Here is a 52217-nt window from a genome sequence, read left to right as displayed (position 1 = left end):
AAGTGTAAAGCATTTGTATTTTCTGAGGCTTCTACGCATCAAATGCGCTTCACCCAACTACAAACACCCACACTTATCAGTCATCCTAATTTTTAAAGAACAGGGCAGCTTCTAGGCCGCTTTCGTTAACGTTGTTTCGTAACGAGGTGCGCATTATATAGGGCTGAGACTTATGGTCAACCCTTATTTTTCATTTTTACAATTTTGTTACAAATTACTATATTCAGCTTCTTAATAGCCACGCATCAGGCCAGTTTTAACGCTGCTTTCAGGCGCTTCCATGCCTGTGTCAATGCATTGCCATCCAGCTTGTAATGTTTGTGCAGCGGCTGTTTCACTTCCCATTTCACTTTCAACCCGGCAGGGAATATGACGAAATCACCTTTGCCAAAAGACACCGGTGCGCCATTGGTTGGAGTCACTACACATTCACCATCTAATATATAAGCCTGCTCTTCTTCGTGGAATACCCAGTCAAAGACAGACACTTCTTTTTGCCAGGTGGGCCATTTGGAAACACCGAGGCTGTTTAATTGTGTTTCGGCAGGATTATGTTGAACTTGAATTTGCATGATTAAATCCCGTGATATAAATGATTAGCTAAAACGCGCATTTTATAGGAAGCCGATATTAAGCAGTGAAGTTGTTCAGTAGTAAAATAGCTTTTTTGTATTTTTTAAAGTGTGTCATGCGAATATCCCTGGACAAGGCGATTGAACTGTTAAAGCAAGGTGAAGTAGTCGCTATCCCGACGGAAACGGTCTACGGGCTGGCGGCGGACGCTCGTAATGCACAGGCGATCGCCAAGATATATGCGACCAAAGAGCGTCCTGCCAACAATCCATTGATTGTACATATTGCTGGCAAGGAACAGGTATTGGATTGGGCGAGTGATTTTTCACCGCTGGCGCGAAAGCTGTCAGAGGCATTCTGGCCCGGGCCATTTACACTGGTGCTGCCTGCCCGTGAAGATATTTCGTCTGCAGTGCGCGCTGGAGAACCGACAGTGGCCTTGCGCGTGCCCGCACATCCAGTGACCCGGCAGTTGTTAAGTGAAAGCGGGTTGGGGCTGGCTGCACCATCGGCCAATAAATATACGCAATTAAGCCCGACCACGGCTGCACATGTTGAATCCAGCTTGGGGGATGATATTCCAGTCCTGGACGGGGGCGCCTGCCAGGTGGGTATCGAATCCACCATCGTCAGCGTCTCCGGGGATAGCTGGCAATTATTGCGTCCCGGCATGATCTCTGAAGCAGCAGTTGAATTGGCTGCAGGCTCACCAGCCTGCAAGAAGGCGGTTGTTGAAACACCTAAGGCACCCGGGCAGCATCTCTTACATTACTCACCCCGCACGCCATGCCTGCTATTTGATTCGCGCCACTCTCTGACTGCTTATGCAGCAAAAGTACCTGATGCGGCCGCGTTATTGATAGGCAATCAGGATGTAGCAAGTGTTAAAAGGAGTATTGCCTTGCTGCCAGACCCCGCGCTGGCGGCAGAACAACTTTATGCAGCACTACACACTTTAGATGCAATGCATGCTTCGCTTATTCTTATTGAGTCCCCTCCGGACACACCAGACTGGGCAGCCTTGAAAGACAGGCTGCAGCGCGCTGCTTACCAGCCACCAGCGTAAAAAGATTGAGTCTGCCAACCATGACTGGCACAATGCTAGCCATTCATCAATTTCAACGACACCAGAACGCCATTACACAATGAAGAATGCTTATCACTTTTTAATCCTGGCTGCAGTTTCAGCTTTATTGTTTGGCTGCAAAAGTTTTGAAATGCCGCGTGTATTTGAAAAAGGTACCCGGGAAACGCCGCGTTATGGCAAAGACGCGGTGCATTACCAATGTGAAAACTACCAGTCGTTTGGCCTGAAGCTTTCGCAAAACGGGGAAGATGCCTGGGTCATGCTGCCAGACCATGAAGTGGGGCTGTTGAGAGATGCCAAAGACAAGCAGCTTTATCATTACGGCACCATGGATCTGCGTTTGAATGGCGACCAGACGACACTGGATGATAGTGACCATTTGCATTTAAAAAACTGCAAACCGCCACAATCAAATTAATTTTAATGAAGAAACCCCGCCGAAGCGGGGTTTTTTTTGGCATTTAACAGCGATCAATTACAGAGTAACGATGCCGCCAACTATACCAAACACGGCGCCTAACACGCTGCCCAGCACAGGACCAACCACTGGCAAGCCAGTCAACAAACCTGAAACAGAGTTTAACAAACCACCTACAGCGCCCAACAAGCCACCCAGCAAACCACCCACCAGTGGCAAACCACTAACTAAAGCAGTCAGGTTTAATGCTGCGCCACCAGATACAACTTCGATTTCAGCTTTGTTCAATTCTTGAATTGCCATAACTTTCTCCATTATTTAATTTAGAAACTCGCCCCAACAGACGAGTGAAACTATTGCTAACTATCTAATTTGGTTAACCTTGAATAAAGCAACAGGAACCAGACAGAAATGTAAATAAATTTTATTAACTTGTAAAGACATTTAATAACATATATTAATTAATATTTACTGTAATACTGGCTCAGCAATTGCCCATAGTCCGACCCGCCCCATACTAGCGGCAAGCTTTAATCTGGCAGTGCGCCAGGCAGATAGAGATTTGATGTATTGCTGCTTGGCGTTTGACCAGGCATTTTGTGCATTCAGCAACTCTATAATATTGCCGACCCCTGCGTTATACCTGCCTTGAGCCACCTCAAATGCCTCCCGTGAGTTCGCCACAAGCTCTTCAGAAGCACGCAAATTTTCCCGTTCAGACTTTAATGCGTGGTAATTTTTCCAGACGTCCAGCGTGACTTGCTGGATCACCCTTTTCAGTTCGGCGGTACGCAACTGCGATTCGGCTTCTGCTGATTGCACCTGATGTCTACGGGCAAAGCCTTCAAACACTGGCACATTCACTTGCAAACCAACGGAGGAGGTATCGGTATACACATCAGACGCAGGTACGCCCGCCAACTGCGACTGGCCTAACTGGTCAGTCCGGCTGATTTCTGCATTCAGGCTCAAGGTGGGTAATCCTTCTGCACTGACCGCCTGGATATTTTCTTTGGCCGCGCGCACTTTGGCCTGGGCCGCAATCACAGAAGGATGAAATTCAATGGCCTCTTGTATCATCTGGTCGGCAGTGGTGACAAAATCCGTTTTTTCCAATTGATTGCCGCGATTTTTTACATTGAACCCCGTATTTGCCACCACCCCCATCGCCAAGGCCAGTGTCCCATGCGCACTGTTGACATCGCCTTCGGCTTTAGTCCTGTCCAGCCTTGCCTGCGAATAGGCGGTCTGTGCTTGCAACTGGTCGGTCAGCAAACCCACCCCAGCCTTGAATTTAGCGGTAGCGGCAGCCAAACTTTCCCTGGCGACTTTCTCAGACTCTTCAAATGCCCCCAGCATGGCCAGGGTGGATAAATGATCAAAATAACCCTGGGCGGCATTAATAAACACTTCCTGCAGGGCAGCATCATGTAAAGCATTGGCGGCATCGAGCAGCGCTTCTGCCTGATTCATCTTGGCAGACCGTTGACCGAAGTCGGCTACCAACCAGGTCAGGCGCAAGCTGTGGGCGCGATTGAGGATACGGTTATCCTGGTCAAGAAATGAAAAACTTGAATTGGTCACTTCGTTATGGATTTTGGAAATGCCGGAGACTAAATTGACCTTGGGCAAATAGTTGGCACGTTGCACACCCACCTGGGCTGCCTGCGCGCGCGCCGTCGCCCACACTTCAGAAGTTCTCGGATTGTTGCACAGCGCCTGCTCAACTACATCAAGCAAAGCCAGTGGCTGGTCTGGCAGGCTATCTGCGCACACTTCACTGGAGGCATCCGGCTGGGTGACCAGCATATTTTTGGCGGGGCCACCATGCAGATGCTGCTGAAATTCAAGGAAATCAGTCAATTTGAGTGCCAGAGCCTGATCGTGCATACTGCAAAGCATGACTGTCAAACACAGCTTGAGGCGGTAACTGCTTTTCATTGGGCTGCACTCATGGCAGCCTGCACTTTACCTGCCTGCAGTGTAATCACGCGATCTGCCGAAGCGATGGTTTCCGGCCTGTGCGCGATAATAATGCGAGTCATGTTTAACTTCTGGATTTCCTGATTCACCATGATTTCCCGCGCGACATCAAGGTGGCTGGTGGCTTCATCAAGGAATAACAGACGTGGTCGCTTGTACAAGGCGCGCGCCAGTAGAATCCGCTGCTTCTGCCCACCGGAAATGGCCGCACCCATGTCACCTATCAATGTGTTAAAGCCCATGGGCATGGTCATAATTTCTTCATAAACAGATGCCTTGCGCGCACATTCTTCAACCCACTCGTAGTCAAGCTGCTGGTCAAAAAATGCAATATTGTCGGCAATCGAGCCTGCAAACAGGGCATCATCCTGCATGACTGCGCCTATCATGCTGCGCAAATGCTCCAGTCCAAGTTTAGACATGGGCTGCCCGCCAATCAGGACCTCTCCTTCGTTGGCCGTGCGGATACCAAGCATGACATTCAGCAAAGTTGATTTGCCACAACCGGAGGGGCCGACGATCGCTACTGACTCTCCTGTCTGCACCTCAAGGTCTACTCCATCCAGCACCCATGGCTCGGCGTCGGCATACCGGTACCGCAATCCCCTGATCTGGATACTGGCCGGCAATCTTGCCACCTCCAGTTTGCTTAAGCTATCCGTAGAAACAGGTTCCTGCTCGGCCAAGGCGATATCTGCCAATCGCTCGCCCTGCAGTTGCAGCATGCGCATTTCGACCAAACGGTCTATCAGGCCACTCACCCGAGATACAAACTGGTCTTTGTAGGCAATAAAAGCCAGTAACGCACCTACCGTAAAATCACCCTCAATCACTAGTCGTGCGCCTAGCCAGATAATGATGACGCGCTCAAGGCCAAACAACACGCCATTGATCAAACGGTACAACACATGCAGTTTTTGGGTGCGCAAGTCAGCATTGACCTGTTCTACAAACAAGCCTAGCCAGCTGGTTCTGCGTTCATCCAGGCGTTGAAATAACTTGATTGCCCGCACGCCACGTACGGTTTCAATAAAATGCGTCTGCTGCTTGGCGGCATGTACGATCTGTTCTTCCGTGGCATTCCGTAATGGCTTGAACCACAGCCAGCGGCCAAGCGCATACAGGGCCATGGCACCAATGGCAATCCAGGCCATCTGCGGACTGTATACAAACATCATCACCATTGTGACGACGGTAAGCAGGCCATCTAGGATGGCTTCGACAAAAGTACTGGTCAAGGTATGCTGGATCTGGTCTATGGCACCAAACCTGGACACCACATCGCCCAGATGACGCTTCTCAAAGAAATCCACCGGCAGGCGAATCAGGTGCGCAAAAATATTGGCCCGCCATTGCACATTCAGGTTAGTGGCCATATGCATGATGACCCATGCGCGCACGGTGGTGATGGCTTGTTGCATCAACATCAATATGCCGAAACCAATCGCCAGCGTGGTCAGCAAATCATGATCGGCAGTGACAATGGCATGGTCCACCACCCATTGCATATACAGCGGCGACACCAGCGCAAATACTTCCAGCGCAAGTGCCAGTAACAATATCTGACCCAAGGACCTGTAGAGGCCGGTGACATGTCCCATCATGTCGCGCAGTTTGATACTTTGCTTGAAGGTCACCCGTTTGAAGCCGGGATTAGGCCACAGCTCCAGTGCCACGCCAGTAAAACTGGCAGAAACCTCATCGAACGAAAGTTTACGTAAGCCCGTGGCCGGGTCATGGATCACAATATGCCGAGCACCGACCTCTTTCAAAACTACGAAGTGATTGAAGTTCCAGTGCAGGATACAAGGACGGCGCAGATCGCGCAGGTCTTCTAGTTCCAGCTTGACCGGGCGGGTGGTGAATCCTATGGACTGCGCCATCGCCATCAGGTAATTAAGCGTGGTGCCTTTGATAGAGATCAGGAACAAGCGCCGCAAGGTCGCCAGATCGGTGCGAAAACCGTGATAGTGTGCCACCATCGCCAGACAGGCCAGACCACATTCGCTGGCCTCGGTTTGCAGCACAATAGGCAGCTTGCGCCCAAAGCCGAAGGACAATTGACTAAGAAATGACATGGCTTGCTCTCTTTTGCATTGATCAGAATTTGCCAGTCAGGCTCAGCAACGGTTCCAGCACCCATTCGTACAAATGCCTGCGTTCCAGCATGATGTCGGCATCCAGTAACATGCCGGCCTGCAATGGCTCCTGTTTGCCATAGGCAGTGATGGATTGCCGGTCCAGGTTCACCGTAATACGGTAATAAGGTTCGCTGTTCTGGTTATTACTGGAAGGATTACCCATGGTAAAAATCTCTCCCGCAGGTAACGCCGTTCTTGAAACTGACTCAACCCGGCCACTGGCCTGGCCAAATTTCTGATAGGGGTAAGCCTGGTAACGCAAGCGAACCGGCACGCCTTCTCTTACAAAACCAACTGCCCGACTAGGCGCAAACAAATAGGCTTGCAAGATAGCTCCTGCTGGCACGATGCTGACCAGAGGACGGCTTCCTTCTATGGCCGTTCCCAAATTGGCCACCACGGCTGTTGCAGTCCCTGACTCCGGTGCGCGTATCACCAGCCGGCGCTTGGCTTCACTCTCGGTCAGTTGCTGGTTGACGCTTGAGACACTACGTTCCAGCTGGGCGATCTGGTTCTGGTGCTTGGCGCGCAAACTCGATAACTCGTCTTGACGTGCCACCAGTTCACGCTGCATACGTACCCGTTCCCTGGCCATGGATTCAAGCCGGGTTGATTGCTCTATCCAGTCCTCCTGCTTTTGCTGGGTTTGTTCACGCGAAATATAGTTTTTTTCCAATAAGCCCAGATAGCGTTTGTGCGCCTCATCACTGAGCTGCACCCGCGTTTGCTGCGCACTGTATTGCACATCCAGTCGTTCCAGCTCGTCCTTGATACCATCCAGGCGGGATTGCAAAGCCTGCTGTTCATCCCGCTGCTGCAACCTGGTTTTGGCGATTTCATCCTGTAGCGACTGGCGTTGCTGCTTGTGTTGCGTGCTGATGGAAGCCTGGATAGATCCCTGGTCATCTGAATAACGTTCACTGGACAGAATAAACAAGACATCGTCGCGCTTTACTGCCTGCCCTTCCTTGACTCGCTTCTCAACCACTATGCCAAATTGTGGGGAATAAACTTTGACCAGCCCGCTTTCGGGTACCAGTTGGCCCACCACGGTGCTACGTTTGGTGTACGAACCCCACGTCATAAAGATGACAATCATCATGGCAAACACCACTGCAATCGCAGTTAAAAACAGATAGCTGATGGGGCGGATAAGGAGGATCGTTCCCAGCCAGTGGTTTTTATGTGCATTCAGTGCTGCGTGACGAAAAAGAGGCGGATTTGCCATGATCAGGAAGTCGATTGATATGATTACAATTAATTATTTTTGATAATATTTGTTAGCGTGCCGCCGGATTATAAGAGGGGTTTAAATTGCATGTCAACCAAGGTATTAAAATTAAAAGGGTATTTATAAGTTGGCAGAAAATCTGGTTTAATGCTGATTAAACCTGCATTTATGGGTAGAAAAGACTGAGGAGGAAAACTGAAGTAGATGAAGGAACTATTCTATTTTTGGGACGCATCCCAGACCCTATTTTCTGTATGAAGCCGCGACATAATCGTTAACATATGATAATAAATTTAATTTTCATCAATTAGAAAAAGAGGTTTATTAACTGCCAGCCACATCCGCCAAGCGATGAATTTTTTAGCAAGCAGTTTGTTTGCAATGAAGCAAAGATAAAAAATCACTAAAGCTGACAGTCCTGCCCTGGTTTCTTTCCATCATTCCCAGACATCCGGCTGATAACTTTTCGAACAGTATGTTGAATCTCTTGGCTGGCAATTGCTTGTGTCAGAATGCTTAAGGGTTTTGTGAGCGGGGGTTGTGTAGTGATTCTTTTCAAAAACCCCTGCAGCTCACATCGCGCTTGCGTGTGTTTTTGCATATCTTGCAAAACAGGGATCTCAAATTCATTTGTGCCACCATAAGCATCAAACAACAAAGTTTCTATCCCTGCGACAAGCGCCAGTATTTGATCGCCAGTGAAATCAGGCTCAAATACCAACTCAATGGCCTGCATTTTCTGCAGACCACGGATACCGTCAAATTTCCAGTTTGCTTTGCCATCGAAAACCCATTCTGTCATTTCCCTGGCGCCAACTTGCGTACTTTTGGCCAACTCTGCGGGGTTTTGCTCATAAAGTGTCAGCATCAGCGCACGCAAATCATCTGTGTGCTCACTCATTTGCTGCTTTGCCGTTGTAACCGTTTTACCCTGTAACGGTGCTTTGTTATTTGGTTGCGCCATTACCACATTTGCCATAAACAAAAAACCAAGTAATCCAGCCAACCATTTTTTTTCATGCATGACATTGCTCCACGATCACTAAAAATAAAAAAGCCCGAAACTTTCGGGCTTTGAATGCTATCGCGGAATTGACTTAATTAGAATGGGATATCGTCATCAAAATCATCAAAGTTACCTGCCGGCTTGCTCGCTGGCTGGCTGAACGCATTACGGTTGCCGCCAGCATTCGCGCCAGCCGCAGACTGACGGGCTGGTGCCTGGTTGTAATTATCCGCGCCACCGCTTTGGTCCATATCACCGCCATCATAGGAGGCGCTACCACCCTCTCGCCCGGAACCCAGCATCTGCATCTGGTCAGCCACGATTTCAGTGGTGTAGCGGGTGACGCCATCTTTTTCCCACTTACGTGTTTGCAAACGGCCTTCGATATACACCGGGCGACCTTTTTTTAGATACTCGCCAGCAATCTCGGCCAACTTGCGGTAAATGACAATGTTATGCCATTCGGTTTTTTCCTGCTTGACGCCGGATTTGTCTTTCCAGTTTTCAGTCGTCGCAATACTGAAGTTGGCGACGGCTTCGCCATTAGGCATAAAGCGCACTTCCGGGTCACGCCCCAGATTGCCCACCAAAATAACTTTATTTACTGATGCCATAACGACTAGCTCCCTATCCTGTTCATGATTGCTTGCGACAATGTCGCCTGAAATTCTTTACTGCGCTGATTCTCTAACTTTACCATGAGCATCGTCTCCGAGGGAATCGCGACTGCTTCATAGACACCATCCATGGCGCGCACATCCTGCGCCAGTTGCGCTGCCTGACTGTCGTTATAACCTTGAATATTAAACATTTTAGTCTTCACGCTAGGCGGAGGTTGCATGCCAAACGCTAGCACCAGCCAAACCAGCATGGCAATCGCGCAAATCAAAAATACTGCACTGCCAGCTTCACTGCCGAAGTAACTGGATAAACAGCCACCCATGGCTGCGCCTAAAAACATACCGAAAGACTGCGCAGTATTATGTACGCCCATGGCTGTGCCTTTGGCAGCCACCGGTGCCATTTTGGAGATCAGCGAGGGCAGGGTGGCTTCAAGAATATTGAATGCCAGGAAATAACTGAATAGGGCAAGGACGATACCAGTCAATGAATGCAGGCTGAAAATAAAAGCGATCTGTGTCAGCATCATCAAAGCAACAGCGCTGACAAATACCGGTTTTAGTTTTGCCTTTTTTTCTGCATAAATAATCACCGGCACCATCAATAAAAAAGACACCAGCAATACCGGCAGGTAAATTTTCCAGTGCAGGTTTTCGTTAAGGCCGGTGCTGTGCTTGATGGCGAATGGCACCACCATAAACATGGCCATTTGTGCACCATGCAAGCAGAAAGTGCCGAAATTCAAACGCAGCAACTGCTTGTCTCTAAGGACCTCGCGCATCCGGGCAGGCACAGCCTGCGCATCCGAATGCACATGCACATTGACCGGTGCAGGCACACCAAATTTCACCACTACGATGGCAACAATCGACAACGCGGCCATCAACCAGAACATGCCTGGTACACCAATATACTGATTCAGCACAGGGCCCAGCACCAGGGAAACGGCAAACGTCAGCCCAATCGTGGCGCCTATCATGGCCATGGCTTGTGTGCGGTGCTCTTCACGTGTGGAATCTGCCACTAGCGCGGTAATGACCGCAGAAATCGCCCCGGCACCTTGAATGGCACGCCCAAAAATCACCATGTAGATATCAGTGGCAGTGGCGGCAAACAGGCTGCCAATCGCAAATAATATCAGCCCGAGATAAATCAGTTTTTTGCGGCCAAAACGGTCAGAGGCAATGCCAAAAGGCAATTGGAAAATCACCTGCATAAAGCCGTAGGCACCCAGCGCCAGACCAATCAGGCTGTGGTTGCTGCCGCCTTCGAGTTTTTCGGCATAGATGGCGAAAATCGGCAGAATCAGGAACATGCCAAGCATGCGCAAGCCGTAGATGGAAGCGAGCGCGACAGTCGCACGTGTTTCCAGGCGGGTCATTTTTTCAGAGAACTGCATGGCAATAATGATAAGAAAGGTTGGAGCCGGAAGAAACTTTGGCTTAATTCAGAATAATTGCGTATATTATCAGGTTGGCTGTCTGTTCGTGAAAGTATCATGGAATTTATCAAAATTCGCGGGGCGCGCACCCACAATCTGAAGAACATCAATCTGGATATTCCGCGCAACCAGTTAGTGGTTGTGACTGGCCTCTCCGGCTCAGGGAAATCCTCGCTTGCCTTCGATACTTTGTATGCAGAAGGGCAGCGCCGCTACGTCGAAAGCTTATCCGCTTACGCCCGCCAGTTTCTGGCCCGCATGGATAAACCGGATGTCGACCTGATTGAAGGTTTATCACCTGCGATTTCAATCGAGCAAAAATCCACCTCGCATAACCCGCGTTCCACCGTGGGCACCGTCACCGAAATCCACGATTATCTGCGCCTGCTGTTCGCACGCGCCGGTGACCCGGAATGCCCTGAACATGGCATAAAATTGGAAGCACAAACCGTCAGCCAGATGGTGGACAGCATTCTCAAGTTGCCGGAAGACACCAAGCTGATGATTCTGGCGCCAGTTGTCGCCAATCGCAAGGGTGAACAGCTGGATTTGTTTGATACGCTAAAAGCACAGGGGTTTGTACGCCTGCGCATTGATGGCAAAGTCTATGAAATGGATGAGTTGCCTCAATTGGCCAAAACCACGAAACACAGTGTGGATGTGGTGGTTGACCGCCTGAAAGTGCGTGAGGACATGAAACAGCGCATCGCCGAATCACTGGAAACGGCTTTACGACTGGCGGATGGCAAAGTCATCGCCCAGGAAATGGATGACGAAAAAGAACATTTGTTTTCTGCCAAATTCTCCTGCCCGGTATGTGATTACTCACTGGCAGAACTTGAGCCACGCCTGTTCAGCTTTAACAACCCGATGGGGGCCTGCCCCAAATGCGACGGACTCGGTAACGTCACTTTTTTTGACCCGAAACGCGTAGTCGCTTTTCCACATTTATCCCTGGCAAGTGGCGCCATCAAAGGCTGGGATAAACGTAACCAGTTTTACTTCCAGATGCTCGCCAGCTTGAGTCAGCATTATGACTTTGACCTGGAAGCACCGTTTGAGAATCTGACAGAAGAAGTCCAGCAAACCCTGTTATTCGGTTCCGGACGCGAGCAGGTGACATTCAAATACCTGAATGAACGCGGCACCTTCTTCAGCAAATCACACACCTTTGAAGGCATTATCAACAACCTGCAGCGCCGTTATCGCGAGAGCGATTCCAGCGCCGTGCGTGATGAACTGGCAAAATACATCAATGCCACCACCTGCCCAGAATGCAGCGGCACGCGTTTGCGTAAAGAAGCACGCCACGTCAAAGTAGGTGACAAAAATATCCACCAGATTTGCGAGGTACCGCTTAAGCAGGCACTCAATTTTTTTGAAAGCCTGCAACTCAGCGGCCAGAAACTGGCGATTGCTGAAAAAATCGTCAAAGAGATCGAAAACCGCCTCAAATTCCTCACTAACGTTGGCCTGGATTATTTATCGCTTTCACGCTCGGCAGAAACCCTGTCCGGCGGTGAAGCACAACGTATCCGCCTCGCTTCACAGATCGGCAGCGGCCTGACTGGTGTGATGTATGTGCTGGATGAGCCCTCGATCGGCTTGCACCAGCGCGATAATGACCGCCTGCTGGAAACCTTGAAGCGGTTACGCGATCTGGGAAACAGTGTGATTGTAGTTGAGCATGACCAGGATGCTATTTTACTGGCCGACTTTATCGTGGATATAGGCCCGGGTGCAGGCGAACATGGTGGCAACATCGTTTCGTTTGGGACTGCAGCCGAGATTCAAGCTGACCCGAATTCATTGACCGGGCAATATATCAGTGGCAAAAAGCAGATCACCTTCAAATTGCCGCGTACGCAGCCTGACCCTGCGCGCATGGTAAAACTGAATGGCACCACAGGTAACAACCTGAAGAATGTCAGTATCGAAATCCCGGTGGGCCTGTTAACCTGCGTCACCGGCGTCTCTGGTAGCGGCAAATCGACTCTGATCAACGATACACTTTACCGTGCAGTTGCAGCGCACTTATACGGCAGCACCACTGAACCAGCGCCTTACAAAGATATTGAAGGCATGGAGTTTTTTGACAAAGTGGTGGATGTAGATCAAAGCCCGATAGGCCGTACGCCACGCTCTAACCCGGCTACCTACACCGGTCTGTTTACACCAATTCGCGACTTATTTGCCAGCGTGCCGGAAAGCCGTGCACGTGGCTATGGCCCGGGACGTTATTCGTTCAACGTCAAAGGCGGGCGCTGCGAAGCGTGCCAGGGCGATGGCGTACTGCGCGTCGAAATGCATTTCCTGCCGGATGTGTATGTGCCGTGTGATGTCTGTAAAGGCCACCGCTATAACCGCGAGACACTGGAAATCCAGTTCAAGGGTAAAAACATCCGTGAAGTGCTGGAAATGACGGTAGAGCAAGCGCATGACTTTTTCAATGCACAGCCTGTGATTTCGAGAAAATTGAAAACGCTGCTGGATGTCGGCCTGGGCTATATCACCTTAGGGCAATCGGCCACTACGTTATCGGGCGGTGAAGCACAACGTGTGAAACTGTCGCTTGAGTTAAGCAAACGCGACACAGGGCGTACCTTGTATATTCTGGACGAACCTACCACCGGCCTGCACTTTGCCGATATTCAGCTGTTGCTGGACGTGATTCATCGCTTGCGTGACGCGGGTAATACCGTGGTGATTATTGAACACAATCTGGATGTGATTAAAACGGCGGACTGGCTGATTGATATGGGCCCGGAAGGCGGCGACGGCGGCGGCATGGTAGTCGGCGTTGGTACGCCGGAGACACTGGCAAAAAATACGGCCAGTTATACCGGCCGTTACCTCACACCCTTGTTGGAACATCTCGCTGTAAAGGGCTAAGGTCAACATGCAACCTTTCCCTGGTTGTGTGTCGCTGTGAATGATTAATGCCACATACAAAATGCTGATACTCATTGTATGTGCATCAATCTGCCATTGATTGCTTAAAAAAAGGCTTAAACAGAGGGTACTTTGACCAATCGCATGCGGGCCTGAATGATGGATGCATGGCGGTTTAAAAAACGCGTACTGCGGTGCTTGTCATAAAACCGGGGGTTAGGAATCATGGCCGCCAGGCGCGCTGCCTCACTGGGGCCAATGCCGCGGGCACTGGCATGAAAGTAATGCCTAGCAGCCGCTTCCGCGCCAAACACACCATCCCCCCACTCAATCACGTTCAGGTAAATTTCCAGTATACGCCGTTTGCTCATCAGGCTTTCGAGCATAAACGTGATGATAGCCTCCTGCACTTTACGCCAGGGCGTACGGTGACCGGACAAAAACAGATTCTTGGCCAGTTGCTGGGTGATGGTAGAGCCACCGGCAACGATACGGCCTTTTTTAAGGTTTTTTTCAAACGCGGTTTCTATCCCGTTCCAGTCAAAGCCACGGTGCTCAACAAACTTGCTGTCTTCCGCCGCGATGACCGCGCGCTTCAAGTGCGAGCTGATGCGTGCGTAAGCTATCCACTGCTGTTGTAACTTAGCGTTCGGCTTAGCTTCCTGCATAGCCTCCAGGCGCGCTTCCATAAATGCGGTTGAATCCGGATTGTGATCTACCCACCAAAGGATATGTAGCAATACCCAGATCTGGTAAAGAAATATCCACAACAACAGAATGCCGAAAAATAGTTTGATGGCGCGTTTCATGATGTGGATGATTAAAGGTTTTTAAGTAATCAGGATAGGCGGAACGACTCAATCACCGGCGCAGTCTCGGGGTGCACACCATGCCAGATGAAAAAAGCTTCGGCAGCCTGCTCTACCAGCATACCCAAGCCATCGGCTACTTGCGCACCGGCCGCACGCGCCTGCTGCATAAAAAGCGTTTCACGACCATACATCATGTCGTAGGCCAGGCTGTGGGCGTAAAAAATCGTATGGCTGACAGGCAGGGCCTCGGCTTGCAATCCGGCGGAAGTGGCATTAATGACCACGTCATAGCCTTCGGATAATTCAGCAAAGGTTTTCACTTCCAAGCTGACCTGGTGCAATTCTGCATCCGCCTCAAATCGACCGGCCATGGCTTGTGCTTTGTCCAGGCTGCGGTTGGCTAACGTCAACACAGCTGGGTTTTGCGCCAATAGCGGCAAGATGACGCCTTGAGCGGCACCTCCAGCGCCCAGTAACAATACTTTCTGGCCATCAATCGTGCGCTGCCAATGTTTGAGGATGTCATTGACAAGGCCGCAGCCATCCGTGTTATCACCACTGATATGCCCACCGTGAAAACTTAAGGTGTTGACTGCGCCTGCGGCTTTGGCCCGGTCTGAAAGTGTTTCGCTGACCTCAAATGCTTCGAACTTGAATGGTACAGTCACATTCACGCCTCGATAGCCGTCCAGCTGCAACTGTTTGATAGTTGCGGCAAATCCATCCAGAGGGGCTAATCTTTTTTCGTAGGTAATTGTTTTACCTAACTGCCTGGCAAACGCCTGGTGTATCAAAGGCGATTTGCTATGCTCGATTGGATGCCCAATCACTGCGAATTTTTCATTGCTCATGTGCGTTTATTAATCGGGTTGATGCCGGTTAGTTGGTCCACGGCAATCCGGCATGTTTCCACCCGTTAATCAGCGTGCGCTGCTTATGCTCGTTGGCTTCACCTTCAAAGCCTTGCAGCATATTGTAGGCTTTGCCGAACCCTAGCTGTTGTGCCAGTAAAGCAGCATTGTGACTGCGGCCACCGGTGCGGCACATAAATACAATCGTACTGTCTTTATCAACCTGAGCCTGTAATTGTTTGGCAAAATCAGGATTAGCCACCATGCCCGGGTAAAAAGCCCACTCGATATGTGTCGCCAAAGGCACGCGGCCGACCAGTTCAAGCTCTGCCCGCGAGCGCACATCAACCAGCACCACTGACTCACCTTGATTGATCAATTGATAGGTTTCTTCGGGCGTGATTGCCCCGGCGTAGGGCAGGTTATTTTGTGTGCCGCGCGTTTGGGCATTGCTTAAAATATTTTCTACATTAGTCAATGTGACACCTTTATTTCTGATCAGACTATATAAAGTAGCGAGTATACCTTTGAAAGGGAGCGCTTGAACTAATGCACTATTTTTGTGCTTATTTTGTTGCAATGCACACAAATGGTGCGATCGGTTTTTACTATTTTATGCAGGTTACCTGTAAACCACGTAAAATGCATATTTTTGGGTGGCATGCTTCCTGCTAATATTACACTCTAAGATTTTGCGGGATTCAGTGTTAGCAGAATCCCAAATCCATTATTTGTATTTGCCCACGTTTCGGGACATCCGCAACATGTCCCGTTTTTTGCGTGTACAACTTAAAAACCGTTTTAGACCTTGATCATTGAGGAGAATGTAATGTCCGTTGCAAACGTAATGAAATTGGTTGCCGAAAACGACATCAAATTTGTCGATTTCCGTTTTACCGACACCAGAGGTAAAGAGCAGCACGTGACCGTGCCAGTTTCTCACTTCGACGAAGATAAATTTACTGAAGGTCATGCATTTGACGGTTCCTCCATCGCAGGATGGAAAGGTATTCAAGCGTCTGACATGCAATTGATGCCTGATGCAAACACTGCATTTATCGACCCGTTTTTTGACGAGCCGACATTGGTGCTGACTTGCGATGTCGTGGACCCTACCGATGGTAAAGGTTATGACCGTGACCCACGCAGCCTGGCGAAACGCGCAGAAGCTTATTTGAAATCGAGCGGCCTGGGTGACACAGCTTATTTTGGTCCTGAGCCAGAATTCTTCATTTTTGACAGCGTGCAATGGGATGCCACCATGGGTGGTAGTTTCGTTAAGATCAACTCCGAAGAAGCTGCCTGGTCATCAGGTGAAAAATTCGAAGGCGGCAATACAGGCCACCGTCCAGGTGTAAAAGGCGGTTACTTCCCAGTGCCACCAGTCGACTCATTGCATGACATCCGTTCTGCCATGGTATTGACTCTGGAAGAACTGGGCGTGCCAGTTGAAGTGCACCATCATGAAGTGGCGACTGCGGGTCAATGTGAAATCGGTACCAAGTTTGCAACACTGACACAACGCGCTGACTGGACACAGATTCTTAAATACGTTGTTACAAACACAGCGCATGCTTACGGTAAAACTGCCACCTTTATGCCTAAACCAATGTTTGGTGACAACGGTTCTGGTATGCACGTGCACCAGTCTGTATGGAAAGATGGCAAAAACCTGTTTGCAGGTAACGGCTATGCTGGCCTGAGCGATTTCGCCCTGTACTACATCGGCGGCATCATCAAACATGCGCGCGCTTTGAATGCGATCACTAACCCAGGCACTAACTCATACAAGCGCCTGGTGCCACATTACGAAGCACCGGTAAAACTGGCTTACTCTGCTAAAAACCGTTCTGCTGCTATCCGTATTCCTTTCGTACACTCTGATAAGGCACGCCGTGTTGAAGCGCGCTTCCCTGACCCGATCGCCAACCCATACCTGGCGTTTTCAGCCTTGCTGATGGCAGGTCTTGATGGCGTTCAGAACAAGATTCACCCAGGTGAGCCAGCAACTAAAGACTTGTACCATCTGCCACCAGAAGAAGATGCATTGATCCCAACCGTGTGCTCATCATTAGAGCAAGCGCTTGAGTATCTGGATAAAGACCGCGAGTTCCTGACACGCGGTGGTGTTTTCACTGATGACTGGATTGATGCTTACATTGCATTGAAAATGGAAGAAGTGACTAAATTACGTCAAACACCACATCCTGTTGAGTTTGGTTTGTACTACTCCTGCTAATTGCAAGGTTCGCACTAAAACAGGGCAGCTTCGGCTGCCCTGTTTTTTTATGAACGGGTGATAGCGTCAACCTTTTGAATTTTAGGCACGTTGATAAGCATTACAATCTACTCTAAACTGTTGCCATGAAAAGACTTTTTTACTTTATTACCGCCCTGCTGGCAGCTAGCCAAAGTCTTGCGGATATTTATAAATATACCGACAGCAACGGTGTAACAACATATACCAACATCCGGCCAGATGGAAAACAGAAACCCGAATTAGTCATTAGCGGACCGAAGGAAACCGAAGCACCACCAGCCGCACGTGAAAAAAAATCCACTGCTAAAACGCCATCGCCTAACAACTTCCCCAAGGTTGACAATCAGGTACAAACACAACGGGATGCCAAGCGCCGCGAAATCCTGATGACTGAATTAGATCAGGAAAAACAAGCACTTGAGAACGCACATGTGATTTATGAAGAAGCAAAAAATGTCCCTGAAGTATATCGGGCAGCCAACGGCAAAACCTTCAGGAATGTGGCAAAGTACGAAGAAAAACTACGCATTATTGAAGCAGAGATCCAGGCGCATGAACGCAATATTCAACTGCTCAACAAAGAGCTCAGCCACTAAATGCACCATTTTGGGAATTTTTAATTTGGAATGAGTTAAATCATATAGAATTGGCTTGGGTTTTGCTTTAAAACAGGGCGTCATCACTTATTTTAACAAGCCAATTTTTTTAACAAGCTAGGGATATGGTTCAAATTTCTCCGAATGGGTTTAGCGGCTTAGAGCATATTGCCACCGCGGTCATCTTGCTCAATAACCAGCTAGAAGTAACCTATGCCAACTCAAGCGCAGAGATATTATTCGCCTTTAGCGCCAACCAGATCCATGGCCTGCACATACATGATGTTTTCGTAAACTGCGAAATCCTGCAAATGGCGGTGACCAATGCCATCCAAACCCAGGGGCCGTTCCGCGAGCACGAATTCACGTTAACTACCCAGCGCGGACATACCACCGCCGTCACTTGCACGGTGACACCGATTTCAACCAGCATCAATCAAACTTCCGAGGACATGTTGATCCTGGAATTTGTACAAATGGATCAGCAATTGCGTATCGCCAGGGAAGAACGCATGCTGATTCAGCAACAGGCCAACTCTGAGTTATTGCGTAACCTGGCCCATGAAATCCGCAATCCTTTAGGCGGCCTGCGCGGCGCAGCGCAGTTGCTGGAATTCGAATTGCCGCAACCCAGCCTGAAAGAATACACGCAAGTCATCATCAAAGAAGCTGACCGGCTGCATAGCCTGATGGACCGACTGCTGGTGCCGCATCGTGTGCCGAAATACGAACCTACCAATATTCATGAGGTACTGGAACGCGTGCGCAGTTTGTTGCTGGCAGAATCACCTAACAATATCAGGGTGATCCGCGATTATGACACCAGCTTGCCTGAGCTGATTGGTGATCGTGAGAAACTGATTCAGGCGGTGCTCAATATCGCCCGTAATGCAGCGCAAGCCATGCAGCAGAATCATACCAAAGATGCCAGCATCACTTTCCGAACGCGTGCCGAACGTCAAATCACCCTGGCCAGGAAGCGTTATCGGGTCGGTATCCACCTGGAAATTATTGATAACGGCCCCGGCATTCCATCGGACATTAAAGAGCGCATTTTTTACCCGCTGGTCTCCGGCAGGGAAGGTGGCACTGGTCTAGGCTTGGCACTGGCACAAACTTTTATCACCCAGCATCACGGGATGATCGATTGTGACTCACAGCCTGGCAAAACCATTTTCCATATTTTATTGCCTATTGAAAGCACGCTATTTAAATAATAACTCAGAGGCCTTTGCAGAAAAGTGGATACCTCGCTTTCAGCAACTAGCTCTCACTAACATTAATCAAACAGCAGTAACTCAAAGAGAAATGCCATGAAGCCAATCTGGATCTTAGATGACGACAAATCAATCCGCTGGGTATTTGAAAAAGCCCTGGCACGCACCGATTTTGAATTTAAAACCTTTTCCTCACCCGCAGAGGCACTCAATGCCCTCAACCGTGAGCAACCACAAGTCATCGTCAGTGATATCCGCATGCCCAATGGCTCAGGGCTGGACTTTTTATCCGAGGTAAAACAGCGTTACCCTGAAATCCCAGTCATTATCATGACGGCTTATTCCGACCTGGAAAGCGCTGTGGCAGCTTTTCAGGGCGGTGCATTTGAGTATCTGGCCAAGCCCTTTGATGTAGACCAGGCGATTGAGATCATCAAACGTGCTGTTGATGAAAGCATGCGCCAGGCCGTTGAAAAGGTGGAAGATAACGAGCCAACACCTGAAATCATCGGCCAGGCACCAGCCATGCAAGAAGTCTTTCGCGCCATTGGCCGCCTGAGTCGCTCACACTCGACTGTATTGATTAACGGTGAATCCGGCAGTGGTAAAGAACTGGTCGCCAGTGCATTGCACAGGCATAGCCCGCGTGCTGACAAACCATTTATTGCTATCAACACTGCAGCCATTCCGAAAGACTTGCTGGAATCGGAACTGTTCGGACATGAACGTGGCGCATTTACTGGTGCCGCAGCCGCCAGGAGAGGGCGTTTTGAACAAGCGGATACTGGCACCCTTTTTCTGGATGAAATCGGTGATATGCCCGCAGACTTGCAAACCAGGCTGTTACGCGTGCTTTCAGACGGCCAGTTTTATCGTGTCGGCGGACACCAGCCAATCAAGGTCAATGTACGCGTCATCGCGGCCACTCACCAGGACCTGGAAGAGCGCGTCAAACAAGGGTTGTTCCGGGAAGACCTGTTCCATCGCCTGAACGTCATTCGCCTGCGCCTGCCACCTTTACGTGAGCGCAGGGAAGATATCCCGTTCCTGACTAAACACTTCCTCGTACACAGCGCCCAGCAACTCGGTGTTGAGCCAAAACAACTATCTCCGGCAGCGCTGAAATACCTGATGTCAGTGAACTGGAGCGGTAACGTCAGGCAACTTGAAAACGTCTGTCATTGGCTGACAGTCATGGCCCCAGGCCAAAACGTAGACGTAAATGATTTACCGCCGGAATTAAAAGAAGACTCGAGTAAGCACAACAGTGGCGGCTCCTGGCAAGAGGCATTGGCGCAGGAAGTCACTGACGCACTCAATCGTGGAGAAACAAATATCCTGGACATTAAAACCAAAGAGTTCGAGCGCATCTTGATTACCCGCGCCCTGGCGCATACTGACGGCCGCCGTATTGAAGCAGCCAATCAGCTGGGCATGGGCCGCAACACGCTTACCCGAAAAATCCAGGAATTGGGAATTGATGATTAAATTTTGATTTGTTGACTACGCCAAACCGGGAAAGAGTCATATTTTTGTGCATCGATATTGGTTACAAAAAAGACTTGCGCCAGTCGCGAGTCTTTAAGCGTCTTACCAAAAAATTGATTGGCAGCATGGTAGTGTCTTCCCTCATATAGAATCAATGTGTTATAAACATTATTGATTCGCACAACCTCATCGAACATCGCATGATAGGCTGTATTCATTAGAATATCGCCCTTGGCAAAGCGCTTATCGTTTTCTTTAAGTGCTTTTTCATATTCATCCTGCTTGAACTGCTCATTTGGCCGGTAAAGCGATGTACCTGACTCCAGAGGAGCATTCGGACTAAGATATAAAACCGCAGCAAATACTGTATTGCTATCGGTATGAATCACTCCTCTACCGTAATCTTCACTCACACTTTGAAAGTTAGTCGTTATTGCCCAGCGCATATGCTCATATTGAGAGTTGTGGAATAGCGAAATAATTTTATTGCTGACACTTTCATATAAAGGTTTGTTAATCACAGACAAATCTTTGGTGCGAGCACCTGGGAAAACATAAGGTATATCTTTTAATTGGTGGCGATACTGGTATTTCTGATTCAATGCAAATGTTCGCACTTTATCCGGGTCTTCATAAAAATTCTCTAAAATCGTCACTGGATATAAGTTCATAACACACCATACTGAATTAATTAATTGATATAACAAAATTGCAGATAAAAAAACGGCAACCGAAGTTGCCGTTTTTATCTGACTCTAATTTAAGCAGAATATTCTGCAATTAAACTAGAAGAACAGGATAGCACCCAGAGATACAGTTTTTGCTTTCAGATCTGTGTCAGCAACAGTGCGGTTGTCATTTTCATCTTTAGCTTGTGAGTACTCAGCAACCAAGTTCAAGTGCTTGGTCAATGGGTGGTAAGCACCAACAACCCACAGGCTGTTTTTGATTTCGCTGAAAGTGTCGATACCGTTACCATCTAATGTAGAACGGCCATAAGAAGCAGCCAGTTTAGTACCTACACCTGGCAATACGTATGAACCTTGTACATACCATTGGTCAGAATCACGGCGTTTACCTTGAGCATCAAAACCACCTAACAACTGAACTGTTTGGCCGATACCTTTACCTTGACCGTAGTAACCAACCAGACCGAAGCCTGCCAAGTTTACGCTAGTACCGATATCCCATGCAGTTGCACGGTCGTTGCTGTCACCCAAAGTGTTTGCAGTACCTGCAGTAACAACACCAGTGATAGGGTCAACTGTGAAACCAGTTGCATTTGTCAAACCTTCAACTTTTTGGCTGATTGCAGAAACCCACACTTTACCAGCTACATCGCCTGTCCACTCGTAAGATGCTTTACCTTCGAATGCTGGAGATGAACCGCCACGTTGTGTAGAACCCGCACCGCCAAAACCTGCCAATGCATTCCAAGCTTGTGTAACACCACCTGTGAACTGGAAACCGTTCCAGTTTGGTGAAGTGTAAGCAACTTGTGCTTTCCAGTCAGCGTACATGAAACCGCGACCGATACGACCCAGAGTAGTTGTGTTACCAGCCAAAGAACCAGCAGCAGAACCAACGCCCAACAATGTTTGGTCGTTCAGGATTGCGTCAGAAGCGTAGATACCCAGATCTTTACCAAGCTTGATAGAACCCCATGAAGCATCACCAAATGTCAAGAATGCTTGACGGTTTTCTTGGTTGCCGAATGGTGAAGCACCTGAACCGCCACCTTGAACACCAGCATTTGTTGTTGAAGCACCTGGGTTGATGCTGATAGTGAAACCAACATCCAGGTCGTTTTGACGAGTTTTACCGGAAACAGCCAGGTAGTTTGGCAGCAAGCCAGTAGTAATGTTATTTACGCTATCGCCATTGCCGTATTCACCAGCAGCTGCGTCATCGCCACTGAAAGTTGTATGTGTGTAGTAAGCATTAACTACGCCACCGATATCCAAAGTCCAGTCACCTGCTGGGATAGTGATACCAGCTTGAGCGCCAGTAGCTGCAGCGAACAGAGCTGCTGCAACTGCAACGTTTAATTTTGTATTCATACGAATCTCCAAAAATGTTGTTTTTACAACTTGTGTAAGGATATTGCTTTTGGCCGGATGATTTAAAAACACCCTGACCTCCAGTAACTCCCTCGGAATCGCCGTGCATTTCCAAGAAGGTCAGTGCAATTTTTGCAAAATGCGTGTGTTTGGCGCAAGTGAATACGTCAAATTGCTTAGTCCAACTTCAGATTGTTGTAGATTTGCAACAATTTCGCGTCATAAGTTGAATGGATTCTATAAACAGCGCTCGCTTACTCAAGCTTTTCGCACTGCCTTTATCAGATAGTTTCTGCTAGCATAGCGGTGGCTTTAAAGCTTTTTAGCACCATAAAGCCATATTCAATCATTATAAATATATAGAGGCTCCTCATGATTTCCGACATTCAGTTATGTAGTCGATTCATAGATACATTAGACTGGATTTGCCAGGTGCTGGTCAGGCACGCTGACGACTTTAATATCGCTTTGGTCAAAATCGCCTATGGTGATGACAATAGCCTGGGGGAAGCTTACGGTGCGCCAGAAGCATTGCGTCAGCTTTCATCATTGACGCACGACTTGCAAAACTCATTCAGGAAATCTGATCTCGTGGGTCGCGAGGGTACCGATTTCTGGATTCTGTTTCCATATACCCGCGTGACAGATAATGTGTACGACAAATTGATGGATATATTGCAGGGCTCCGCTCACAACAACCTGAACATCGTTGAACGCGAAATTGCGATTTTTGAATTACCGGTGATTTATCAAAAAGCCACCGTCAAGCCAGAAGATGGACTGGCATTATTGCATTACGCAAAAGCCAATCAGGCAGAATTGGCGAGCCATATTTTCCGTCTGGCAAATGCCGAGTCTTAGATAAGGCTGAACCTCAATACCGCGACTGTTGTAGCGTCTTGAGCAATGTCCGTACGGGCGTAGGCAACGCTGCCGCGATGGCATCATTGAGTGGCAACCATTGTAAATGCTGTGGCAACCCAGGTCGCTTACCTATCAGTTGTAACGGTTGCGGTGTGATTTCCAGCTTGAAGTGAGTAAAGGTATGCCAGAGCACCGGCAAATCTTCCAGCGATTCTGCCTGCATGCCATACCTCTGTTCCGCCTGCTGCACAGGAATCTGATCTGGCTTACATTCAGGGAAGCTCCATAAACCACCCCATATCCCTTTGTCAGGCCGTTTCTCGAGTAGTATCTCCCCGGCATCCATAATCATCAGCATCGTCGTTTGTCTTTCGGGGATAGCCTTGCGCGGCTTGGAAGCGGGCAGTTGTGCTACGCGTTGCTGTTGAAAAGCCTGGCACTCACCCTGCATCGGGCAATCCTGGCAGCGCGGCTTGCTGCGCGTACATAATGTGGCACCGAAATCCATCAATCCTTGGATATAGGCTGGCAGATTTTTTTCAGGTAGCAAACTTTCTGCTAAAACCCATAACCGCTTTTCAATAAGTGGCAGTCCAGGCCAGCCGTCAACGGCATGCAGCCGCGCCAGCACACGTTTCACATTACCATCCAGAATGGTCTGCGGTTGCTGAAACGCAAATACAGAGACAGCCGCTGCGGTTGAGCGGCCTATACCTTTAAGGCTTTGGATCTGGGCAAAATCTTGCGGAAAAATACCACCATGCTCACGCATAATGGTTTGGGCTGCATGGTGCAGATTTCGCGCGCGGGAATAATAGCCCAGACCACTCCAGTGTTGCATCACATCATCCTGAGGGGCTTCAGCCAAACTGGCAATGGTGGGGAACCGCGCCATAAAGCGGCCGTAGTAACCTATTACTGCGCTGACCTGTGTTTGCTGCAACATGATCTCCGACACCCACACGGCGTACGGATCGCGTGTTTGCTGCCACGGCAGGTCATGCCTGCCATGCACTTGCTGCCAGGCGATCAGTTTTTCTGCAAAAACGCTCACGTTAGAAATTGAGCAGCTTTTTCAAAGCCTTTTGTTTTAATTTATCGGCTGGTTTTTCTTCTGTGGGCTTGGCTTCTTCAGCACTTTTTTCAGATTCGGGTTTTGCAGCATCACCCTCAGTATTTTTTGAAGAAGATTTGCCGTTTAACAACCCTTTCAAAGCGTCTGCCTTGTTTTCACCATTGATTAAAGATTTTACTGCGCCGGCCTTATCGCCACCTAACTTGTCGGTCAAAGCATCCAAGGCGGCAGACTTCGCGAGTGCCTGGCCTAAGGCCGCCATATCTATCCCGAATTTGGGCGCAGCGAATGTGCCGGTGACTTTGATCGGCACACCAACCCCGGCGAGCTGCTCGGCATCTTTACCGCCTTGGCCTTTCAGGCTGTTGACCAATGTCGGCTTGGCAAGATAGTTGATTTGTTCGTTGCCGATATCAATATCGCCCTTGCTCTCGCCTTTAGGCAGGCGGAAAATCGGTGCTTTCATCGCCAGATCATCATTATGAGCGATGCCATTTTTAATATTGAATATAGCGGTCAGTTCACTGAAATCTGTCTTTTTACTTTGGTCTGCCGCAGTATTAGCCTGGCCTTTTAACAGATTAAGCTTACCTTTTGCATCGCGGATAGTCCCCGCAAGATCAAATCCCTTAACGGCGCCATCGGCCATGCGCAAATCAACCGAGCCGCCCAGTGACTTTTTTAGTGCAGTCACCGTGTTACCTTGTGCAGTCACATCCAGAGTGACATTGCCGGTGCCGGAAAGCATATCGTTGTTGATGGTATCCACAAGTAGTGGGCCAACTGCAATATTTTGCAGCGTCTGTTTGATGGCGATGGCAGGGGTCGCGCGCGCATCGACTTTGACAGCGCCACGCACCGTGCCCTGGTACACGTCTACATTGAGTGGATCCAGACTGGCAACGCCATCCTGTGCTTTCAGGCCGATATTCAGGTTTTTGGCTTCGGTCTTGCCATATTTCAACCAGCCGATGCGGATATTACCTTGCGCATTCAGGGCTTTTAACGCGGACAAATCCAACGGTTGCTCTTCATTAACCGCCGTTTTCGCTACCGGTTTATTTTCAGTCGCCGTGGCTGTTTGCGTTTGTTGTGGCAAATACCGGTTCAAATCCAGCTTGTCGATATTTAATTCAAACGTGTAAAGCGGCTTGTTAAATTGACTGATGCCGACATTGCCATGAATGCGCGAATCATCCAGTTTGACATCCAGCCCCTGCAGTGCCAGCTTTTGCCCGTCGGCCTTGATGCCTACATTTAACCCAGTCAACGTGTATGGGCTATACAGAATCTTGCCGATATTAATGCTGCCATCCAGGAATAAAGTTTTTAATGCACTCAAATCAGCTGCTTTAGCCGGTTTGGTATCAGCTTTAGCTGTACTTGTTTTAGGCTCAGGTTTGTTTGCATTGCTTTTACCAAGTAGGGCATTCAGATTCAAGGTATCAGCGTTTACCTTAAAACCAATATGCGGCGTTTTAAAACCAGCCACACTGACATCGCCATTGAGCTTGGTTTCTGCAAGGTTCAGGTTAAAGGTGGTTTTAACTTTCTCCTGCTTAACATCAGCATTGGCGGATAGCTTGAACTGGCCTTGCATAGCGCCATTCGGCAATGCAGGGTCTTTAATATCAAACTTACCAGCCAGTGCCGGCACATCAAAAATCATATCCGCGAGGTTGGCTTTCACCGGCGACTCAAAATGGCCATCTACCTTGCGTGCGCCAGCATTCACTTTCACATCGGCAGTAATGCCTTTGCTTTCAACTGCCTGCTGATTGCCTTTCAGCTCAGCCAGCACTACGTCCAGATTTATGTCGCCTTGTGCATCCTGTTGCTTAAGTGCCAAAATGACTTTCTCGCTGGAAATCTGCTTGGGGTTCACCAACAAGGCGGGCGCCTGCAAACTGACATCGCGCTGGGTGCCGTTAAAATCACCTTGCATAGCCAGTTTCAAACCCGAGACATTCAGCGCCGTCTGTGCAGCATCAATATCCACTGCGCCAAGTGCGGTGACATTTACATCCTTGCCATCCAGCAATGCACCTTTAAGGCTGGCATCCAGACCTTTGACCACAAAATGCTTACCTTCCGGATCAACCATCACATTGGCTTTGATCTTGGCCAACGCATCCACTACCGGTTGATTGGCGACCAGGTGGAAATCTGCTGACATGTCAAACGGTGTCTTCAGTGCGACTTGTCCGGTGGTCAGGTTAAACTGGTCTACAGTATATTTCGCACCGCTGGCTTCATTGATATAGCTGACTTGCGTATTGGTAACCTTGACACCCTGTACATCAAAATTAATCTGCTGCGACTCTTCCTCTTCCTTACTCAGCAGGTCATCAAAGTTAAAACTGCCGTCGGCGTGCTGGATCACATTGGCTTGTACGCCATCCAGGTAAACGGTATCGACCACGATTTCTTTTTTCAACAGCGGCAATACAGCCAAAGCTACTTTAGCCCCTTTGATGGCAGCGAACTGCTTGTCTGACTGATGTTCGGATAAGGTTATTTCACCTAGGTCAGCACCGATCTTGGGCCAAAAGCTGAGCTTGATATCGCCTTTGATATCCAGTGTGCGCTGCTTTTTGTCTTTCACTAACTGGATCACGGTCGACTTGTAATCATTAGGATCAAAAGTCACCGCCAGGTAAACAACTAACAGCAAAACCAGGCCAATAATGGCGGCCACTGCATAGAGGATTTTTTTCAGAAGTGTATTTTTCATTCATTACACCTTAAGTGAATACAGACAAATTAACGCGCAAAAAACAACAGGATCAATATGCCAAACACAATACGGTACCAGGCAAACACGGCAAAAGAATGCTGACCGACAAACTTGATCAAAGCACGTATGACCACCAGCGCAGATAAAAATGCGGTGACAAAGCCAATCAGGAAAATAAATGCATCATCCAGAGACAACAGATCACGCGCCTTTAGCAAATCATAACCGGTCGCCGCAAACATGATAGGCAAAGCCAGAAAGAAGGAAAACTCGGTTGCCGTTTGTCGGCCAAGGCCAAAACACATCCCGCCCAGAATCGTTGCGCCAGAGCGTGAGACCCCTGGGATCAGCGCCAGCGATTGGGCAAAACCGATCTGCAAGGCCTGCTTGGCACTGATATGGTCGATATCCTGCACCTTGCCCGCCGGAACGAATTTCTCTATCAGCAAAATCAGTATGCCGCCGACGATCAGGGCAATGCCAACCGTGAAGGATGAGAACAGGTATTCTTTGATTTCGTGATGGAAAGCCAGGCCAAGAATGGCGGCGGGCAGGAAAGCGATAAACAGGTTGCGCACCAGGTGTTGCGCGTTGGGGTCGGTTTGAATACGTTGTACGGTGTGCAACAGCCGTTGCCTGAACTCAACACAGACGGCTAGCACAGCGCCCAGCTGGATCATGATTTCAAACACATCCCGTTTATCTTTATCCAGAAAATTCAGCCATTCACCTGCAATAATCAAATGTCCGGTACTGCTTACGGGTATAAATTCGGTCGCGCCTTCGACCAGGCCCATGATGATGGCCTTCAGCATTAAGTAAATATCCATGGTTGTATTCTAGCAGACACTGGAAACTTGATTAGGGATCTTGGCAAAATTTGAGGAACCAGTAATTGGGATGGCTCTGTTGTTGAGGAGCAGTATCTTCACAAAGCACACTTTGCGAAGGCGCAAAAGCAGGTTTGTGCAACAGATGCGCTATGCAACAGCTTGGCATTTAACCTAACCGCTTTGCATGACTCTATTAATAAAACTTCAAGAAAATAAAAAGCGTCTTGATTCCCCAAGACGCTTTTTCTTACTGCCACAAAATTATTTCAGATCAAACCGATCTGCATTCATCACCTTAGTCCATACTTTCACAAAATCCTGCACAAACTTCTGCTTGGCATCATCCTGCGCATACACTTCCGCATAAGACCGCAGAATAGAGTTAGAACCAAACACCAGGTCAACACGAGTTGCGGTCCATTTCACCGCACCGGTAGTACGATCACGCACTTCATACAAATTGCTGCCTACAGGTTTCCAGTTGTACTGCATATCAGTCAAATTAACAAAGAAGTCATTGCTAAGTACGCCCGGCCTATCAGTAAATACGCCGTGTTTACTAGCGCCATAATTGGTATCCAGCACTCGCATACCACCAATCAGCACAACCATTTCAGGGGCCGTCAGCCCCATCAGCTGGGTACGGTCCAGCAATAACTCTTCCGCTGTCGGCACATAATCCTCTTTTTGCCAGTTGCGGAAACCATCATGCAGCGGTTCCAGCACAGAGAATGATTCGGCATCAGTCATCTCATCGGTCGCATCGCCCCTGCCAGGTGCAAAGGGCACTTCTATCGCAAAGCCTGCTGCACTGGCCGCCTGTTCTACCGCAGCAGTACCACCTAATACGATCAAGTCCGCAAAGCTGACCGGTTGGTTAAAACTTGTCCGGATACCTTCAAGCACAGTCAGTACCTTCTGCAATCTGGCTGGTTCGTTACCTTGCCAGTCTTTTTGCGGCGCCAGACGGATGCGTGCACCATTGGCTCCGCCACGGAAATCGGATGCGCGGAATGTACGTGCGCTATCCCATGCGGTCGCCACCAGCTCGGCAGTTGTCAGGCCACTCGCAAGGATCTGCGCTTTTAGCGTTGCGATATCAGTCGCACTCAGGTTGGCATTACCAGCAGGCGTTGGATCCTGCCAGATCAGGTCTTCCTGTGGCACATCCGTTCCCAGGTAACGCGCTTTCGGGCCCAGATCACGATGCGTCAATTTAAACCAGGCACGTGCAAATACTTCTGAGAAATAAGCCTGGTCACGGTAAAAACGCTCCGATATTTCGCGGTAGATCGGGTCTTTAATCATCGCCATATCGGCATCAGTCATGATAGGGTTATAACGGATAGACGGATCTTCTACATCAACAGGCTTATCTTCCTCCTTGATATTCACCGGCTCATACTGCCATGCGCCTGCCGGGCTCTTTCTCAGCTCCCATTCATGTTCGAACAGCATTTTGAAATAGCCGTTATCCCAGCGCGTCGGATGCGTGGTCCAGGCACCTTCGATACCGCTGGTGACTGAATCACGGCCAATACCGCGAGTGGTGTGGTTATTCCAGCCCATGCCTTGCTCTTCAACGCTGGCCGCTTCCGGGTCCGGGCCTAAGTTCGCTGCCGTTCCATTACCATGTGATTTACCTACGGTATGTCCACCGGCAGTCAATGCGACGGTTTCTTCATCGTTCATCGCCATCCGGTCAAAAGTTTCACGGATATCTCTTGCAGTGCGTAATGGATCCGGATTGCCATCGACCCCTTCCGGATTGACATAAATCAGACCCATCATCACGGCGGCCAGCGGATTTTCCAGTTCGCGCTCGCCTGAATAACGGCTACCTTCTGCGCCTGTTTTAGCCAGCCATTCTTTTTCGTTGCCCCAGTAAATATCTTTTTCCGGGTGCCATATATCAGCACGTCCTCCGGCAAAACCAAATATTTTCAGGCCCATCGATTCATACGCCATGGTACCCGCCAGCACGATCAGATCTGCCCATGAAAGCTTGTTGCCGTATTTTTTCTTGATTGGCCATAACAGGCGACGCGCTTTATCCAGGTTAACGTTATCCGGCCAGCTGTTCAGTGGCGCAAAACGCTGGTTACCGGTACCGGCTCCGCCACGGCCATCCGCCACGCGATAGGTACCGGCTGCATGCCAGGAAAGACGTATCATCAAACCACCGTAATGTCCCCAGTCGGCAGGCCACCATGACTGGCTATCGGTCATCAGCGCATGCAGGTCGGCTTTCACTGCCGCCAAGTCTAGTTTTTTGAATTCCTCGGCATAATTAAAATCTTCACCCAGCGGATTAGTCTTGCTGTCTTGCTGATGCAAAATATCCAGGTTTAAGGCATTCGGCCACCAGCTGGTATTTGATTTCTCGGTGGCGGTGTTTCCCCCATGTCCAAATGGACATTTACCGGTTGTGCTTTGTTGATTTTCCATTTTTTTGAGCTCCTTTTTTATGGCTGACCACTCGCAAATGGTCAGGCGGTAAATACACTGACTGTTAAATGTTACGTTACTTATTTTCTAGATAACGAATGTAGTTTTGCCTAATTGCCTGCAGCATAAGCTGCCAATATTTCCTGTAATTGCGATAAATCCTGAATCCATCTGCTAATCATTCTTTACCTCCATGAATCAATGTTGTCTGATGCATGTTGGCCATTCTAGGCAAGCCAATTCAATATGTATAATTGTAAGTTTTGATGTTATTGATAAATAAAATTAATAGAACTACACTAATCACTTAATCCACGCTACTGAGAAAAATATGACTCTGATTGAATTGAAATTTGTGCTGGCAGTCGCGCAGGAACGCAACTTTCGCCGGGCGGCTGAGAAATGTTTTGTCACACAACCGGCATTAAGTCTGGGTATAAAAAAACTGGAAGAAGAATTAGGTGTTCTACTGTTCGAGCGGAACCGCAATGACGTAACGCCTACACCGATAGGCGAGCAGATCATTGAGCAGGCAAACACAGTGCTGGAGCAGGCGGCAAAGATCAAGGAAATGGCCAAGCTGGGCAATGATCCGCTTAATGGCCCGTTTAAACTGGGCATGATTCACTCGGTTGGGCCTTATCTGCTACCGGAGATGATTCCGCCGCTGGTGAAAACTGCGCCGAATATGCCGCTGGAAGTAGAAGAAAACATCACCGCGACTCTGGAACAGCAATTGAGGAATGGCGTCATTGATGCGGCAGTAGTGGCTTTACCATTTAATGTACCTGGCATTGAAATCACCCCGTTGTATGATGAAGACTTCAATGTGGTAGTCCCGGCCAGTCACCCTTGGGCACAGCGTAAAACAGTGAATCCGGATGAGTTAGGCAATGAGAAGGTATTGTTGCTGAATAGCGGCCATTGCTTCAGCAATCAGGTCACGCAAGCCTGTCCGGAGTTAGGTCGTAAAGGAGAGGTGTTACAAGGCAACTCACTGGAAACCATACGTAATATGGTGGCTTCAAACCTGGGAATCACGGTATTACCGGCCATGGCGACAGTAGCGCGCTACCAAAATCCGTTGATCCGGGTGATTCCCTTTACCAAGCCAGTGCCCAGTCGCCGTATCGCATTAGCCTGGCGTAAGAGTTTCGTGCGTACGGCTGCGATTGAAGTGTTGGGGAAAGTGATGTCAGACATAGGTGCGCAGGCAAAACTCACACGCGAAGCCTGATTCAGGAGAATTTAATAGGCGATGGCGACGCGGAAACCGGTGATGGCTTTTTCTTCGATGCCCAAGGTGGTTTTCACCGGTTGCTCTTGCTGCGCGGCCAACCCTTCAGTGGCTTTGGAAGAGGCCGGTAAGTATTCTGCAGGTTTCAATATTTTGCGTAACACAGGCTCATCCGCCATATTGGTCAAGGTCAGCTCTATCATCGGATAAGCTTGTGCGACTGCACCGTGATTGATCAGCACACTGGAAAACACCAGTACGCCTTCGCGTTCCCTGTGCTCCTGAATATCCGCGTCATCAATGGTTAATTGTGTAATATCGCTGGGCAAAACCACAGCACAATGCGCTACCTTGCAGGCTGCCTGCAACAAAGGCTTGGTGGATGGATAGTTGGCGGCCAGGCTGGTGCGCGTGAAATAAACAAATTGTAATAAAATCGCGACTAGCAGTAAGCCTGATAACAGCGGAAACACCCATTGCGCTTTGGGCTTTTCAGCAGCTGTTGGCCATTCTTCACTAAGGGAAACATTACGCAAAAATTCAGGGATGGGTGTCGTTTTTGCTTCTTCGCGGCCGACATTCCAGTTCAGTGCCTGAAGATGGTTAGCTTCTTCAGCGGCATTATCTTGTGTTGCCAGCGGGGTATTTAGCTCTGCGGTTGGGCTATCTAATGTGGCTTCAGGGGCGGAGTAGGTATCAGAACTATTTACAGTTGAAACATCCATTTCCGCCGAATATGTACCTGAGCTATCTACCTTAGAACTACCTTTCGCATCCTCTGCCTGTGCTTCCACAGTATAGGAAATGTCTGCGACATCTGGAGCATATTGCGCATTGCCGGTTGCAGTATTTTCCGTTGCAGTGATCTGTGCTGGTGATTCAGCGGATTCTATTGATTCTACAGCTGGCACGGGTTCTGCACGTGCGGCTGATTCGTTCCCTGCAATGGCCTCTGTTGCTTCTGTCGCCTCAATCAATGAAGAACGCGCATCAAACACATGATTGCACTCACCACAACGCACTTTGCCAGCATAGGCTTGCAGTTGCTCGTCGTCGACTTCAAATTGTGTAAAGCAGGCAGGGCATTCGGTGATTAGAGACATTTTCTGCTTCCCGTCAGCAAGACCCATCCATCTTGCTGGACAGGGGCATCCATTTCAAACCACTCTGAGTAACGCGCCAGCAGCATGTCCTGCTGGCTATCCAATATGCCGGATAATGCAACTTTACCGCCATTTTTGCAAGATTTGGCAATCACCGGTGCCAATACCATCAAGGCACTGGAAAGAATATTGGCGACCACAATGTCGAACGGTTCGTGCAGGTAATCAGCGGAATCATAAAACACCGCGTCGACCTGGTTATTAGCGGCATTGTCATGGCTGGCAATCACTGCCTGCGTATCAATATCCACACCAATTACCTGACCGGCCCCCAATTTTTTGGCGGCGATGGCGAGAATGCCGGAACCACAGCCGTAATCGAGTACATTCGCTTGCTGTAACTCGGCTTTGGGTAATTGTGCCAGCCAACTCAAACACAAATGCGTAGTCGGGTGGCTGCCAGTGCCAAATGCCAGGCCGGGATCCAGCACGATATTGATTGCCTCTGCATTCGGCGCTTGATGCCAGGAAGGCACTATCCACAAATTGTCTGTGACGCGGATAGGGTCAAATTGCGCCTGGGTGGCGCGCACCCAGTCCTGCTCTTCAATCTGTTCCAGTTGATATTTCAGGCCATCAAGCTGTAACTCGGCTTGCACAGTCGCCAATAAGGCCTGTACATCTGCTTCAGCATCCAGCATGGCAGTGACGATATTCTGTTGCCAGATACCGGGTGGTGGGTCACCAGGCTCGCCAAAAATAGCTTGCTCGGCCAGCGTATCGGCATGCGCATCTTCTATGCTGACCGACAATGCACCATGTTCCATCAACACATCACTGAGCGACTCCGCCTGAGGCTCGGTCGACTGAATTTTAAGTAACAACCAATGCACAATTACTTAGAGCTGATACCCAGCTTCTGCTCCAGGTAGTGAATGCTGGTGCCGCCCTGCTGAAATGCCAGGTCGGCCATCAGGTCAGAATGCAATGCGGTATTTGTTTTAATGCCTTCTACATTCATTTCGGACAGTGCCACCCGCATTCTGGCAATCGCCTGTTCACGCGTAGCGCCATGTGTGATCAACTTGCCTATCATGGAATCATAGTGTGGAGGCACGGTATAACCGCCATAAACATGGGTATCCATGCGCACACCAGGACCACCCGGCATATGGAAACGGTTGATGAAACCAGGAGAAGGTACAAAAGTATAAGGATCCTCAGCGTTAATCCGGCACTCGATGGCATGGCCATTGAGTACGATATCACGCTGGCGGAACGGCAGTTTTTCACCAGCGGCAATAAAGATCTGCTGCTGCACAAGATCAATGCCGGTGATCATTTCTGTGACGGTATGCTCGACCTGCAACCGTGTGTTCATTTCAATGAAATAGAACTCGCCGTTTTCATACAGGAATTCAAACGTGCCCGCACCGCGGTATTTGATCTTGCGGCAGGCTTCGGCACAACGTTCGCCTATCTTGTCGCGCAATCTTGCTGGTAATAACGGAGAAGGCGCTTCTTCAATGATCTTCTGGTGGCGACGCTGCATGGAACAATCACGGTCACCCAGGAAAACTGCGTTGCCATGCTCATCGGCCAGGATCTGGATCTCAATATGGCGGGGGTTTTCCAGGAATTTTTCCATGTAAACCACCGGGTTGCCAAACGCACTTTGCGCCTCGGCTTTAGTCATATTGACCGCATTCAACAACGCCGCTTCAGTATGCACCACGCGCATGCCGCGACCACCACCGCCACCTGCGGCCTTGATAATGACAGGGTAGCCTACTCGCTTGGCTGTTCTGATAATTTCAGCCGGGTCATCAGGCAAGGCGCCATCTGAACCTGGCACGCAGGGCACACCGGCTTTCTTCATCGCATCCTTGGCGGATACCTTGTCGCCCATCAGTCGGATAGTGTCAGCGCGCGGGCCGATAAATACGAAACCACTTTGCTCTACACGCTCGGCAAAGTCGGCATTCTCAGACAAGAAACCATAGCCGGGGTGTATCGCCTGTGCATCTGTCACTTCGGCAGCGCTGATGACTGCCGGTATATTCAGGTAACTTTTCGCGGAAGGCGCCGGGCCGATACAAACGGATTCATCAGCCAGTTTGACGTACTTGGCATCACGATCAGCCTCGGAGTGCACGGCAACGGTTTTAATCCCCAATTCACGGCAGGCACGCTGCACGCGCAACGCTATCTCTCCGCGATTGGCAATCAGAATTTTTTCAAACATAAGCGGCTTAACCAATCAGGAATAATGGCTCGCCGTATTCCACAGGCTGACCGTTTTCAACGAAAATCTTCTTAATCACACCCGCATATTCACTCTCAATTTCATTGAGCAGTTTCATGGCCTCGATGATACATACGGTTTCACCGGCATTAATGCTGCTGCCCACATCAACAAATGCTTTTGCATCAGGAGACGAAGCACGGTAGAAAGTACCTACCATTGGGGATTTAACTATTTTCCCTTCTAGTTCCGGTGCAGGCGCGCTTACCGCAGGTGCGGCTGCAGATGCAGGCGCAGAAGGTGCGGGAGCAGGGGCAGCAACATATTGGGTGATCGGCGCAGCACTGGTAATCGTACGGCTGATACGTACTTTTTCTTCACCTTCGGTCAGTTCCAGTTCGGAAATTCCCGATTCCTCGACCAGATCAATCAGTTTTTTGAGTTTGCGTAAATCCATAGAAACCTCGATTTAAGATGTTTTAGTTATAGTTGTTGGATATGGCGATAAGCGGCGTAATAGCCTTCTGCGCCCAGACCGCAAATAACGGCTGTGGCAATATCGCTGAAATAAGAATGATGCCGAAATGGCTCCCGCGCATGTACATTTGAAAGATGTACTTCAATAAACGGCACCTTGACCGCTGAAATTGCATCACGGATAGCCACCGAAGTATGTGTGAAAGCCGCTGGATTGATAATGACATAATCCACGCGGTTAACAGACAATGTGTGTATTTTCTCAATAATATCCGCTTCAGAATTGCTCTGAAAGGTTTCAAGCCGTGCCTGATCGGCGTGCGCAAGCGCATGCAAGCCCTGGTCGATATCTGCCAGGGTCTGGTTGCCATAATGCTGCGGCTCGCGCGTGCCAAGCATATTTAGATTGGGTCCATGAATCACCAGGATAGATTTGGTGCCCATTTCATACGCCTTTTAAAGAGAAAGATACAACCTTCATGGCGCGAAGTTTGCCGAAGTTATTGCATTTTGTCCAGCAGAATTCTTGTTTTAAGCAAAAGTGAAAAATCGCTAATCCTGCAGTTAAGTATGGTATTTCTGCACCGAACATGCAGCCATCCAATCATTGCGATTTGCTTGTGACGGATTGAAATTCTCTACAATTTGAGCGCTTTTTGCAGCATGTCGCGATTCACGCGACCAAAGAAAATATGGGTAATCTCACCTTGCGCAGACACAATCACTGTGTACGGCAATACCCCTTTATTGTTACCCAGCAACTCTGCCAGTGGCATGCCTTCGTTCTCTGCAATCAGCAATGGATACGATACCGGCGTGCTTTCAACAAACTCATGCACCGCCGCCGCTTCATCAATTGCCACGCCCAACACGGCAATCTCAGGATGTGCCGTGGCAAGCTCGGAAATTTCCGGCATTTCATCGCGGCAAGGCTCGCACCAGGTCGCCCAGAAATTCAAAATCAGCGGCTTGCCTTTAAATTGCGCCAGAGGGAAAGCCTTTCCTTTTTGATCACTGAGAGTGGTGTCCCATAGCGCTGCAACTGCCGACTGGTCAGGTAGCGTGGTGTCTGTTGCCAGAAACTGGTGCCGGTTCAGGTATAGCCAGCGGAAGCCACTGCCGAGTACGACGATCAACAGCAATGTCATCACGATGCGTGCCACGTTACGCATGGGCTGACCCTCCCAGTGCACGCAGGATATTCAGGAAATGATCAGCATCGTGATAGCCTTTGATCACCGGCCGCAAAGGCTGGCCCTGCGTATCAAAAAACACAATGCCTGGCGGGCCAAACAATTCAAACTTCTTAAGCAAAGCCGCATCCTGTGCATTATTAGCCGTCACGTCTACCTGCAATAACACTATCTGGTTTAATTCAGCCTGCACTTTGGGGTTGGTGAAGACAAACTGCTCATACTCTTTACAAGACACACACCAGTCGGCGTAGAAATCCAGCATCACGCGCTTGCCTTGCGCAGCCTGCACAACCTGCTCCAGTTCCTGTACGCTATGCACGCGCTGAAAACGGACTGACTGTTTGCCAGTGCGGTCACCCGAGGCAATATTCTGCAATGGCTTGAGCGGTGAACTGGCGCCTGACCAGGCACCGATCAGCAAGGCAACCCCATAAAGTAGCAAAAAGACTGCCGCACCTTTGCTTAGCCTTTGTGCTGTAGTGGCAGTGGTGGGTAAGGGGTCAATGGCTCGCAAATAAATGGCAGGAACAATGCACAGCAGCGCCCACAACAACATTTGCACTGTCACCGGCAATATCGGGCTGATCACCCAGATGGCGACGGCCAGCATCAATACCCCGAACAAGCGGCGGATGGCATTCATCCATTCACCCGCTTTGGGCAGCACAGAGCCAGCAGAGGCGCCAATTAACAACAAGGGCACACCCATGCCCAACGAAAGTGAGAACAGGGCGACAGCGCCCAGCACCACATCATGCGTCTGGCTGATATATAGCAATGCACCCGCCAATGGCGCAGCGACACAAGGGCTGATAATCAGGGCAGAAATCGCACCCATCAGAAAATCACTGAGCAGATGCCCGCCTTTAAAGCGGTGGCTCCAGTTGAAGAAAGCATTTTCTACGGCACTGGGCAGTTTCAGTTCATAAAAGCCAAACATAGAAAACGACAAGGCGACAAAAATCAATGCACCAGCGGTCAACGCTACTGGTGTTTGCAAGGCGTTACTTAATAGTTGGCCGGATAACCCTGCCGCCACGCCCGCCAGGGTATAGGTCAGGCACATGCCCAGGGTGTAAGCGAGTGATAAGGTGAATGCTTTGGCACGCGAAGATTGTGCGTTTTTACCGACAATAATGCCTGACAAAATCGGAATCATGGGAAACACACAAGGCGTAAAAGCCAGCAGCAAACCGGCACCAAAGAAACCGGCTACAATTTGCCACCAGTGGCCGGAAGACAGTAACTTCTCGGAAACACTGTCCTCAGCTTCCACCACAGGCGAGGTGCTGGAACGTCCGGGAGTTGATGAAGCAGCTGCCGCAAGCGGCGTTAATACCAGCGATTTGGTTTGCGGCGGGTAACACAGGCCTTTTTCACTGCAGCCTTGATAACGTATTTGCAGTACGGCTGGAGCGGTGCCGGGGAATGCAACATCAGCAGCCGTATCATGATGAAACACTTGCTGCTGGCCGAAATTGGGATCATTCTTGGCTTCGCCAGGCGGCAGGGTGATTTGCGCGGTTTGACCTGCCGGCAATACCAGCTGGATGCGCTCCCTGTATAAATAATGGCCAGGCGCGATGACAAACTTGACCTGTGCATGGGTTTTATCCAGCAGCGCAGCGTCAACCTTGAATGCCTTATCCACCGGCAGGAACTCTTGCGAGTCATCATTGGTAAACAGCTGGGAGAATCCCGAGTCTGCCTGCACCGGCATTGCCGTTGCCAGCAACACCGCCAAGGTCACCCACGCTCTGATCCAGTTAGTCATTTTTATCCCGCACCCTTATCTCAACACCAGTCTTATGCCAGCGTTTCAGCCGCTACCCAACGCAGGTATTCCGGCAAACCCTCGTTGACATGGATAGCTACAATCTCGGGAAGTTCATAAGGATGCAAAGCGCGTATCCTTTCAGCCACTTTGTCATAGCCCTGGCGTACGGTTTTAATGCTTAATGCAATCTCATCAGCCGTCTCGATCTGCCCTTGCCAGCGATAAACCGATTGCACAGGGCTTGAAATATTCACACATGCCGCCAACTGTTCATTAACCAGCGCGTGTGCCATGCTTTCTGCACACGCCATATCCGGCACATGCGTAAACACGATTATAATTTCCTCTTTTGGCGTCATATGCGCTGACTCATCAACAGGATTACTGACATGCGTTTTATCATCTTTGCTATTTTACTGGCTTTTCCATTTCTGGAGATAGCGATCTTGATTGAACTCAGCCAACGCTATGGCTGGTGGGTACTTGCTTACCTGCTGATCATTGGCTACCTTGGCCTGAAATTGATCCGCAGCGAAAAAGACCTGATCGCGGTACGTATGTTTCAGCAATTAGGCGCAGGGGGTAACCCAATCTCCGCCATGTTTTCGACGGCACGCAATATGTTTGCTGGTGTACTATTGCTGATTCCTGGTGTCATCAGCGATATGATTGCGGTAGTGTTACTGTTGATGCCGAGCAAAACGCCCACTTCTGGTAAAGCCTCAAATCAACCCAATTTCGATGCTCGAACCAGCGCCAATGACGAAGCGATTGAAGGTGAATATACCGATATCACTGAATCCAAGCCTAAAGACAATGTAGTGCGCCTGCCCGGTAAAGACTAATCCCTAGACGATATAAACCATGAACCGAGTACTGATAGAAAACAGCGGCCACACTTTCGATGTGCGCCCCAGCCAGACCGTGCTGGATGCGGCAATCGAGGCCGGGATCAATATGCCTTATGGTTGCCGCAATGGCGCCTGTGGTGCCTGCAAAGGCAAAGTACTCACCGGCAAGGTTTTCCACGACGACTACCAGGGTAGTGCCATGAGCGATGCTGAGCTGGCAAGTGGGCAGGCACTGTTTTGTTGCGCCAGGCCGCTGGAAGACCTGGTGATTGAATGTCGCCAGATAGATATGGTGCAAGGCATCAAGCCACGCATTTTGCCGATACGCGTGCAGAAAAAAGAACAGTTAACCAACGATGTCATGGTGCTGCACCTGCAATTACCGGCTACTGAACCTCTCACCTTTATGGCCGGCCAATATATTGAATTTTTGCTTAAAGATGGACGCCGCCGTGCTTTCTCCATCGCCAATGCGCCGCATGAAACCGGCTTTATCGAACTGCATATACGCAAGATTGCAGGCGGTCACTTTACCGAACAGGTGTTCAATGAGATGCCGCTAAAAACCATTCTTCGGGTAGAAGCACCGCTGGGCAGTTTTTTTCTGCGCGAGCAAAATGAGAAGCCCATCATCATGGTCGCCGGTGGCACTGGTTTTGCGCCGATCAAGGGCATGATAGAGCATATGATTTACCAGAATATCCAGCGGCCAGTGTTGTTGTACCGTGGTGCCCGGCATGTGGATGACCTGTATATGGATGAGCTTTGCCAGCGGTGGGCGGAGTTTATGCCGAATATCAGCTATATCCCTGTGATTTCAGAGGGTGCAGTGGATGAGGGCTGGAATGGGAGGCGAGGATTGGTGCATCAGGCTGTATTAGAGGATCATGAAGACCTGAGTAGGTTTGAAGTGTATGTCTGTGGTGCGCCGGGGATGGTGGATATAGCGAAAGAGACGTTTGTGTCGCGGGGATTGCCGGAGGAAGAGTTTTATAGTGATGCGTTTACGTTTGCACTGAAATAAGCGTGCTGAAAATATTACTTTGATCGCTTTTAATTGAAGGTTTTGGTCACTAACTACCGTTTCTTTTCGCCTGTAGGCGAGTTACTTTTCTTTGCTTGCACAAAGAAAACGTAACCAAAAGAAATGCACCCTAGCTTCCGCTTGTTTCCTGCGTTGCTCAAACTAGGACTTTCGTCCGTTGCTTTGCCGGACTTAGGTATAAGCGGTCACGAAACTCAACCTGGTAGCTCACACAAACCGTGAGCTACTGCGGGATTCGAACAGTCGCTCCCTTCTTCCTTATTTTGACTCCGCTACTCGGCGCGTCAGATAGGGGCCCGGTTAAAAACCACCACGATCAAACGGTATTTGTACATCAAAGGATAGTGGCCGTTAAGTAAGTTTTAAACTTTGAAGACCAAATTCAAATTCTGATAACTCTAATTATTTATTTCTTTCCACAGTGTTTGAGAGTGCTGCAATGTAAAGAATTACACTCAAGCGAAAGCGTGTGCTTTTCACGGGCCCCTATCTGACGCGCCGAGTAGCGCAGTCAGCGTGGGAGGGGTCGGCCAGCGTCTGTTCGAGCTCCGCAACAAGCCACGTTATGTGTGGCTTGTCAGGGCGAGTTTCGTTGGCCGCCCACGTTGATGAGCAACGCAGGAAATAAGCGGAAGCTAGGGTGTCTTGTTCTTTGCCTTCTTTCTTATGGACAAGCATAAGAAAGAACGGTCGCCTAAAGGCGAAAAGAAACGTTTAAAGTTCATCAGAACGTAATAAGCTTCTAAATACTGCTAATTTGGTCTTACTGAAAATTCTGACAGAGGTACTACTCCTTCAACCACCTAGCGATATCCATCGCATAATACGTCAATACCCCATCCGCCCCTGCACGCTTAAACCCCAGCATCGCCTCAAGCACACAAGCTTTCTCATCCAGCCAGCTATTCTGCGCTGCTGCTTTCAGCATCGCATACTCGCCACTCACATGATAAGCATACGTCGGTACGCCAAACTCATCCTTCACTCGCCTTACAATATCCAGATAAGGCATGCCTGGTTTCACCATGACCATATCCGCACCTTCTTCAATATCCAGTGCGACTTCTTTCAAGGCCTCGTCAGAATTGGCGGGATCCATCTGGTAATTGTATTTATTGCTCTTGCCTAAATTGCCTGCTGAGCCAACCGCATCACGGAATGGCCCATAAAAAGCTGATGCGTATTTAGCTGAATAAGCCATGATGCGTGTATAGATAAAACGACTGTCTTCCAACGCATCACGGATGGCACCAATACGGCCATCCATCATGTCAGAAGGCGCGACGACGTCAGCGCCTGCTTCGGCATGGCATAACGCCTGTTTAACCAGCACCTCTACCGTTTCGTCATTCAACACATAACCAGTGTCGTCTATCAGGCCATCTTGCCCATGCGTTGTGTAAGGATCGAGCGCAACATCGGTAATTACGCCTAGTTCTGGAAATGCTTGTTTGAGCGCCCTGACTGTGCGCGGCACCAGCCCTTCAGGATTATAGGCTTCTTTGGCATCCAGGCTTTTGAACTCTTGCGCCACCACCGGGAACAAAGCCAGGGCCGGAATACCCAGCTTCACACATTCTTTGGCGGTTTTCAGCAACACATCTATGCTCTGGCGCTGTACGCCTGGCATGGATTTCACTTCTTCGATTTTTCCTTCACCTTCGAGGACGAATACCGGATAAATCAGGTCATTCACGGTGAGGACATTTTCACGCATTAAACGGCGTGAAAAATCGTCTTTACGCATGCGGCGTGGGCGGATAGCTAGAAATTGGCTCAAAATAATCTCCATATTTGCCTACGCTTAACAGCGTCAGGCGGAGGATCAAAATAGTGCGAGTTGTGCAGGCAATCTGATTACAACTCGATTAAAACTGGTTAGGCAAATACCTTGGCCAGTTCAGCACCAGGATTTTCCTGACGCATAAATGCTTCACCCACCAGGAAGGTATGCACAGCATGGTCGCGCATCAATTTGACATCGTCAGCGGTGAAAATTCCGCTTTCGGTCACTACGACTTTGTCGCTGGCGATTTTATCCAGCAGACCCAGTGTGGTATCCAGTGTGACTTCAAATGTACGCAGGTTGCGGTTATTGATACCCAGTAATGGAGTGGTCAACTGGATCGCTTGTGCCAGCTCTTCGCCATTGTGCACTTCCACCAGCACAGCCATGCCTAAACGATGTGCCAGTGACTCCAGTTGCTGCATTTGTGCCAGCGTCAGCGCAGCGGCGATCAGCAGGATGCAGTCGGCACCCATGGCGCGTGCTTCATAGACCTGGTAATCATCGATCATAAAATCTTTGCGTAATACGGGGAGCTGGCAAGCAGCGCGCGCCTGTTTCAGGTAGTCGGCTGAACCCTGGAAATATTGCTCGTCAGTCAGGACGGACAGGCAGGCAGCGCCACCTTGCTCATAGCTGGCGGCAATCTCGGCTGGCTTAAAATCTTCGCGAATCACTCCTTTGGAGGGACTGGCTTTTTTAATCTCGGCAATCACGGCGGCTTCGCCTGCGGCGATTTTGCTGCGGATCGCTGCGACAAAGTCACGCGCAGGCGCTTGTTGTGCAGCGAGCGCTTGCACCTCGGCCAACGGCAGTTTTGCTTGCGCGGCAGCAATCTCTTCAGCTTTGGTTGCCAGGATTTTATTTAAAATATCACTCATAATTTATCCAAAAATTAAACTTTCTAAACCAGGCTAGGCGCGAATTTAAAAATAATGCCGCCGCATATAATTAATATGTAAGGCAGAATATTTAATGGCAACAACGCATCGTGACGAAAGTTTAGTTTTTACTCGTATGTTTTTCCGTTAACCTTAATCCAACCACCTTTAACACCACCAGGATCATGATGTGTCCAATGCATGATGCCGCCCTTGGGGTTGTAAATATATTCACCTTTAAACGCGACTGGATCACCGACATTTAACTGCTCGACGCGTGGCGCCAGATCGATATTATGCGCAAATAACAATGTCTGTTCAGGCGTAATGCTCACCAGAAAGCGCTGGTGCCTTGCGCCTTTGGTGTCATCCGGCAATAGCTTTTTCACAACGCCGCTACCTTCAAGCCAGACATGGCTTTGCTTGTGGGCAAATGCCTGTTTAATGGCTGCGTTGTCTTCAGTGACCAGGCCAGAAGACAGTGATTGCAGGTTAAGCGTCTGCGCCGGCGATTTCACCTCAACGGTTGATTGCGGCTGGTTGCTGGCTGCCTGTTGCGACGCTTGCTGACACGCAGCCAGCAAACACAACATCGCAATCAGTGCGTAATGCTTCATGCGGCCTGGCTCAACGCCTTTAACTGCTGCAATTTATTCAACGCATTGCCTGAATCAATCGACGCTGCCGCTTGCGCAATCCCTGATGATAAATCATTAGCAAGGCCAGAAACATAAATCGCGGCGCCAGCATTCAGTAATACGATATCTCTTGCCGGACCTTTTTCGCCAGACAACAGGCCAAGTATAATTTCGCTGGAATGCTGCGCGCTTTCAACACGTATGCTGTTGATATCATGCAATGGCATGCCAAACTGGGCTGGATTCACTGTGTATTCCGCGATGTTACCGTTTTTGAGTTCGGCCACGTAAGTGTCTGCAGAAAAAGAGATTTCATCCATTTCATCGGCGCTGTGCACAACCATCACATGTTCGCTGCCTAGTTGCTTTAAAGTTTGCGCTAATAATGGCACCAGGTCACGGTGGAACACGCCCATGACCTGGCGTTTGGCACCAGCCGGATTGGTCATGGGTCCCAGCAAGTTGAACATGGTACGCACACCCAGTTCTCGGCGCACAGGTGCCGCATATTTCATGGCGGAGTGATGGTTAGGCGCAAACATAAAGCCGATGCCGGCCTCATTGACACAGCGCACCACTTGTTGAGGTGTCAGAGCGATATTCACTCCCAGCGCCTCCAGCACATCGGCGGAGCCGCTTTTTGAAGAAGCCGCGCGGCCGCCATGCTTGGCGATTTTTGCGCCTGCGCCTGCGGCGACAAAGGCTGATGCGGTTGAGACGTTAAATACTTTGTTTGGTGCGCCACCGGTACCACAGGTATCGATCAAGTGGCGTGTATCGCTGATATCCACTTTACTGGAAAGCTCGCGCATCATTTGCGCAGCTGCGGAGATTTCGGTCACGGTTTCGCCTTTGACACGGAGGGCAGACAAGAAACCTGCGATCTGGATCTGGGTGAACTCCCCGCTCATGATTTGCCGCATGATTTCCAGCATTTCTTCATGCGTGAAATCGGTGTGGTCTATCAGCCGCTGTATCGCGATTTTAGGCGTGATGGCCATCAATAGCCTTTCAGGAAGTTATCCAGCAATGCATGCCCGTGTTCGGTCAGGATAGACTCCGGGTGGAACTGCACGCCTTCAATAGCCAGGGTTTTATGCCTGACGCCCATGATCTCGCCATCGTCAGTCCAGGCGGTGATCTCCAGGCAATCGGGAATGGTTTCACGCTCAATCACCAGTGAATGGTAGCGGGTTGCCGTGTACGGGTTAGGCAGGTTTCTGAACACACCGGTATTGGTATGGTGGATCAATGAAGTTTTACCGTGCATCAGCGTTTTAGCTTTGATGATGTTGCCGCCAAACGCCTGGCCTATGCTCTGGTGACCCAGGCAAACACCGAGTAGGGGGATCTTGCCGGCAAACTCATGAATCAGCGGCACTGAAATCCCGGCTTCATTTGGCGTACATGGGCCTGGAGAAATCACGATTTTTTCCGGTTGCATCGCTTTGATCTGTTCCAGCGTGATCTCATCGTTTCTGTGTACGTGTACGTCTTGCCCCAACTCGCCCAGGTACTGCACCAGGTTGTAGGTAAAAGAGTCGTAGTTATCGATCATTAACAACATATCAGGCTCCTTTTCCTGCGGTTAACTGGGCGGTGGTTTTCAGTCCGGTATTATCCAGTGCGGCGCTATCGAGGCCAGCCTGCACAAGCTCAGCGGCGCGGATGACAGCTTTGGCTTTGTTCTGGGTTTCATCCCATTCGTTTTGCGGAATCGAATCCGCCACGATGCCTGCCCCGGCTTGCACGTAAAGTTTTTTATCTTTAATCACGGCGGTGCGGATGGCGATCGCCACATCCATATCGCCGTTAAATCCTAAGTAACCGACCGCACCAGCGTAAATACCGCGCTTGGATGGCTCGAGTTCTTCAATGATTTCCATGGCGCGTACTTTTGGAGCACCAGATACTGTCCCTGCCGTAAATGTAGCTTTTAGCACATCAATCGCATCCAGACCAGGCTTCAGCTGGCCTTCGACATTGCTGACGATATGCATGACATGTGAGTAACGCTCAATCGTCATATTGTCGGTGACTCTTACTGTTCCCGTCAGCGCGACACGGCCTACATCATTACGGCCCAGGTCCATCAGCTGCACATGTTCGGCACGCTCTTTGGGGTCAGCCAGTAACTCGGCTTCCAGCGCCAGGTCATGATCGCGATTTTTACCGCGTGGTCTGGTACCGGCAATCGGGCGAGAGGTGACTGTCGTGTTATCCAGACGCACCAGGATTTCCGGCGAGGCGCCAACGACGTGATGGTCACCCATATCGTAATAGAACATATATGGGGATGGATTCAGGCTGCGCAATGCGCGGTAAAGGCTGAGCGGCGAAGCGTCAAAATCTTGTGACATACGCTGGCTGAGCACCACCTGCATGATGTCGCCTTCAAGAATATATTGCTGGGCGGTTTTCACTGCGGTCTTGAAATTGTCTTCACCAAACTCTGATAATGCCTGGGTTTTACTGGTAGGCAGCGCCGCCGGGATTTCGACCTGGGCACGCAGTTTTGCCAGCAAGGCCTGCATACGATCACGTGCAGCTTCATAGGCATTCGGCTGAGACGGGTCGGCATAGACAATAAAATACAGCTTGCTGGACAGATTATCGATCACCGCGATTTGTTCAGACACCATTAGCAGGATATCCGGCGTGCCTATCGCGTCCGGCTTTTTCTGCTTGCCCAGGCGCTTTTCAATATATTGGATCGTCTCGTAACCAAAGTAACCGGCCAGGCCACCGGTGAAGCGCGGCAAACCTTCATAGGGCGGCGTTTTAAAGCGGGCCTGGTAGGCTTTGATAAAGTCCAGCGGGTTTTGATCAGTATGCGACTCGATGACTGAGTTGCCTTGAATCACCTGCAACTGCTGGTCGCGTACCTCGATACGCGTAGTCGCAGGCAGGCCGATAATAGAATAACGGCCAAAGCGTTCGCCGCCTTGTACGCTTTCCAGCAGATAGGAGTAGGGTTGGTTAGCCAGCTTGAGATACAGCGACAGCGGCGTATCGAGGTCGGCAAAGGTTTCCATCACCAGCGGGATACGGTTGTACCCTTGCGCCGCCAGCGCGTCGAATTCGGTCTTGCTCAAAGTGCTTAACATGATGCTTTTTCCAGATTGTTCGTTGAGTGTGTCGCTTCATCAGAGGCAACAGATTAGTGCAAATAGCGCGCACCAGCGCTTGCGGGCTGGCCTAGCCCCGCCACGAACGACGCCAGCTTAACACTGGCCAACTGGAAGAATGATGAGCACAAAACATCATGATATTTGAATAGTTTTTTTATCCCCGCTTTAAGAGAGCAGGTAACTCCAGCAAGTCCACCACCTCGGTGAACTGCTGCACCGTGGCATCCACGGTTGCCTTGTCAATCGGGCGACCCTGATTATACCCATAAGGCACGGTGACTACAAAGCATCCTGCTGCCTGCCCTGCCTGGATATCGGTTTCCGAGTCCCCTACCAGTACTGCTTCAGCGGGCAATACGCCTAGTTTTTGGCAAATATGCAACAGCGGCAGCGGATCGGGTTTCTTTTTGGGAAGCGTATCACCTGAGACGACGATTTCAAAAAAATCGGCCAGGCCTGCTTTTTCAAGCAGAGGCCGGGTGAATTTTTCAGGTTTGTTAGTGACGCAGGCCAACAAGAAGCCGTGCGTCTTTAATTGTTGTAGCGCAGATATGACGCCAGAAAACGGCAGACTGTCAGTCGCATTATTCGCGTAAAAATCATGATACAGAGGCTGGGCTTTTTCAAACAGCTCAGCGTCCGGTTCGTCATGCGGATTCCCGGTCAGGCAACGCTTGATCAGGTTTTGCACGCCTTCACCAATATAGGTGCTGATCTGTGCCTGTGGCAGCATGGGCTTGCCTAGTGCCACCAGCATACGATTGGCGGCTTCGGCAATTTGCGGTGCGGTATCAAGCAGGGTGCCGTCCAGATCGAACATCACCAGCTTGACTTGAAACCGCATCACAACAGGCTTTTATTAAATTAAACAGTGGCTAAAGAAGCACGCATCGCCGCAACAACAGTATCGTAACGGTTAGCATCCGATTCGTTAGGCGAACCAAAAATCGCGCTACCTGCCACAAATGTATCTGCACCGGCTTTGGCAATCTCAGCGATATTGTTCGCGTTCACACCGCCATCCACTTCCAGCCAGATCTGGCGACCGGTTTTTTCGTAGTAGGCATCAATACGTGCACGCGCTGCTTTTAATTTGTTCAGCGTTTCCGGAATAAACTTCTGGCCGCCAAAACCCGGGTTCACGGACATCAGCAAAATCATGTCGACTTTATCCATCACGTGGTCCAGGTAATGCAACGGGGTCGCCGGGTTGAATACCAGGCCGGATTTACAGCCGCTGTCACGCACCAGCGCCAGGCTGCGGTCAATGTGGTCAGACGCTTCCGGGTGAAAAGTGATGATGTCGGCACCGGCTTTGGCGAAGTCAGGAATAATGCGGTCTACCGGTTTCACCATCAGGTGCACGTCGATCAATGCGCCGACGTTATGTGACAAATCGCGAATGGCATCGCAAACCAGCGGTCCAATCGTCAGGTTAGGTACATAGTGATTGTCCATTACGTCAAAGTGGACGATGTCGGTACCGGATTTGATCACGTTTTCAATTTCTTCACCTAATTTGGCAAAGTTGGCAGAAAGAATACTGGGGGCAATGCGAAAAGTTTTGTCCATGCTGGTGTTCCGTATCTGAAGTTGAATAAATCTGATGATTTTTATTGTAAAACCAATATTTTAACGCCATTCTGGTTCAATTGCCATTCCACGCCAAATTGACAGGATTCTTGCTTGCTAAGCACTAATGTAAGAAAATGTCGGCACCTTTGCTACGGGCACCAATCGAATCAACCATGAACGACCTGCATGCGTTAGTTTATTTATCTCTTTGCCTGTTCTCAAAGGTAAAATAGCGCTATGCAACTGTTTACCATTGGTGTGAACCACACCACCGCACCTATCGCTATCCGCGAAAACGTTGCGTTCAACAACGAAAGCCTGCCGCATGCGCTGGAAGACCTGACGCGCCACAACGTGTCTGAAGTTGCCATCCTCTCCACCTGCAACCGCACTGAAATCTATGTGCAGTCTATACGGCCAGAAACCGTCATCGACTGGCTGGCCAATTACCACAAGTTGGAAGCTCAGCAGCTGATGCCTTATACCTATACCTTGAGTAGTCACGAAGCGGTCAAACATGCTTTCCGTGTTGCCAGCGGCCTGGATAGTATGGTGCTGGGCGAGGCGCAGATCCTCGGGCAGTTCAAGCAGTCGGTAAAAATCGCGCAGGATGTTGGTACGTTGGGCACCATGTTGCACAAATTGTTCCAGCGTACGTTTGAAGTAGCGAAAGAAGTGCGCACCAATACCGATATCGGCGGCAGCTCCATTTCAATGGCAGCGGCTGCTGTCAAACTGGCGCAACGGATTTTTGGTGATTTGAGCGCGCAAAGCGTGCTGTTTATCGGCGCCGGTGAAATGATTGAGCTATGTGCCGATCATTTTGCCGCACAAAAACCGAAAAAAATCACCGTTGCCAATCGCACCCTGGAACGCGGCGAACAGCTGGCAGAAAAAATCCGCAGTCAGGGCCTGAACATGCAGGCCATTCTGCTGAATGACCTGCCTGAACGTTTTCACGAATTTGATATTGTGATCACCAGCACCGCCAGCCAGTTGCCTATGGTCGGCCTGGGTATGGTTGAACGCGCCATCAAGCTGCGTAAACACCGGCCGATGTTTATGGTCGACCTGGCCGTTCCACGCGATATCGAGCCAGAAGTGTCGGCCCTGGATGACGTATTCCTGTATACGGTAGACGACCTGGCGCAAGTTGTTTCCGAAGGTATAGGCAATCGTCAGGAAGCGGCAGTGAATGCCGAACTGATCGTCAACGCCCGTGTTGAGCACTTTATGCAGTGGCTCAAACAGCGTGAAGCCGTGCCGACGATTAAAGCCCTGCGTGACCAGATAGATGCCGTAAGGCAAGCCGAGCTGGAAAAAGCGCTCAAGCTGCTGCAAAAAGGCGAGTCTGCTGACAAGGTGCTTGAGGTACTCAGTAACGCCCTGACCAATAAATTTCTGCATGGCCCCAGCCATGCACTTAACAACAGCAATGGTGACGCACATGCGCACCTTGAGCATCTGGTAAAGCAGCTGTTCCAGCTGAAAGATTAATTTAATTAAGCATGACCCAGGCTGGCTGTGAGTGAATCACATATGCATCCGCCACATTTGAATTTTAGGCAAAACCCATGAAACCAAGTATGTTGCAAAAGCTCGCTAACTTAAGCGAGCGCCTCGAAGAAATCAACCGCCTGCTGAGTAGCGAAGGCGTGACTGACAATATGGATAATTACCGTAAGATCATGCAGGAGCATACGGAAATCACGCCTATTGTTGAGCAGTACCACATCTATGTACAAACCGAATCCGACCTGAAAGAGGCGCATGCCATGCTTTCAGACCCGGAGATGAAGGAGTTTGCACAGGAGGAAATCGAAAGTGGCAAGCAGCGTCTGGAAGAAGTGGAATTAGCGTTACAGAAACTGTTGCTGCCCAAAGACCCCAATGATGATAAGAGCATTTTCCTGGAAGTACGCGCCGGTACTGGCGGCGATGAATCCGGCCTGTTTGCCGGTGATCTGTTCCGCATGTATTCCCGCTATGCCGACCGCCAGGGCTGGAAAGTGGAAATCGTCTCTGCCAATGAAGGGGAAGTCGGTGGCTACAAAGAGATCATCGCCAAAATCAATGGTTATGGGGCCTACTCAAAACTCAAATTCGAGTCTGGCGGTCATCGCGTACAACGCGTGCCAGACACTGAAACCCAGGGTCGCATCCATACCTCTGCCTGTACGGTAGCAATTTTGCCTGAGGTAGAAGAAGTCGGTGATGTGGAAATCAACCCGGCCGATATCCGTATCGATACTTTCCGTGCCAGCGGTGCCGGTGGTCAGCATATCAACAAAACCGATTCTGCCGTGCGCATTACCCATGCACCTACCGGCATTGTCGTCGAATGTCAGGATGGCCGCAGCCAGCACGCCAATAAGGCACAAGCGATGCAGGTGCTGGCGGCACGCATCAAAGCCAAACAGGTAGATGAGCAGCAAAGCAAGATCGCCTCGGAACGCCGCAACCTGATTGGTTCCGGTGACCGCTCGGAACGTATCCGTACCTACAATTACCCACAAGGCCGTATCACCGACCACCGCATCAACCTGACCTTGTACAAGATTGAAGCAATTACCGAAGGCGATATGGATGAGCTGATAGGCGCACTTTCAAATGAGTATCAGGCTGATTTGCTGGCTAGCCTGGGCGAAGATAATTAAATGAGCAAATAGAGGAAATATGAAAATTACATTTTGTTGTTTCGTAATTTTGATAACTCTTTCCTCTCATACTTTGGCTGAAGCTGGGGATGCGGAAGAGCGCCTAAAATATGAAACCTTTAAGGCGAAAACTGAAATAAGTCTGGAGTCTTTGAAATCCGTTAAATCACAAGATTTAATGCAGCTTCAAGCTCAGATTGATTACCAAAAAAATCTAATTGAGCAAATCAACAACCAAGCCAATTCTTTAAATAACAATATTGCAATTGGGAGCGTTATGATCACGGTACTCGTATCGCTCATTGGGTTTTTCTCTTACAGAAATGCGAAAACTGATGCTCAACTTGTGGCAAAACAGGAAGCCCAATATATTACTCAACAAGAAGTAAAAAACTGGTTTGATAGAAACACAAAAGACCTGAACACCGAAATTGATGAATTAAAATTAAAACTAAGAAACTTTGAAGATGAAGCCAATAATACAGCCATAGAAACTAAAGAGCTAATGGCTGATCACTTAACGGAACTATTAGATAGATCAATTTCTGAAAGTGATAATTACTCTAACAAGGCCCCTGATACAACTAAATCTCAATTAGCACAACATAGTTCTGCTGTGCCTGTATATCAGGAGTTTGTATTAATTAAACAGCTGGAAGATCCCCAAGCAGCAATCGAAAATTATAATAATCAACGTAAGGAATTAGGTTCTGAACTGCCTGAAATGCAGTCAAATATATTACTTGCTCAAATTAAAAAAGGGGATGCTCAACGCCAGCTTAATAAACCTAAAGAAGCAGTGGCTACTTACAGTAACTTAATAAAGCAATTCGGAAACACCGAGAATCATTTTTTTAAAGAATTAATTGCGCGTGCTTATGTTAACAAAGGCGATACCCAACATCAGTCGCTTAATCAGCCTAAAGCTGCGATCATAACTTACGACACGTTAATTCAAAAGTTTGGCGACTCTAATTTACCAGA

The 52217-nt window shown here is 49.4% G+C and carries 47 protein-coding genes (1 of these 47 cut by a window edge); 14 read left to right on the top strand and 33 right to left on the bottom strand.

The features are described from left to right. Positions 1–245 precede the first annotated feature (245 nt). Complete coding sequence (locus ACFQ2T_RS09960) at positions 246–572, bottom strand: cupin domain-containing protein (RefSeq protein ID WP_379033837.1); 327 nt, start codon at positions 570–572, stop codon at positions 246–248. 116 nt (positions 573–688) lie between these two features. On the opposite strand from ACFQ2T_RS09960, the gene ACFQ2T_RS09955 reads away from it, so the two are divergent. Next, positions 689–1639 (top strand): L-threonylcarbamoyladenylate synthase, encoded by a 951-nt coding sequence (locus ACFQ2T_RS09955; protein WP_379033835.1) that lies wholly within the window; start codon positions 689–691, stop codon positions 1637–1639. A 151-nt stretch (positions 1640–1790) separates the two neighbouring features. Further along, on the top strand, positions 1791–2078 hold the full coding sequence (locus ACFQ2T_RS09950; protein WP_379033833.1) for a hypothetical protein: 288 nt from the start codon (positions 1791–1793) through the stop codon (positions 2076–2078). Positions 2079–2135: 57 nt separating this feature from the next. Here the strand turns inward: ACFQ2T_RS09950 and ACFQ2T_RS09945 are convergent, their stop codons facing one another. The 7 genes from ACFQ2T_RS09945 to ACFQ2T_RS09915 form a co-directional block, all read right to left on the bottom strand. After that, positions 2136–2381, bottom strand: a complete 246-nt coding sequence (locus ACFQ2T_RS09945; protein WP_379033831.1) for a hypothetical protein — start codon at positions 2379–2381, stop codon at positions 2136–2138. A 165-nt stretch (positions 2382–2546) separates the two neighbouring features. Beyond that, positions 2547–3968: a TolC family protein gene (locus ACFQ2T_RS09940; RefSeq protein ID WP_379033829.1), complete on the bottom strand. Its 1422-nt coding sequence runs from the start codon at positions 3966–3968 to the stop codon at positions 2547–2549. Between the two features lie 47 nt (positions 3969–4015). Continuing rightward, a complete protein-coding gene (locus ACFQ2T_RS09935) occupies positions 4016–6139 on the bottom strand; it encodes a peptidase domain-containing ABC transporter (protein ID WP_379033827.1) in 2124 nt (707 codons plus the stop codon). Positions 6140–6161: 22 nt separating this feature from the next. Next, complete coding sequence (locus ACFQ2T_RS09930) at positions 6162–7430, bottom strand: HlyD family secretion protein (RefSeq protein WP_379033825.1); 1269 nt, start codon at positions 7428–7430, stop codon at positions 6162–6164. A 406-nt stretch (positions 7431–7836) separates the two neighbouring features. After that, complete coding sequence (locus tag ACFQ2T_RS09925) at positions 7837–8457, bottom strand: hypothetical protein (RefSeq protein WP_379033823.1); 621 nt, start codon at positions 8455–8457, stop codon at positions 7837–7839. Positions 8458–8534: 77 nt separating this feature from the next. After that, a complete protein-coding gene (gene ssb, locus ACFQ2T_RS09920) occupies positions 8535–9053 on the bottom strand; it encodes a single-stranded DNA-binding protein (RefSeq protein ID WP_379033821.1) in 519 nt (172 codons plus the stop codon). Between the two features lie 5 nt (positions 9054–9058). Continuing rightward, positions 9059–10459: an MFS transporter gene (locus tag ACFQ2T_RS09915; protein ID WP_379033819.1), complete on the bottom strand. Its 1401-nt coding sequence runs from the start codon at positions 10457–10459 to the stop codon at positions 9059–9061. Between the two features lie 99 nt (positions 10460–10558). Here ACFQ2T_RS09915 and uvrA point away from each other — a divergent pair, with 99 nt between their 5' ends. Beyond that, a complete protein-coding gene (gene uvrA, locus ACFQ2T_RS09910) occupies positions 10559–13393 on the top strand; it encodes an excinuclease ABC subunit UvrA (RefSeq protein ID WP_379033817.1) in 2835 nt (944 codons plus the stop codon). Positions 13394–13509: 116 nt separating this feature from the next. Here uvrA and mtgA read toward each other — a convergent pair whose 3' ends face one another. The 3 genes from mtgA to ACFQ2T_RS09895 are packed head-to-tail and all read right to left on the bottom strand — an operon-like array spanning position 13510 to position 15534. Beyond that, on the bottom strand, positions 13510–14202 hold the full coding sequence (mtgA, locus tag ACFQ2T_RS09905) for a monofunctional biosynthetic peptidoglycan transglycosylase (protein WP_379033815.1): 693 nt from the start codon (positions 14200–14202) through the stop codon (positions 13510–13512). Positions 14203–14231: 29 nt separating this feature from the next. Further along, positions 14232–15056: a shikimate dehydrogenase gene (gene aroE, locus ACFQ2T_RS09900; RefSeq protein ID WP_379033813.1), complete on the bottom strand. Its 825-nt coding sequence runs from the start codon at positions 15054–15056 to the stop codon at positions 14232–14234. 28 nt (positions 15057–15084) lie between these two features. Further along, positions 15085–15534: a rhodanese-like domain-containing protein gene (locus ACFQ2T_RS09895; protein WP_379033811.1), complete on the bottom strand. Its 450-nt coding sequence runs from the start codon at positions 15532–15534 to the stop codon at positions 15085–15087. Positions 15535–15885: 351 nt separating this feature from the next. Between ACFQ2T_RS09895 and glnA the strand changes: the two genes are divergently transcribed. The 4 genes from glnA (at position 15886) to ntrC (ending at position 20617) form a co-directional block, all read left to right on the top strand. Further along, positions 15886–17295 carry a type I glutamate--ammonia ligase gene (gene glnA, locus ACFQ2T_RS09890; protein WP_379033809.1) on the top strand — a complete coding sequence of 470 codons (1410 nt, stop codon included), beginning with the start codon at positions 15886–15888 and terminating at the stop codon, positions 17293–17295. Positions 17296–17420: 125 nt separating this feature from the next. Beyond that, a complete protein-coding gene (locus ACFQ2T_RS09885) occupies positions 17421–17912 on the top strand; it encodes a DUF4124 domain-containing protein (RefSeq protein WP_379033807.1) in 492 nt (163 codons plus the stop codon). Between the two features lie 125 nt (positions 17913–18037). Then, a complete protein-coding gene (gene glnL, locus ACFQ2T_RS09880; RefSeq protein WP_379033804.1) occupies positions 18038–19129 on the top strand; it encodes a nitrogen regulation protein NR(II) in 1092 nt (363 codons plus the stop codon). 96 nt (positions 19130–19225) lie between these two features. Further along, positions 19226–20617, top strand: a complete 1392-nt coding sequence (gene ntrC / locus ACFQ2T_RS09875) for a nitrogen regulation protein NR(I) (RefSeq protein WP_379033801.1) — start codon at positions 19226–19228, stop codon at positions 20615–20617. On the opposite strand, the gene ACFQ2T_RS09870 is transcribed toward ntrC, so the two are convergent. Next, the gene (locus tag ACFQ2T_RS09870) at positions 20614–21288 is read right to left on the bottom strand and encodes a DUF6445 family protein (RefSeq protein WP_379033798.1); all 675 of its coding nucleotides are present in this window, start codon (positions 21286–21288) and stop codon (positions 20614–20616) included. The genes ntrC and ACFQ2T_RS09870 overlap by 4 nt on opposite strands. 114 nt (positions 21289–21402) lie before the next feature. Continuing rightward, positions 21403–22677: a porin gene (locus tag ACFQ2T_RS09865; protein WP_379033795.1), complete on the bottom strand. Its 1275-nt coding sequence runs from the start codon at positions 22675–22677 to the stop codon at positions 21403–21405. 372 nt (positions 22678–23049) lie between these two features. Between ACFQ2T_RS09865 and ACFQ2T_RS09860 the strand changes: the two genes are divergently transcribed. Continuing rightward, a complete protein-coding gene (locus ACFQ2T_RS09860) occupies positions 23050–23538 on the top strand; it encodes a hypothetical protein (protein ID WP_379033792.1) in 489 nt (162 codons plus the stop codon). 13 nt (positions 23539–23551) lie between these two features. Here ACFQ2T_RS09860 and mutY read toward each other — a convergent pair whose 3' ends face one another. The 4 genes from mutY to katG all read right to left on the bottom strand — a co-directional run bounded on the left by mutY (position 23552) and on the right by katG (position 30634). After that, the gene (mutY, locus tag ACFQ2T_RS09855; RefSeq protein ID WP_379033789.1) at positions 23552–24595 is read right to left on the bottom strand and encodes an A/G-specific adenine glycosylase; all 1044 of its coding nucleotides are present in this window, start codon (positions 24593–24595) and stop codon (positions 23552–23554) included. A gap of 1 nt (position 24596) precedes the next feature. After that, on the bottom strand, positions 24597–27350 hold the full coding sequence (locus ACFQ2T_RS09850) for an AsmA family protein (protein WP_379033786.1): 2754 nt from the start codon (positions 27348–27350) through the stop codon (positions 24597–24599). A 29-nt stretch (positions 27351–27379) separates the two neighbouring features. After that, a complete protein-coding gene (locus ACFQ2T_RS09845) occupies positions 27380–28183 on the bottom strand; it encodes an undecaprenyl-diphosphate phosphatase (protein ID WP_379033784.1) in 804 nt (267 codons plus the stop codon). A 264-nt stretch (positions 28184–28447) separates the two neighbouring features. After that, positions 28448–30634 (bottom strand): catalase/peroxidase HPI, encoded by a 2187-nt coding sequence (katG, locus tag ACFQ2T_RS09840; protein ID WP_379033781.1) that lies wholly within the window; start codon positions 30632–30634, stop codon positions 28448–28450. A 331-nt stretch (positions 30635–30965) separates the two neighbouring features. Here katG and ACFQ2T_RS09835 point away from each other — a divergent pair, with 331 nt between their 5' ends. Beyond that, on the top strand, positions 30966–31871 hold the full coding sequence (locus ACFQ2T_RS09835) for a hydrogen peroxide-inducible genes activator (RefSeq protein ID WP_379033778.1): 906 nt from the start codon (positions 30966–30968) through the stop codon (positions 31869–31871). Between the two features lie 11 nt (positions 31872–31882). Here the strand turns inward: ACFQ2T_RS09835 and ACFQ2T_RS09830 are convergent, their stop codons facing one another. The 8 genes from ACFQ2T_RS09830 to cutA all read right to left on the bottom strand — a co-directional run bounded on the left by ACFQ2T_RS09830 (position 31883) and on the right by cutA (position 39001). Continuing rightward, the gene (locus tag ACFQ2T_RS09830) at positions 31883–32974 is read right to left on the bottom strand and encodes a DUF3426 domain-containing protein (protein WP_379033775.1); all 1092 of its coding nucleotides are present in this window, start codon (positions 32972–32974) and stop codon (positions 31883–31885) included. Further along, positions 32965–33867, bottom strand: coding sequence for a 50S ribosomal protein L11 methyltransferase (prmA, locus tag ACFQ2T_RS09825; RefSeq protein WP_379033772.1), 903 nt, complete (start codon positions 33865–33867; stop codon positions 32965–32967). The genes ACFQ2T_RS09830 and prmA overlap by 10 nt, the downstream gene beginning before the upstream one ends. A gap of 2 nt (positions 33868–33869) precedes the next feature. Next, positions 33870–35219 (bottom strand): acetyl-CoA carboxylase biotin carboxylase subunit, encoded by a 1350-nt coding sequence (gene accC, locus ACFQ2T_RS09820; protein ID WP_379033769.1) that lies wholly within the window; start codon positions 35217–35219, stop codon positions 33870–33872. A 7-nt stretch (positions 35220–35226) separates the two neighbouring features. Continuing rightward, a complete protein-coding gene (gene accB / locus ACFQ2T_RS09815) occupies positions 35227–35676 on the bottom strand; it encodes an acetyl-CoA carboxylase biotin carboxyl carrier protein (RefSeq protein ID WP_379033766.1) in 450 nt (149 codons plus the stop codon). Between the two features lie 26 nt (positions 35677–35702). After that, entirely contained in the window at positions 35703–36140 is a 438-nt protein-coding gene (gene aroQ, locus ACFQ2T_RS09810; protein WP_055830808.1) for a type II 3-dehydroquinate dehydratase, read from the bottom strand. 194 nt (positions 36141–36334) lie between these two features. Beyond that, a complete protein-coding gene (locus ACFQ2T_RS09805; protein ID WP_379033763.1) occupies positions 36335–36868 on the bottom strand; it encodes a TlpA family protein disulfide reductase in 534 nt (177 codons plus the stop codon). Continuing rightward, on the bottom strand, positions 36861–38666 hold the full coding sequence (gene dsbD / locus ACFQ2T_RS09800; RefSeq protein WP_379033760.1) for a protein-disulfide reductase DsbD: 1806 nt from the start codon (positions 38664–38666) through the stop codon (positions 36861–36863). Before dsbD ends, ACFQ2T_RS09805 begins: the two co-directional genes overlap by 8 nt. A gap of 32 nt (positions 38667–38698) precedes the next feature. After that, entirely contained in the window at positions 38699–39001 is a 303-nt protein-coding gene (cutA, locus tag ACFQ2T_RS09795; RefSeq protein ID WP_379033757.1) for a divalent-cation tolerance protein CutA, read from the bottom strand. Between the two features lie 57 nt (positions 39002–39058). Between cutA and ACFQ2T_RS09790 the strand changes: the two genes are divergently transcribed. Together ACFQ2T_RS09790 and ACFQ2T_RS09785 are read left to right on the top strand one after the other, a co-directional pair. Next, the gene (locus tag ACFQ2T_RS09790) at positions 39059–39514 is read left to right on the top strand and encodes an FxsA family protein (RefSeq protein WP_379033754.1); all 456 of its coding nucleotides are present in this window, start codon (positions 39059–39061) and stop codon (positions 39512–39514) included. A gap of 19 nt (positions 39515–39533) precedes the next feature. Next, positions 39534–40544, top strand: coding sequence for a CDP-6-deoxy-delta-3,4-glucoseen reductase (locus ACFQ2T_RS09785; RefSeq protein WP_379033751.1), 1011 nt, complete (start codon positions 39534–39536; stop codon positions 40542–40544). Between the two features lie 808 nt (positions 40545–41352). Here ACFQ2T_RS09785 and hemB read toward each other — a convergent pair. The 8 genes from hemB to rpe all read right to left on the bottom strand — a co-directional run bounded on the left by hemB (position 41353) and on the right by rpe (position 48573). After that, positions 41353–42357, bottom strand: a complete 1005-nt coding sequence (hemB, locus tag ACFQ2T_RS09780) for a porphobilinogen synthase (RefSeq protein ID WP_379033748.1) — start codon at positions 42355–42357, stop codon at positions 41353–41355. 86 nt (positions 42358–42443) lie between these two features. Next, on the bottom strand, positions 42444–43232 hold the full coding sequence (trpC, locus tag ACFQ2T_RS09775; protein ID WP_379033745.1) for an indole-3-glycerol phosphate synthase TrpC: 789 nt from the start codon (positions 43230–43232) through the stop codon (positions 42444–42446). Between the two features lie 128 nt (positions 43233–43360). After that, positions 43361–43849: a DUF3465 domain-containing protein gene (locus ACFQ2T_RS09770; protein ID WP_379033742.1), complete on the bottom strand. Its 489-nt coding sequence runs from the start codon at positions 43847–43849 to the stop codon at positions 43361–43363. Then, complete coding sequence (trpD, locus tag ACFQ2T_RS09765) at positions 43846–44871, bottom strand: anthranilate phosphoribosyltransferase (RefSeq protein WP_379033739.1); 1026 nt, start codon at positions 44869–44871, stop codon at positions 43846–43848. Before trpD ends, ACFQ2T_RS09770 begins: the two co-directional genes overlap by 4 nt. Continuing rightward, on the bottom strand, positions 44871–45437 hold the full coding sequence (locus ACFQ2T_RS09760; RefSeq protein WP_379033736.1) for an aminodeoxychorismate/anthranilate synthase component II: 567 nt from the start codon (positions 45435–45437) through the stop codon (positions 44871–44873). Before ACFQ2T_RS09760 ends, trpD begins: the two co-directional genes overlap by 1 nt. A 1-nt stretch (position 45438) precedes the next feature. Then, positions 45439–46977 carry an anthranilate synthase component I gene (gene trpE, locus ACFQ2T_RS09755; RefSeq protein WP_379033733.1) on the bottom strand — a complete coding sequence of 513 codons (1539 nt, stop codon included), beginning with the start codon at positions 46975–46977 and terminating at the stop codon, positions 45439–45441. Between the two features lie 178 nt (positions 46978–47155). Next, positions 47156–47845, bottom strand: coding sequence for a phosphoglycolate phosphatase (locus tag ACFQ2T_RS09750; RefSeq protein WP_379033730.1), 690 nt, complete (start codon positions 47843–47845; stop codon positions 47156–47158). Positions 47846–47865: 20 nt separating this feature from the next. Beyond that, positions 47866–48573, bottom strand: coding sequence for a ribulose-phosphate 3-epimerase (gene rpe, locus ACFQ2T_RS09745; RefSeq protein ID WP_379033727.1), 708 nt, complete (start codon positions 48571–48573; stop codon positions 47866–47868). Positions 48574–48813: 240 nt separating this feature from the next. Between rpe and hemA the strand changes: the two genes are divergently transcribed. The 3 genes from hemA to ACFQ2T_RS09730 form a co-directional block, all read left to right on the top strand. Continuing rightward, entirely contained in the window at positions 48814–50073 is a 1260-nt protein-coding gene (gene hemA, locus ACFQ2T_RS09740; RefSeq protein ID WP_379033725.1) for a glutamyl-tRNA reductase, read from the top strand. Between the two features lie 77 nt (positions 50074–50150). Continuing rightward, positions 50151–51233, top strand: a complete 1083-nt coding sequence (prfA, locus tag ACFQ2T_RS09735; RefSeq protein ID WP_379033722.1) for a peptide chain release factor 1 — start codon at positions 50151–50153, stop codon at positions 51231–51233. A 19-nt stretch (positions 51234–51252) separates the two neighbouring features. Beyond that, positions 51253–52217, top strand: partial view of a tetratricopeptide repeat protein gene (locus ACFQ2T_RS09730; protein ID WP_379033720.1) — the 5' portion only. 637 nt of this gene lie beyond the right edge of the window; 965 of the gene's 1602 nt are visible here — the first part of the coding sequence; the start codon lies at positions 51253–51255; the stop codon falls past the right edge of the window.

It is taken from the genome of Methylophilus flavus (assembly GCF_042678905.1).
In the GTDB taxonomy this organism is placed as follows: domain Bacteria; phylum Pseudomonadota; class Gammaproteobacteria; order Burkholderiales; family Methylophilaceae; genus Methylophilus; species Methylophilus flavus.
This window is presented reverse-complemented; position numbering and strand designations above follow the sequence as displayed.

Coding starts and splice junctions, on each gene's coding strand:
- ACFQ2T_RS09960 (WP_379033837.1), bottom strand. CDS start 572: ATGCAAATTCAAGTTCAACATAATCCTGCCGAAACACAATTAAACAGC.
- ACFQ2T_RS09955 (WP_379033835.1), top strand. CDS start 689: ATGCGAATATCCCTGGACAAGGCGATTGAACTGTTAAAGCAAGGTGAA.
- ACFQ2T_RS09950 (WP_379033833.1), top strand. CDS start 1,791: ATGCCGCGTGTATTTGAAAAAGGTACCCGGGAAACGCCGCGTTATGGC.
- ACFQ2T_RS09945 (WP_379033831.1), bottom strand. CDS start 2,381: ATGGCAATTCAAGAATTGAACAAAGCTGAAATCGAAGTTGTATCTGGT.
- ACFQ2T_RS09940 (WP_379033829.1), bottom strand. CDS start 3,968: ATGCACGATCAGGCTCTGGCACTCAAATTGACTGATTTCCTTGAATTT.
- ACFQ2T_RS09935 (WP_379033827.1), bottom strand. CDS start 6,139: ATGTCATTTCTTAGTCAATTGTCCTTCGGCTTTGGGCGCAAGCTGCCT.
- ACFQ2T_RS09930 (WP_379033825.1), bottom strand. CDS start 7,430: ATGGCAAATCCGCCTCTTTTTCGTCACGCAGCACTGAATGCACATAAA.
- ACFQ2T_RS09925 (WP_379033823.1), bottom strand. CDS start 8,457: ATGCATGAAAAAAAATGGTTGGCTGGATTACTTGGTTTTTTGTTTATG.
- ssb (WP_379033821.1), bottom strand. CDS start 9,053: ATGGCATCAGTAAATAAAGTTATTTTGGTGGGCAATCTGGGGCGTGAC.
- ACFQ2T_RS09915 (WP_379033819.1), bottom strand. CDS start 10,459: ATGCAGTTCTCTGAAAAAATGACCCGCCTGGAAACACGTGCGACTGTC.
- uvrA (WP_379033817.1), top strand. CDS start 10,559: ATGGAATTTATCAAAATTCGCGGGGCGCGCACCCACAATCTGAAGAAC.
- mtgA (WP_379033815.1), bottom strand. CDS start 14,202: ATGAAACGCGCCATCAAACTATTTTTCGGCATTCTGTTGTTGTGGATA.
- aroE (WP_379033813.1), bottom strand. CDS start 15,056: ATGAGCAATGAAAAATTCGCAGTGATTGGGCATCCAATCGAGCATAGC.
- glnA (WP_379033809.1), top strand. CDS start 15,886: ATGTCCGTTGCAAACGTAATGAAATTGGTTGCCGAAAACGACATCAAA.
- ACFQ2T_RS09885 (WP_379033807.1), top strand. CDS start 17,421: ATGAAAAGACTTTTTTACTTTATTACCGCCCTGCTGGCAGCTAGCCAA.
- glnL (WP_379033804.1), top strand. CDS start 18,038: ATGGTTCAAATTTCTCCGAATGGGTTTAGCGGCTTAGAGCATATTGCC.
- ntrC (WP_379033801.1), top strand. CDS start 19,226: ATGAAGCCAATCTGGATCTTAGATGACGACAAATCAATCCGCTGGGTA.
- ACFQ2T_RS09870 (WP_379033798.1), bottom strand. CDS start 21,288: ATGAACTTATATCCAGTGACGATTTTAGAGAATTTTTATGAAGACCCG.
- ACFQ2T_RS09865 (WP_379033795.1), bottom strand. CDS start 22,677: ATGAATACAAAATTAAACGTTGCAGTTGCAGCAGCTCTGTTCGCTGCA.
- ACFQ2T_RS09860 (WP_379033792.1), top strand. CDS start 23,050: ATGATTTCCGACATTCAGTTATGTAGTCGATTCATAGATACATTAGAC.
- ACFQ2T_RS09850 (WP_379033786.1), bottom strand. CDS start 27,350: ATGAAAAATACACTTCTGAAAAAAATCCTCTATGCAGTGGCCGCCATT.
- ACFQ2T_RS09845 (WP_379033784.1), bottom strand. CDS start 28,183: ATGGATATTTACTTAATGCTGAAGGCCATCATCATGGGCCTGGTCGAA.
- katG (WP_379033781.1), bottom strand. CDS start 30,634: ATGGAAAATCAACAAAGCACAACCGGTAAATGTCCATTTGGACATGGG.
- ACFQ2T_RS09835 (WP_379033778.1), top strand. CDS start 30,966: ATGACTCTGATTGAATTGAAATTTGTGCTGGCAGTCGCGCAGGAACGC.
- ACFQ2T_RS09830 (WP_379033775.1), bottom strand. CDS start 32,974: ATGTCTCTAATCACCGAATGCCCTGCCTGCTTTACACAATTTGAAGTC.
- accC (WP_379033769.1), bottom strand. CDS start 35,219: ATGTTTGAAAAAATTCTGATTGCCAATCGCGGAGAGATAGCGTTGCGC.
- accB (WP_379033766.1), bottom strand. CDS start 35,676: ATGGATTTACGCAAACTCAAAAAACTGATTGATCTGGTCGAGGAATCG.
- aroQ (WP_055830808.1), bottom strand. CDS start 36,140: ATGGGCACCAAATCTATCCTGGTGATTCATGGACCCAATCTAAATATG.
- ACFQ2T_RS09805 (WP_379033763.1), bottom strand. CDS start 36,868: ATGCGTAACGTGGCACGCATCGTGATGACATTGCTGTTGATCGTCGTA.
- dsbD (WP_379033760.1), bottom strand. CDS start 38,666: ATGACTAACTGGATCAGAGCGTGGGTGACCTTGGCGGTGTTGCTGGCA.
- ACFQ2T_RS09790 (WP_379033754.1), top strand. CDS start 39,059: ATGCGTTTTATCATCTTTGCTATTTTACTGGCTTTTCCATTTCTGGAG.
- ACFQ2T_RS09785 (WP_379033751.1), top strand. CDS start 39,534: ATGAACCGAGTACTGATAGAAAACAGCGGCCACACTTTCGATGTGCGC.
- hemB (WP_379033748.1), bottom strand. CDS start 42,357: ATGGAGATTATTTTGAGCCAATTTCTAGCTATCCGCCCACGCCGCATG.
- trpC (WP_379033745.1), bottom strand. CDS start 43,232: ATGAGTGATATTTTAAATAAAATCCTGGCAACCAAAGCTGAAGAGATT.
- ACFQ2T_RS09770 (WP_379033742.1), bottom strand. CDS start 43,849: ATGAAGCATTACGCACTGATTGCGATGTTGTGTTTGCTGGCTGCGTGT.
- trpD (WP_379033739.1), bottom strand. CDS start 44,871: ATGGCCATCACGCCTAAAATCGCGATACAGCGGCTGATAGACCACACC.
- ACFQ2T_RS09760 (WP_379033736.1), bottom strand. CDS start 45,437: ATGTTGTTAATGATCGATAACTACGACTCTTTTACCTACAACCTGGTG.
- trpE (WP_379033733.1), bottom strand. CDS start 46,977: ATGTTAAGCACTTTGAGCAAGACCGAATTCGACGCGCTGGCGGCGCAA.
- ACFQ2T_RS09750 (WP_379033730.1), bottom strand. CDS start 47,845: ATGCGGTTTCAAGTCAAGCTGGTGATGTTCGATCTGGACGGCACCCTG.
- rpe (WP_379033727.1), bottom strand. CDS start 48,573: ATGGACAAAACTTTTCGCATTGCCCCCAGTATTCTTTCTGCCAACTTT.
- hemA (WP_379033725.1), top strand. CDS start 48,814: ATGCAACTGTTTACCATTGGTGTGAACCACACCACCGCACCTATCGCT.
- prfA (WP_379033722.1), top strand. CDS start 50,151: ATGAAACCAAGTATGTTGCAAAAGCTCGCTAACTTAAGCGAGCGCCTC.